Raw genomic sequence first — 56792 nt, 5'->3', positions numbered from 1 at the left:
GGCTCGGCGTCCCGCTGTGGGGCGGCGAGAGCACGGCGCCGCAGGACATCAGCTGGCCGCAGCCCTTCCCCTACACGACCGACCTCGACAAGGCGCGCTCGCTGCTGGCCGAGACCGACTATGCCAAGGGTTTCGACGTTCCCCTGTCCTTCAGCCTCGACTTCGCCGACTGGGGCGAGCCGGCGGCGGCGCTGATCCAGGATTCGCTGCGCCAGATCGGCATCAACGTGACGCTGGAGAAGATTCCCGGGGCGAACTGGCGCACCATCGCGCTGGTCGAGAAGCGCCTGCCGCTCTTGCTCGAGAATTTCGGCGGCTGGCTCGATACCCCGGATTACTACTTCTACTTCTCCTATCTGAAGGGCAACCTCTTCAACGCCTCGAACTACGACAATCCGGAAATGCAGAAGCTCGTCGACGCGACGCTGCCGATGCCCGTCGACGCGCCGGACTATGCGCCGAACGTCAGGCGGATGATCGAGATCGCCATCGACGATCTGCCGCGCATCCCGCTGTGGCAGCCGACCCTGAACTCGGCGATGGCCGAAAATCTCGACGGCTACGAGTTCTGGTTCCACCGCCAGATCGACGCCCGGCCGCTGAAGTTCGAGGCCTGAGACGCCAGAGGGCGGGGGGGGGGGGGGGGGGCGGGCCCGGCCCCCCCCCCCCCCCCGCCCATCCAGCCTCGCCAGAAAACCGATCGGACACGACAGATGGGTCGCCTATCCCTCGCCGCGGGACGCATCGCGCTCTCCTTGCCGACGATCTTCGGCGTGATCGTCATCAGCTTCCTGTTGACGCGGGCGCTGCCCGGCGATCCCGCCGCCTATTTCGCCGGGCCGACGGCGACGCCGGAATCCATCTCCGAGATCCGCCGTTCGCTCGGTCTCGACCGGTCGCTGCCCGTGCAGTTCGTCGGCTATCTGCAGGATCTCGCCGCGGGCGATCTCGGCCGGTCGATCTCGACCGGGCAGAGCGTCCTGTCGGATCTCCTGACACGCCTGCCGGCCTCGCTCGAACTGACCTTTCTGGCGCTGTTCATGTCCCTCGTCGTCGCCATTCCCGCGGGCATCCTCGCGGCGACCCGCCCCGACGGGATCATCGATCAGGCGACGCGGTTCCTGGTGACGGCCGGCGTCAGCCTGCCGACCTTCTTCACCGGCCTGCTCCTTTTGTTCATCTTCTACTTCAAGCTCGGCTGGGCGCCCTCGCCGCTCGGTCGCCTCGACATCCTGTACCTTCCGCCGCCCGCCGTGACAGGCTTCTACCTCGTCGATTCCCTGATTGCCGGCGACATCGAGACGTTCCGCGCATCGCTGGCGCAGCTGCTCCTGCCGTCGATCACGCTGGCGCTCTTCACCATGGCGCCGATCGCCCGGATGACCCGCGCCTCGATGATCGCCGCGCTCGGCAGCGAATACATCCGCACCGCCCGCGCCGCCGGCCTGTCGCGCCGCACGGTGCTGTTCGTCTACGCGCTGCGCAATGCGCTCCTGCCGGTGGTGACGACCCTCGGCATGGTGTTCTCCTTCGCCCTCGGCGCCAACGTCCTGGTCGAGAAGGTCTTTGCCTGGCCAGGCATCGGCTCCTATGCCGTCGATGCGCTGATCTCCTCCGACTATGCCGCCGTCCAGGGCTTCGTCCTGACGATGGCGCTGCTGTTCGTGACGCTGAATCTCGTGATCGACATCCTCTACACCCTGCTCGATCCGCGGATCGCCCATGAGACCTGACCCGACGATGAGCAAGACCGTACCCAACGCGCTCCCCAGGTCGCCCGGCGGCCGGCTGAAGGGCGCGATCGGCGACCGCCTGCGCCTCGCCGCCTACATCGCCCGCGGCTCGACGACGACGATGCTGGCGATGGCGATGGCTGCCGTCTTCGTCCTCGCGGCGATCCTCGGGCCGGCAATTGTGCCTTACGATCCGCTGGCCTCCAATCCGCAGGCGGCGCTCCAGCCGCCCTCCTTCGACTTCTGGTTCGGCACCGACAATCTCGGCCGCGACGTCTTCTCCCGCGTCGTCGTCGCGACCCGGCTCGATCTCGGCATCGCCTTTGGCGCGGTCGCGCTCTCCTTCGTCGCCGGTTCGCTGATCGGCTCCCTGTCGGGCTATTTCGGCGGCTGGGTGGATGCGGTGTTCGGCCGCCTGATCGACGTGATCATGGCCTTTCCGCTGTTCGTGCTCGCGATGGGCATCGTCGCCGCCGCCGGCAACACGGTGGAAAACATCGTCTACGCCACGGCGATCATCAATCTGCCCTTCTACGCCCGGATCGTGCGCTCGGAGATCGCCGTGCGACGCGAATCCGGTTTCGTCCAGGCTGCCCGCCTGTCCGGCAACGGCGACCTGCGCATCATGGCGGTGCACCTCTTTCCGAACGTGCTGCCGCCCCTGATGGTGCAGATCTCGCTCAATCTCGGCTGGGCGATGCTGAACGCCGCGGGCCTGTCCTTCATCGGTCTCGGCGTGCGCCCGCCGACCCCCGAATGGGGGATCATGGTCGCGGAGGGCTCGAACTTCATCATCTCCGGCGAGTGGTGGCTGGCGCTGTTTCCCGGCGCGACGCTGATGCTCGCCGTCTTCACCTTCAACCTTCTCGGCGACGGCCTGCGCGATCTCGTCGATCCGCGCCAGCGAACGTGAGGCGGCAACGATGAACGACATTCCGCTGCTCCAGATCGACGATCTCGCCGTGACCTTCGAGACCCGTGGCGGCACGGTGGAGGCGGTGCGCGACGTCTCCTTCAGGCTGCAGAAGGGCGAGGCGCTCGGCATCGTCGGCGAATCCGGTTCGGGAAAGTCGGTGACCTCCTACGCCGCGATGAAGATCCTCGACCGCAACGGCACGGTGGCGAGCGGCAGCATCACCTTCGGCGGCATGGATCTCGGGACGGCGAGCGAAGCCGCGATGTCGGACCTGCGCGGCCGCGAAATGTCGATGATCTTCCAGGACCCGCGCTCGGCCCTCAATCCGATCCGCACCGTCGGCCGGCAAATCGAGGACGTGCTGTTGCGCCATTCCCAGGCGACGCGGCACGACGTCCGCGCCAAGGCGGTCGAGATGCTGCGCAAGGTGCGGATCGCCCGGCCGGAGGAGCGCTATCACGCCTATCCGTTCGAACTGTCCGGCGGCATGTGCCAGCGCGTCGTCATCGCCATCGCGCTCGCCTGCGATCCGCAGCTCCTCATCGCCGACGAGCCGACCACCGGGCTCGACGTGACGACCCAGAAGGCGGTGATGGACCTCGCAGACGAGCTGCGCCGGCAATCGAACCTCTCGATGTTGCTGATCACCCACGACCTCGGGCTGGCGGCGACCTATTGCGACCGGATCGTCGTCATGGAGAAGGGCCGGATCGTCGAGACGGCGCCCGCCCGCAGCCTGTTCGACGACCCGCAGCACCCCTATACCCGGCGCCTGATCGCCGCCATGCCCCGACGGACCGCCGGCCTGCGGGACCTGCTTCCCACCGGCGACGCCGAGCGCGGCACGGCGCCGGCCGCGTGGCCGGCGACCGCCGCCAGGCCGCTCCTCGAAATCTCCGGCCTCACCAAGACTTTCGCGAAGAAGCGCGGCCTGCCGGGCCGGCTCCTCGGCAAGGCCGAACCGCCGGCGCCGGCCGTCGACGACATATCCTTCACCCTCGATCGCGGCGAGAGCCTCGGACTCGTCGGCGAATCCGGCTGCGGAAAGTCGACGACCTCGTCGATGATCATGCGGCTTCTCGATCCCACCGCGGGCGAGATCGTCTTCGACGGCGAGCGCATCGACCAGATCCCCCGCGCGAGCTTTGCGAGGTCGCCGCTGAGGGCCCGCATGCAGATGGTCTTCCAGGACCACACTGCGAGCCTCAACCCGCGCTTCACCGCGCGCCGGTCCATCGCCGATCCGATCCTCAGGCTCGGGCGCCGCGGCGACGGACGCTCGGTCGACGACCGGGTGGCCGAGCTCGCCGACAGGGTCTCGCTGCCGCAAGCCCTGCTCGATCGCTTTCCGCACCAGCTCTCCGGCGGCCAGAAGGCGCGCGTCGGCATCGCCCGGGCGATCGCCCTGTCGCCGGACCTCCTGATCCTCGACGAGCCGACGGCGGCGCTCGACGTCTCGGTGCAGGCCGTCGTCCTCAACCTCCTCGCCGATCTGCGGGCCGAAATGGGGCTGAGCTATCTGTTCATCAGCCATGATCTCGAAGTCGTTCGCCTGCTCTGCGACCGGGTGATCGTCATGCGCGGCGGCGTCATCGTCGAAGAGGGAGCGACGACGGAGGTCCTGACCGACCCGAAGGACGCCTATACGCGCGAGCTGATCGACGCCATCCCCACGATCGAGCCGCGGGATCCCCGCCCCGGTGCGGCGCCCGCAGCCGCCGCGGCGGCCCTTGCGGCCCGATGAGCGGGAACACGCCTTCGCCGGCATCTTCCGTCGCGCCATCCGAGGTCTGGCAGACGCTGCATCCGCCCGGCAGCTTCGCCGATCCTCATCGCAGCGATCATCGCGAGACGTTTCCCGCCAGCCTTCCCGACGGCCGCCAGATCGTCCTGCCGATCCGTCCGCTACCCGACGAGGCGGGCTTCGCCGTCGCCTCGCTGATCGTCAATCAGGCGAGCTTCGCCGTCGAGGACGCGCTGATGGACGCGATGGCCGCGATCGTTGCGCGGGCCGGCGCCGAGATCGTCGTCGCCGTCCCGACGCTCGGCCTGACGCTGGCGAACGGCGTCGCCCGCCGGCTCGGCCATCCGCGAATGGTGGCGCTCGGGACCACCCGCAAGTTCTGGTACGACGACGCCCTCAGCGAGCCCTCCTCCTCGATCAGCAGCCGCAAAACGCCGAAGACGCTGTTCGTCGATCCGCGCCTCGTGCCGCTTCTGATCGGGCGCCGCGTCGCGGTGGTGGACGACGTCGTCTCGACCGGCTCCTCGCTCGTCGCCGTGCTCAGGCTGCTCGGAAAGCTCGGGGTCGAACCGGTGGTCGTCGCCGCCGCCATGCTGCAGACCGATCGCTGGCGCGTCGCGGTGGCGACGGCGCTGCCGGGCTTCACCGGCAAGATCGCGGGCGTCTTCGCGACGCCCCTGCTCAGGCGCACGGAAAACGGATGCTGGCGGCCGGTCGCATCGGTCGGGGACGACGGGCCGCCGACGATCGCGCCCGCCCGGTGACCGACGCCACGGCGACGCGGCGGCGCCGCAGTAGCCGTGGTCACCGCCGCGTCCGGGCGTTCCTGCGGTCAACCGTTCGGGCGACTTTCCTCGCGTCCGGCCGACGCGGGGCCTGCCCCGCCGAAACGGCGCATCGCGTCCTCTCCGTCCATCGGTTCTCCATCGGACGGGCCGTCATGGGCCGCCACCAGCTTCTGCATCAGAGCGATCAACTGCGCCTGCTCCGCCGGGTCGAGCCGCTCCACCGTCGCCTGGTGGGCCCTGCGAACCGCCGCCTCCATCGCCACCAGCAGCGCGTGCCCCGCCGGCGTCAGCCGGCAGGTCTGGGCGCGGCGGTCGCGCGTGCCGACCTGGCGCCGGACGAGATCGCGCCCTTCCAGCCGCTTCAAGGCGCCGGTCGTCGTCGTGCGGTCGAGCGCGACGGCGCGGGCAAGGCTCGTCTGGTCCGCCTCGCCGGTCTCTCCCAGGGTCGACAGAAGGCTGTATTGCACCGGCGTCACGGCGAACTCGGCGCACAGCGTGCTGAACAGGCTGACATGGATCTGATAGAGGCGCCGCGCCAGAAAGCCCGGCCGCTCGTCCAGCGGCCAATGCGTCAGTCCGCCCTGCGGCACCCCGGGATCTGCCATCTCGTCCTTCCTCTCGGGCCGCGCATGGGGCGACCGGTCGCTTGCACTGGAATGCGAAGTATGCTTCGCTTTTCCCATCACGTCCACATCGCCACGCCGCCGCGAAGGAAAACGCCATGGAAGTCAGCGGATACGATCTCGTTCTCAAGGGCGGGCGGGTGATCTGCCCGGCCTCGGGGATCGACGGCATCAACGACGTCGCCGTCAAGGACGGGCGAATCGCCGCCATCGCGCCGACCATCCTGCCGGCCAGCGCCAGGGAGGTCGTCGACGTCTCCGGCAAGCTGGTGCTGCCGGGGATGATCGACACGCACGGCCACGTCTACCAGTATGTCACCGGCCGTTTCGGACTGCCGGCGGACATGGTCGGCGTCCATTCCGGCGTCACCACCGTCGTCGATCAGGGCGGCCCGTCCTGCATGACGCTTCCCGGCTTTCGCAAATTCATCGCCGAGCCGGCGAAGACCCGCGTCATGGCGTTTCTCTCGGCCTATCTCGTCGGCGGCCTCGAGGGGCATTTCTATCCCAATCTCTACAGCCCGGACGGGGTCGACGTCGAAGCGACCGTCCGCTCGGCGCGGGCCAACAAGGACATCGTGCGCGGCATCAAGGGCCATGCCGAGATCGGCGGCTTCGCCCGCTGGGGCATCAAGGTGATGGAACTGGCGGCCGAGATCAGCCGGCGCTCGGACCTGCCGCTCTACGTCCATTTCGGCCAGCTCTGGGGCCTTCCCGAAAGCGGCGCCAACGGCGAGGACGCCGACACGATCATGGAGCGGGTGATCCCGCTTCTGCGCCCCGGCGACGTTCTGGCGCATCCGTTCACGCGCCATCCCGGCGGCTTCATCAACGAACAGGGCGAGGTGCATCACATCATCCAGACCGCCATGGATGCCGGTCTGAAGGTCGATGTCGGCCATGGCAGCCACTTCTCCTACCGGGTGGCCAAGGCGGCGCTCCCGGCGGGCGTGATCCCCTATACGCTGGGCGCCGACATGCACGGCTACAACACCGAGATCCCCGAGGTGCCGGCCCCCGCGGGAACGCCCGAGGAGCATCACGACGACGAGAACCATCCCTTCAAGGGCCAGGCGCGCTTCAGCCTCACCCAGGCGATGAGTTCGATGATGACCCTCGGCCTGTCGCTGGAGGAGGTCGTCCCCATGGTGACCAGCCATCCGGCCGAGATGCTGGGCATGAGCGAGGAGATCGGCAGCCTCGCCGTCGGACGCGTCGCCGACGTGTCGGTGCTTCACGACGATCGCGGCCGCTTCCTCCTGCGCGACAACGAGGACATGCGCATCATCGCCGAGCGTCTCCTGCGCCCCGCATTCTGCCTCAGGGCCGGCGAGCGTTTCGATGCCGACGCGCCGATCCTGCCGGTGGCGGTCGCGGCATGAGCGGGACCGAGCCGGCGCCCGCCCCCCAGGACGTCTGGGCAAAACTTTCCCAGGCCGAGCGGGACGCCGCCTACGACAACAACGCGGCGGTGAAGAACAGCGCCGATCTGGTGGCGGCGCGCGATCGCGCCTCCACCAAGCTGCGCGGGACCTATCCGGCCAAGCTCGATCTCTCCTATGGCGGCAAGGAGCGCATGCTCTTCGACCTCTACCCCGCCGCCGATCCGAACGCCCCCTGCCTGGTCTTCATCCATGGCGGCTACTGGCAGAAGAACTCGCGCGAGGTCTTCGCCGCCTATGCCGAGGGGCCGCTCGAGGCCGGCTGGTCGGTGGCGATGCCGAGCCACACCCTCGCCCCCCACGCCAGCCTGACGGACATCGTCGCGGAGATCGGCGACGCCCTCGACTGGATCGCCCGGGAAGGCCGCATGCACGGCATCGGCGGGCCGATCGTGCTGGCGGGCTGGTCGGCGGGCGCCCAGCTGACCGCGATGCTGCTCGGCCATTCCTCGGTCGTGGCGGGACTGGCGGTTTCCGGCGTCTACGAACTCGGCCCGATCCGGGACACCTATCTGAACGAGGCGCTGAAGCTCACCGATCGGGAAATCGAGACGCTCTCGCCGCTGCGCCTGCCGGTGACCCGGAAGCCGCTCGCCGTCGCCTACGGCTCCCGCGAGGTTCCGGCCCTCGTCCACGATGCGATGCGCCTGCACGCCAAGCGCGCCGCGGCGGGCGCTCCGGGGCCGCTGATCGCCATCGAGGGCGCCGACCATTTCACCATCCTCGACGAATTGCGGTCGCCCTCCGGCCGTCTCGTCGCGGCGGCGACGGAACTCTTGCCCGAAGGACGGCGCCCGCAGGGCCGGGCCTGACGGCAGCGCCTCAAGGGGCCGGCCGGGCCGAGGGAATCGCGATGAAGACGACGCCGCCGCGAACCTCGAGAGGATAGGTTTTCGGCGGGGCGAAGGACCAACCGGCCGCGACCGCCCCGCTCGACAGGTCGAAGGAGGCCTGATGACGCGGGCAATGCAACCGGCCGGCCGCGCACCATCCCTCCGACAGATCCGCTCCTTCATGCGGGCAGGCCCGCTGAAACGCATAGAACCGCGCGCCGTCCCGCACCACGACGACGACGTGGCCGGCGACGGCAGCGGGGCGCAGCGCGCCGTCTGCCAGCTCCGATGCCGGAAACAACGGATGCCAGCGCGGCGCCTCGCCCGGGCGCCCCTCCTCGCCGGTCAGTCCCATCGAAATTCCTTGGCCGGCCGCGCCGTCCGCGAGCCCCGATCGCGGAGCCTGTCGCGGCCATGCGATCGGATGCGTCCGGCGACGCGGCGCGACGTCATCAGAAGACCCCGACGCCGCGACGCTCGACGTCGCACGCGCTCGGCGGGGCGTGATCGAAGTAGTCCCGAACCCAGAGCCTGGGCTGCCGTCGCGGCCATCGCCTCGACATTGGCGCGATCGACGATGTGGATCGTGAACACCTCGGTCATGGGGATATTCTGGGTCGTGTCCTCATGGCTGCGGTCCGGCCGGTTCCCGACCCCGATCGCGACAGTCGTAGGGTCTGCGGAGAGGCAGTTGAAGAAGGAATAGGGGGCGGCGTTCACCACCCCGTCGGGCGAAATCGTCGTCACCCAGGCGATCGGCTCGATAGTGCAGATGTGGATCGGATACGATCTTGCCTCCCGAATTAATACGATCCGTCCTCCAGCGCACGCGACTTTTCGATCGTCGAGGGACGCGTCGCCTGTTTCGCGGCCGAAGGAGCCGACCTGCCGCGACGGACGTCCCCCGATCACCGCCGGCGGTCCAGCTCCGCCGTCCGTGGTGGGGCGCCGGCCGGCGATGGGCACGGGGCGAAGCCAGGGCAGCCGGGATGGCCTCGCCGCTTGCAGGCAAGGGCGGGGCTTTCGTCAGAAGACCTTGCCGCGCGCGGTCACCGGCCAGAGGGTCTCGACCGTTTCGCCGCGCAGCGCGACGAACCAGTCGTGGAGATTGCAGGTCGGGTCGCAATGGCCGGGCACGAGCCTGATCCGCTCGTCGATCGCGACGTCCCCACCGTCGATCGCGAGGACGCCGTGCTCGTCGGAAGCGCCGTCGTATCGCACTCCTTCCCTGCCGAACACCCGCGGCAGGCCGCTGTCGACGGCAAGGGCCTTCAGGCCCGCGTCGCAGACGGCGCGATCGGGCCTTGGACGGCTCATGACGGAGGTCAGGACGAAGAGGGCATTCTCGAAGCCGCCCACCCGCCCGCCGTCTTCGGCGCGGATCCGCTCGTAGTCGGCATCCATGAAGACGTAGGAGCCGCATTGCAGTTCGTTGTAGACGCCCGAACGCGCCTCGAAGGGAAAGCTCCCCGTGCCGGCGCCGCCGACGATGTCGCAGGCGAGGCCGGCGTCCCAAAGGAGCGAAACCGTCCGGGCCGTGACGTCGGCGGCCGCCGCGATGGTGGCGGCCCGTTCGGCGGGATCGGCGATGTGCTGGGCGGGACCGTGATAAGCCTGCAGACCGGCGAAACGCAGCCCCTCCGCCGCCGCGATCGCCTGCGCGAGGCCCACGGCGGGTGCGCCGGGACGGATGCCGCAGCGGCCGGCACCGCAGTCGATCTCGACCAGAGCCTCGACGGTGACGCCGTGGCGTCGCGCCGCCCGTGACAGCGGCCCGACATTCTCCGGATCGTCGACGCAGACGACGATCCGGGCCCGCTCGGCGAGCCGGGCCAAGCGGTCGAGCTTGACCGGATCGCGCACCTCGTTGGTGACCAGGATGTCGCCGATGCCGGCGCGCACCATGGCTTCGGCTTCCGAAACCTTCTGACAGCAGATCCCGCAGGCCCCGCCCCGACCGATCTGCAGCGCGGCAATGTCGGCCGACTTGTGGCTCTTGGCATGCGCCCGCAGGCGCATTCCCGCCGCCGCGGCATGGGTGCGCATCCGGTCGAGATTGCGTTCGAGGGCATCGAGGTCGACGACCAGGGCCGGCGTCTGCACGTCGCTGAGGGCCATGCCGGGCAGGGCCGGCACGTCGTAGCCGATTTCGAACGCCGACCAATCACGCATTTTGCCATTTTCCCTTTGCCGTGACATATGCTTCCTCCAATCGGATCATCACGCCACGATAATTCATAAAGCTTCATAACAAATGGGTTTCAGTCATTTGTCGAGACCGGGCGAGAGTTTTTCGGCGGCCGAACTGACGCCGAGCGCCAAGGCGGTTTTTCGCAGCCTCGTGGCGAGCGGCCCGGCAACCCGGCCGCAGATCGGCGAGCAACTGGCGCTGTCGCGGCCGACCATGTCGGCCTCGATCGGCGAACTGGAGCGGCTCGGCTATGTCGAAAAGGTCGGCGAATCGCAAGGCAGCCTCGGGCGCAAGGCGGCACTCTACCGCGTCGGCGCCGGTGCCGGCCGCGTGATGGCGATCGACGCCGGCTCGACCCATGTGCGGCTTCGGGTGGCGACGCTCGACCACCGCCTGCTGCACAGCCGCACCTACCGCCTGCCGGCCAGCCATCGGCTGATGAACGAGGAAATCAGCCGCGCCGTGGCCGAAGAGTTCGCGGCAGCCGCCGGCGAGGCGGAGACGGGCTGGGGGCCTTTGCGGGCCGTCGGCATCGCCCTGCCGTCGCGGGTGGTCGCCGACGGCGCCGAGCGGGCCGCCACCCGCCAGGACGAACTCTTCACCCACTTCGCGCCGCCAGCCGGCCCCGAACTCGTTTTGGAAAACAACGTCAACTGCGCTGCCGTCGCCGAGAGAGTCTACGGAGTCGCCAAGGGGCGGGACGACTTCGCCTATATCCAGATCGGCCTGAAGCTCGGCATGGGCCTGATGCTCTCCGGCCGGCTGATCCGCGGCCGCAACGGCGCGGCCGGCGAGATCGGCCACCTCGCCTACCCCTTTGCGCCCGGCCACACGCCCGTCGCCGGCGAGGCCGAGACCTATCTCGGCACGGAAATGCTGATGCGTCGCGTCCGCCAGGCGTGGCCCGAAAAGGCGGGGCCGCCCCCCGAAGACGCCGGCGCGCTTTTCCATCGCGCCGAAAACGGCGACGCTCCCGCCCGCGAGCACGTCGAGCGGCATGCCGCCGACATCGGGGCGCTGGTCGCGAGCTGCGTCGCCATCGTCGACCCCGGCCTCGTCGTCCTCGGCGGCGGGGTGGGAACCAGCCCGCTGATCCTTCCCGTCGTGCGGACGGTCGCAAACGCCCTCAGCTATCCGGTCGACGTCGAGACGAGTTCGCTCGGCCCCGACGCGACCGTGCTCGGCATCGAGAAGCTGGCCGTCGACCGCGCGCTCGACGTCGTGCTGGTGCAGACCTCGCCCTGACGAGAGGCGGCCCCACGGCCTCGCCGAACGGCCATGGGGCGTGAGCGCCACGGTCCTGCGCCGTCCCTCTTTTCCCTGCACCCGTTCGCCGTTCCGGCCGATCGGAGACATCGCTGAGACTGCCGCCGCGCGGCGCCTGAAGACTTGAAAACGGGCACGGCGCATTTTTCAGCTTGCGCGTCGTATTTTGTTTGTTAACATGCCTAACATAAGTCGCGCCCGGTCGAGCGGCTGAGAGTTTGATGCCCGTCGAGCAAATGGAGAGCCTCATGCGCAGTTCCGCCGTTGTGAAGTCAGCATCCGTCCTTTTGGCCATCGCGGCCAGCCCCGCCTTCGCCGACGAGCCGGTGACGCTCGAATACTGGGTCTATTCCGACTTCGCCCAGGGCGATGCGCTGGCGCTGCAGCAGACCTTCATTTCCGAGTTCAAGGAAAAGCACCCGAACGTCACCATCAACATCTCCGGGCGGGGCGACGACGACCTGACGGCCGGCCAGATCGCCGGCGCGGCGAGCGGCACCCTGCCCGACGTCTTCATGAACGGCCTGTCGGTTGGCGCACAGCTCGTCGAGGTCGGGGCGCTCTCCAATCTCTACCCGCTGTGGATGGAGATGCCCCAGTCCTACCGCGACCAGTTCGACGAGGACGCGCTGAAGAGCTGCATGCCGAAGCCGGAGGAACTCTACTGCCTGCCCTATACCGGCTTCGGCGAGATCATGTTCCGCAACCTGACCGTCCTGAAGGAAGCCGGCATCGACACCGCGAAGCCGCCCAAGGACTGGAACGAGTGGTACGCGCAGATGCAGGCCGTGCACGAGGCCGGCAAATACGCCGTTCCCGACCAGACCCAGGTCTTCAACTCGGTCGCCAGCACCTATGCGATCGTCGGCGGCATCGACGGCTGGGGCATCGATTTCGACGCGATGAAGACCAAGATCGATCCGGCGACCTATCAGAAGGTCCTGCAGCTCTTCGTCGACATGGCGCCGCTCAACAGCGGCACCAGCCGCAACGACCAGTCGACCAAGGACCTCTTCATCACCAACCAGCTGGCGTTCCACGTCGTCGGTCCGTGGGTCAATCCGACTTACGAGCAGGCGGCGAAGGAGTCCGGCCTGAAATACGACTTCGTACTGGTGCCAGGGATGAAGGAAGACCAGCACGGCGGCATCAAGAGCTACGAGATCGTCGGCGTGGCGCCGGGCGAGCACCAGAAGATCGCCTTCGAGTTCGCCGCCTACATCACCGAGAAGAACCAGATGGCCCGCTGGGCGAAGCTGCTGTCGCGCTACAACGCCAATGCCGAAGCCATGGCGGAGCCGGACGTCGCCGAACTGCCGCTGATCGAGAAGTCGGTTCAGGCGGTGAAATATGCCGTCGACGTCATGCCTCCCTATTTCGCCGGCGCCTATCCGAACTGCTACCGCTCGATCGTCACCGACAATGCCGCGATGGTCGCCGACGGCGATGCCACCCCTGAAGAGGGAGCGCAGGAACTGGTCGAGGAACTCAACGACTGCCTGGCGAACTGAGCGAAGAAAGCGCGTCCGGCCCTGCCGCCGGACGCCTGCCCGGAAAGCGTGCCATGAACTCCAGACATCTGCCGCACTACCTGATGGTTCTGCCCTTCGTGGCGCTGTTCGCGGCCTTCTTCCTCTATCCGATCGTCAGCGGCTTCTACTACAGCTTCCACGACTGGAACGCCGTGACCGAGCCGCACTTCGTCGGGCTCGCGAATTACGAGCGGATCGTCGGTTCGCGGGATTTCTCCCGCGCCATGTGGAACCTCGTCACCTACGTCGTCATCACCGTACCGCTCGGGATCGCGGTGGCCTTCGGCCTGGCGCTTCTCGTCGACAGCTTCAGCGGCTTCTGGTCGAACCTCTTCCGCAGCGTCTTCTTCCTGCCCGTCGTCCTTCCCGCCTTTCTCGCGGCGACGATCTGGCGGTGGATGTATGCGCCGAACTTCGGCCTGGTGAACATGGTGCTGGGCTGGTTCGGCTATCCGTCGGTCAACTTCCTCAACGACACCGACACGATGCTCTACTCGCTGATCGCGGTCGACATCTGGGTGTCGGCCGGCTTCAACATGGTCATCCTGCTCGCCGGCCTGAAGAACATTCCCGTCGACCTCTACGAGGCGGCGCGTCTCGACGGCGCGAGCCGGCTGCAGCAGGTGCGCCACGTGACCATCCCGATGCTGGCGCCGGTCCTCTTCTTCGTGATGACCTACGGCCTGATCTCGGCCCTCCAGGTCTTCGACGTCCCCTGGCTCCTCACCGGTTCGTCCTTCACCAACTACGGCGGCCGGCAGAACGCGCTGCTGTTTCCGGTGATGGACATGATGGGGCGCGCCTTCGGGTCGGTCCGCTTCGGCCAGGCCTCTGCCTACGGCTTCATTCTCACCGCGCTGATCATCGTCGTCACGGCCGGGATGTTCGGCCTCAGAGCCATGAGGAGAAAGGCATGACGATCGCGCTCGAAGCGACCGAGAGCCGCCGCAGGCGCTGGCCCACGATCACGGCCTGGGACCTGTGCCGCTGGGCCCTGGCGATCTCGGTGACGATCGTCGTGGTCTTCCCGATCTGGTGGATGATCAACGTCGTCTTCACCGAGCCCGGCACGCCCGTCTCGATCAATCCGCGGCTCTATCCGACCTCGTTTGCGGCCGGCTGGGACAAGGTCGCGATGATCCTGCGGGAGACCGGCTATCTCCACGCCTACTACATGTCGATGGCCTATGCGCTCCTGACCATCGCCGGCGTGCTCCTTCTCGGCTCGATGGCGGCCTTCGAATTCGCGCTGTTCGAGTTTCCCGGCAAGCGTCCGCTCTTCGGCCTGATCATGCTGTCCCTGATGGTGCCGACCGCCGTCACCATCATTCCGACCTATCTCCTCACCGCCGATCTCGGCTGGATCAACACGATGCAGGGCCTCGTCGCGCCCGGCCTCGCCTCGGCCTTCGGCCTGTTCCTCCTGGTCGAGTTCATGAAGGGCCTGCCGAAGGAGATGATCGAGGCGGCGCGGCTCGACGGGGCGCGGCATTTTCAGATCTACTGGCACGTCGTCCTTCCGCTGACGCGCAACGCCATGGTGACGCTGGCGATCCTCACCTTCATGAAGACCTGGGGCAATTTCATCTGGCCGCTCATCGTTCTGTCGAACGCCGAGAAATACACGGTCAGCCAGGTCGTCGGGCTCTTCAACGCGCCTTTCTCCCACCAGACGGTGGACGTGGTGATGACCGCCAATCTCCTCGCGGCCATCCCGCCGCTCCTCTTCTTCCTCATATTCCAGCGCAAGATCGTCGAGGGCATCGCGATGTCCGGATCGAAAGGCTGAGGCTTCACCGAGGCACAGATGGCACAACTCGATATCACAGGCGTCGCCAAGACGTTCGGCGCCGTCGACGTCCTGCGCGACATCAATCTCAACATCCGGTCGGGCGAGTTCGTCGTCTTCGTCGGCCCGTCCGGTTGCGGCAAGTCGACCCTGCTGCGCATCATCTCCGGTCTCGAAGAGGTCACCGCCGGCGAGCTTCGCCTCGACGGCGAGCGTCTCAACGACGTCGATCCGGCCCGCCGGGGCACGGCGATGGTGTTCCAGTCCTACGCCCTCTATCCGCACATGACGGCCGCCGAGAACATGGGCTTCAGCCTGAAGATGGCCGGCGCCAGGAAGTCGGAAATCCGCGAGAAGGTGGGCAAGGCCGCGGCGATCCTGCAGCTCGAACGGCACATGGACCGGCGACCGGGCCAGCTCTCCGGCGGCCAGAAGCAGCGCGTCGCCATCGGCCGGGCGATCGTGCGGGAGCCGAAGGTCTTCCTCTTCGACGAACCCCTGTCGAACCTCGACGCCGAGCTCAGGGTGCAGATGCGGGCCGAGCTGATCGATCTGCATCGCCGGCTGAAGACGACGATGATCTACGTCACCCACGATCAGGTCGAGGCGATGACGCTCGCCGACCGGATGGTCGTTCTCAATGGCGGCGTCATCCAGCAGTGCGGACGCCCGCTCGATCTCTACGACGATCCCGACAACCGCTTCGTCGCCGGCTTCATCGGCTCGCCGAAGATGAACTTCCTGTCGGCGACGGTGAGAGAGGTGCGCCCCGACGCGATCGTCCTCGACGACATCGGCGGTTCCTCGGCCTCCCTCGTCGTGCCGTTTCGCGGCTTCGACCCGTCCGGGCGGACCGTCGAGATCGGGATAAGGCCCGAACACGTGCGGCTCGCCCCTTCGAACGAACGGCTCGACGGCGACGTCGAGGTCGAGGTGACGCTGGTCGAAGAGCTCGGCGACGTGACTTACGTCCATGCGTCGATGCCCACGGGCGAGCGGGTCATCGCGCGCAGCGACGATGCCCGCCATCGCGCCGAGACGCCGAGCCGGATCCGGCTCGATCCGTCGCGCTTCCTTCTGTTCGATGCCGCCGGCCGGCGCATCCGTCAGTCCGGTGCCGCATGACCGTCGGAAAGGGCGACGAAGCCTCAGGCCCGATGGCGGTGGTCGGAATCGACATCGGCGGGACGAAGACGCATCTGCGGCTGCTTGGACCGGACCTTGCGAGGGACGAGATCGTCCCCACCGCCCGCTGGCGGTCGCGCGAATGGCACGCGGATGCCACCGCACTGCTCCGGCTGGTCCGCGAGCTTTGCGAAGGCACTCCCATCACGGCCATGGCCGTCGGCGCGCATGGCTGCGACGACGCGGCGGAATGCGAAGCCTTCGAGGCGGCCTTCGCCCCCATCAGCCCGTTTCCCGTCCGCGTCGTCAACGACGCCGAGCTGATGCCGGCGGCCCTCGGCCATCCGGGCGAGATCGGCCTCGTCGCCGGGACGGGATCGATCGCGGTCTGCCGCACGCCGTCCGGCGAGATGCTGGTCGCCGGCGGATGGGGCTGGATCATCGGCGACGAGGGCAGCGCCGCCAGCCTCGTCCGCGAGGCGGCGAAGGCGGTGGCACGCCATCTCGACGAAGGCGGCGCGCGGGACGAGCCGCTGGCGGCGGCGCTTTTCGAAGCCCTCGACATCCCCTCGCCGGCGCGGATCGGCAGCCGCCTCGGCCAGATCGGCGGGGCGGCCGTCGCCGGATCCTTCGCGCCCGTGGTCTTTGCCGCCGAAGCGGCGGGATCGGAACTCGCCGCGCGGGTGATCCGCGAAGGTGGAGGTTCGCTCGCCGAACTCGTCGCCCGGCTCGATCGCCGCGGCGCCGGTGCTTCGAGGGTCGTTGCCGGCGGCAGCGTGATCTCCTCGCAGCCGAGCCTCTGGCGTGCCTTCCGCGACGGCCTCGAGCAGAGCTGCGAGGGCCGGATCGAGCCACTTCTCTTCACCGGCGCGCCCGTCGAAGGCGCCTGCCGCCTCGCCGAGCACCTCGCCCGCAGCGAACCGGACGCGCTCTTCGTGCGACCCCGCACAGCCAACATGACAGCAAAGGCATCTTCATGAGCTATCGATCGACAGTCGCCCGGCAGACGCAATCGCTTGCCGACAGCCTCGCGGCGGCGCGAAGCGAACTCGCAGGCATGGACCTGTCCGGCTTCGGCAAAGGGCTGACGGCCGTGACCGGCATCGGTGCGAGCTTCGCCGCCGCGGTGATCGTGGCGAGCGAGATGCAGCGGCGGGGCAAGCGTGCCGTGCCGATCCGCGCGGTCGACATGGCCGAAGGCCGCGATCTCGCCGATTCGATCATCGCCCTGTCGCATCGCGGCCGCAGCGTCGAAACGGTCGACGCCCTGCGCAAGCTGCCGAACGCCGAGAGCCTGGCGATCACCAACAGTGCCGAAAGCCCGCTGGCCGAAGCCGCCGACCATCACGTGACGCAGGCGAACGGCGCCGACGCGACGCCGTCGAGCACCGGCTACACCGCGACGCTTCTCGTCGCCGGCCTCGTCCTCGACGCGATCACCGGCGCGCGCGGCGCCGACTGGGACTCGCTCCCCGAACAGGCCACGGCGATCTTCGAGACGGCGAATGCCAAGATGGACCGGCTCGGCCGCCTCTTCGCCAATCGTCGCGCCATCGACTGCGTCGGCGCGGGCGCGGCGCTCGGGACGGCGGACGAAGCCTCGCTGCTCATCCGCGAGGCCTCGCGCATCCCGGCCGCCGCCTACGACACCCGCCATTATCTGCACGGCCCGATGGAATCGATGGACGAGACGACCGGCGTCGTGATCTTCGGCAACGGCCGGGAACTGGAACTTGCCCGCCAACTCGACGAGATCGGCTGCCCGGCGCTGCTGATCACCGGCGAGACCGGAATTGCCGACGGCAAGACCCTGACGGTGATCGACGTGCCGAAATCGCAGGATCGTGTGCTGCAGGCGATCTACGACATCTTCGCGCCGCAGCTTCTCGCCGCCACCCTCTCCGATGCCGCCGGACTGACCGACACCAAGTTCCGCTACAAGCAGAGCGACACGAAGATCCTCGATCCCGCGGACTGATCCGCCAGAACCCGGAAGACGCCGACCGGACTCCAGTTCCGACACGCGAACCGATCCCTGCCAATCGACCCTGGCATCGTCCTCAAAAAGCGAGAGCCGGTCGGGCGTTTTCCATCGGACGGCCGGGGTAGCCCCACCGTCGACGAGCGGACATGAGGGCTGCGAACGGCAACCGACGGTCGATCTGCCGAATGGCGGCAAAGATGCAGCGTGCAGGCAATGGCCTCGGCATCATGCCGAAGAGGCTTCGAAACAGCGAAAAGGCCGGTGCAAGGACCGGCCTTTTTCATTTGTCCGCTTTCGGCGGGCGACTTTCCCTCCCGGCCACGTTTGGCGTCCATCGCCGGTTTGGCGCGGCCCGCCGCCCGTCGACGGACGTTATTCGAAGAGGCTGAAGATCGAACCGCCTCCGGCGCCGCCGACACGCTTGCCGTTCCGGTCGTAGCCTTCGCGGCGATGCTGCTCCTGGGCGTAGGCTTCCGCGGTGATCGGCTGGCCGGTGCGGTAGGAGAAGGTCGTCGAGGTGGCGAACTCGCTCGGGGCCATGCGGGCGGCAATTTCCTGCGCCTGGGCTTCGTCCGACTGATATTTCGCCGCGACGACCTGCGGCACCGCCACTTCGGGGCACGGACCCGCCGGCGACAGACCGGCAACCGTCTGGGCCGTCTGGTCGAAGATGTACTGACGCTCGCAGACGCCGACATTCGGCGGCAGATGCGTCGTCTCGAAATAATCCGAGCCCTTCTTCAGCATCTGCCAAAAGCCGTAGTGCTCGGAATTCTTGTGCCGCGCCATGTTCTTCGGCGTCATCCGGAAGGGATAGGCCTGGATCTGGAAGGCGCGCTGGCCGCCGTCGAAGGAATAGCGGGCGAGGGTGTAGATCTCCTGCACCTGCTCGTCGTCCATCGCATAGCAGCCCGACGAGTTGCAGGAGCCGTGGATCATCAGATGGGTGCCGGTCCGGCCGTTGGCCCGGTCATAGGCGTTGGGGTAGCCCATGTTGATGGCGAGGTGGTAGTTCGACTTCGGATTGAGCTGCGCCGGCGTCACCGTGTAGAAGCCCTCGGGTGCCTGGCGGTCGCCCTCCCTCTGCTTCGGCCCGAGCTTTCCGGACCAGGCGCAGATCTCGTAGGTCTTGAGCAGCGCGTAAGTGCCGTCGGTCTTCTGCTTCCAGACCTCCAGGTCCGACTCCTCCTTGAAGAGGCGGACGAGGATCGGCGAGTTGACCCCCATGTTGTTGGCCTGGATGGCCCGCGCCAGATCCGGCGGCAACGGCGCCTTTTCCGGCGCCAGATCCTCGTAATTGCAGGCGGAAACGGCCATCAGCGCGGCCATGGCCGCGGCCGTCAGGATACGTCGGACGAACATCCCCTCAAGTCCCCAATCGCCTGCGGCGAGCGCGTCATCGCCCACCGCCCCTCTCGAACGACCGCCGCGATCGACGGCCCCTCATCACGCCCTGGACACCCCTCGAAGAGCCCATCGCGACGCATGGTTGGCGGCAGTCTTTCACGATTGTCTTAAGCGGACGTAAACCGTGCCATCCCGACGCCGGGGCGCGACCCCTTTTTCGCACCCCATCGCTGCAGTCTGACCTGCGACGATGGCGACATTCTGGCAAATGACGATAGGGAATGGAAGTTGCGCCCTGTGGCCGGGCTGCAACTGTCGTCAGAGATTGCGACCGATGGCCAGGAACTTTTCCCGCCGCTGGCGCTTCAACTCCTCCCCCGAGAGGGGAGCGAGCGCGCCGAACGCCCGGCGAATCTGCTCTGCGGCGGCATCGACCGCCGTTTCCGGAGCCCGGTGGGCGCCGCCGAGCGGCTCCTCGACGATGGCGTCGATGATGCCGAATCCCATGAGATCCTGCGCCGTCATCTTCATCGCCTGGGCGACGTCGCGCGCCCGCGCCGCGTCCCGGTAGAGAATCGACGCGCCCGCCTCGGGCGCGATGACGTTGTAGATTGCGTGTTCCATCATCAGGACGCGGTTGGCCGCGGCGATCGCCATCGCCCCGCCCGAGCCGCCCTCGCCGATGACCAGCGAGACCAGCGGCACCTTCAGATTGAGGCAGGCCTCGATGGACCTTGCGATCGCCTCGGCCTGGCCACGCTCCTCGGCGCCGATGCCGGGATAGGCGCCGGCGGTGTCGACCAGCGTCAGGACGGGAATGCCGAAACGCTCGGCGAGATCCATGATCCGCACCGCCTTGCGGTAGCCCTCCGGCCGCGCCATGCCGAAATTGTGCTTCAGCCGCGTCTGCGTATCGGCGCCCTTTTCCTGGCCGATCACCGCGACCGAGGCGCCGTCGAAGCGGCCGAAGCCGGCGATGACCGCGTAGTCCTCGGCGTAGTAGCGGTCACCGGCGAGCGGCACGAAGTCGGTGATCAGCCGGCCGATGTAGTCGACGCAATGCGGCCGGTCCGGATGGCGGGCGACCTGGGTCTTCTGCCAGGGCGTGAGCTTCTTGTAGAGGTCCTCGAGCGCCTCTTTCGACCGCTTTTCCAGCCGGTCGATCTCGTCGGTCACCTTGACCGCGTCCTCGCCCGTCTCGATCTTCCTCAGCTCGATGATCTGGCCTTCCAGATCGGCGACCGGTTTTTCGAAATCCAGATAGTTGTGCATGCATCCTGCGGCTGCGGCCGTCCTGAGCGGATAAGCAAAAGAGCGCCGGGCGGCTGGGCGACCGCGGGGCGGCTGCGGCGATTCCGGCGCGTCGCCCCGCCTGCGGCGGGGAATTCATCGCGGCGGAAACTGGCGACGGGGCGCTGGAATGTCAAGGAAGCGCGTTTCGACGCTCCGTCGCCGAAGCCGACCCGGTAGCGTTTCCGCATTGTCGACCTGTACGCCGACGGCATCAATCCCGGCTCGCCGGTGACAACGGGTGATGATCGGTGACGAGCCGAATCAGCCGTTCTTCCAGGATGTGGGTGTAGATCTGCGTCGTCGAGATGTCGCTGTGGCCGAGAAGTTCCTGCACGGCGCGCAGGTCCGCCCCGTGCTTCAGGAGATGGCTGGCGAAGGCGTGGCGCAGGACGTGCGGCGAGATCTTCGCGGCGGGAATGCCGGCGCGGGCGGCGAGCGACTTCAGGTCGCGGGCGAAGGCCTGGCGGGTGAGATGGCCGGTCTCGGAGGCGGCGGGAAACAGAAAGCGCTCGTCGCCCTCCGGCTTTCGCCCCGGCGCCCTCGCCACCTCGACGTAACGGCGCATGGCGTCACCCGCAGCCTCGCCGATCGGCACCATGCGCTCCTTGCCGCCCTTGCCCCTGACGACGATCGCCTGACCCGTCGCCCGCAGCACCGCGCGCGGCAGGGCGACGAGTTCCGAGACGCGCAGCCCCGTCGCATAGAGAAGCTCGACCAGGGCACAGAGCCGCGCCGCCCGCAGCCTCGCCGATGGCGACAATGCCGGATTGCCGGCCTCTGCCGCGGCAAGATCGAGGAGCCGGTCGACCTCATCCTCGCCCATCACCTTGGGCAGCGGCCGCTTCTTCTTCGCCCCCGCGATCGGTCCCATCGGGTCGTCGGCCCGGTGCCCTTCGACATAGAGAAACCGGTAGAACTGGCGCAGTGCCGAAAGCCGGCGGGCCCGGCTCGAGTCGGCGAGGCCCTCGGCGGCGAGCGCCGCGACGTAGCCGCGGACGGCCTGCGTATCGGCGCTCTTCAGCGACAGGCCGCGGCCGGAAAAATGGCCGGCCGCATCCTCGAGGTCTCGCCGGTAGGCGTCGAGCGTGTTCTGCGCCGCGCCGCGCTCGACGGCCATCATCTCCAGAAAGGCTTCGGCTTCGAAGCCGGCGCCGCGCGCCGCCGCCGGAGCCGTCACGGCCGCAGCTCCGAGAGGCCGTCGGTCGCCGCCGGTTCGGCTTCCTCGCCCACCTCCGGCAGCGTCACGGGGACCGTCACCTCCGTCCGCGTCGGTTCGACGAAGTAGACGAGAGCGGCCATGATGCCGTAGATGGTGCCGCAAACGAGGGCAAGGATCGTCAAGAGGCGTACGAGTGTCGGCATCGGCGTCTGGCGAACTCAATTTCGAGCCACGGCTCGCGTCCCTGTGACCCGCTTCTAGTGGGAATATGGCGAGACGCAAGACGATAAGGGTGCCGACGCCCGATGCGGACGTCCCCGGCGTCGTCCGCGGAACGATATGCGCCGAGCGGAGGGACGGTCGAGCCGATGGATGGCGAGAGTGTTGAGGACAGGGGATCGACGATCCGGGAACGGCTCGGCGGACGGCCGATTGTCCTCGTCGGGCTGATGGGGGCCGGCAAGACCACGGTCGGACGCCGCGTCGCATCGCTGCTGTCGCTGCCCTTCGTCGACAGCGATGCCGAGATCGAGGCGGTCTCGACGATGACCGTTCCCGAGTTGTTCGAAGCCTACGGCGAACCGGAGTTCCGGGCGCTGGAGGCGCGGGTCATCGCCCGGCTGGTGCAGGATGGGCGGCGGGTGATCGCCACCGGCGGCGGCGCCTATATGAATGGCGAGACGCGGGCGCTTCTCGGCGACAAGGCGGTGACCGTCTGGCTGAAGGCCGATCTCGACACGCTGATGGAGCGGGTCGCCCGTCGGGCGGACCGGCCGCTCCTGAAGGCGTCGAACCCGCGAAAGGTGATGCAGGAACTCATGGACATGCGTTATCCCGTCTATGCCGGAGCCGATCTCACGGTGATGTCGCGGCCGGTCAAACGGGAGGTGATCGCAGACGAACTCGTCGCGGCACTCGGCAACCATTTGCATGGAGGGACGAGCCGTTGACCCCCTCCGGCGAAGCGCCCCTCGCCCCGCCCCGTTCGGTCCCCCATGCGCCGGCCCGCGTCGCCGACATGCGCCGTGTCGAGGTTTCGCTCGGCAGCCGCTCCTACGACATCGTCATCGGCGAAGGGCTGATCGACCGGGCCGGCGCGGAGATCGCCGCCGTCCTGCCCGGCATCCGCGCCGTCGTCCTCACCGACGAGACCGTGGCGAGGCTCCATCTGACGCGGCTCGAGATCGCCCTCCAAAGTGCCGGCATCGGATCGACGAGCGTGACGCTGCCGGCCGGCGAGACCACCAAGTCCTTCGCCCAGCTCGAACGGGCGGTGGACGCGATTCTCGAAGCGCGGCTGGAGCGTGGCGACGCCGTCATCGCACTCGGCGGCGGCGTCATCGGCGATCTCGCCGGCTTTGCCAGCGCGATCGTCAAGCGCGGTACCAATTTCGTCCAGATTCCGACGACGCTGCTCGCCCAGGTGGACTCCTCCGTCGGCGGCAAGACCGGGATCAACACCCCCCGCGGCAAGAACCTCGTCGGCGCCTTCCACCAGCCGTCTCTGGTCCTGTCCGACATCGCCCTCCTCGACACGCTCAGCCCGCGCGAATTCGCCGCGGGCTATGCCGAGGTGGTCAAATACGGGCTGATCGACCGGCCGGACTTCTTCGACTTTCTCGAACGACGGCGGGAGGCCATCTTCGCCGGCGGGCCCGAGCGTGCCGAAGCGATCGCGATCTCCTGCCAGGCGAAGGCCGCGGTGGTCGCCGCCGACGAGGCGGAACACGGCGACAGGGCGCTGCTCAATCTCGGCCATACCTTCGGCCATGCGCTGGAGCGCGCAGTGGGCTACGATCCCGCCCGCCTCGTCCACGGCGAAGGCGTTGCGATCGGCATGGCGCTGGCGCACCGCTTTTCGGTGAGGATGGGCCTTGCGACGGGGCAAGACGCCGGCCGCGTCGCGGCGCATCTCCAGGCTGCGGGGCTGCCGACCGAAATCGCGGCGATTCCCGGCCCGGCTCTCGACCGGCCGACCCTGATGGAAGCGATCGCCCAGGACAAGAAGGTCTCGCGCGGTCGCCTCACCTTCATCCTCACCCATGGCATCGGCCGGGCCTTCGTCGCCAGGGACGTCGACCGTGCCGATGTCGAGCGGTTCCTCGACGAAGAGCTCGCCAAATGACCACAGCGCTCTGGGTCTATCTCGGCATCGTCATCTGCCTCATCTGCGTCTCGGCCTTCTTCTCGGGGTCGGAAACGGCACTGACCGCGGTTTCCCGCGCCCGGATGATGAGCCACGAGAAGAACGGCGACGTGCGGGCGGGGATCGTCCAGCGGCTGATCGAGAAGAAGGACCGGCTGATCGGCGCGCTCCTGATCGGCAACAATCTCGTCAACATCCTCGCCTCTTCGCTCGCCACCAGTGCCTTTCTCGGCCTGTTCGGCGAAACGGGTGTCGTCTACGCGACGATCGCGATGACCATCATCGTCGTCATCTTCGCCGAGGTGCTGCCGAAGTCCGCCGCAATCGCACGACCGGACGGTTTCGCGCTCCACGTCGCGCGGCCGGTCGCCTTCGTGGTGGCCGCCTTCGGACCCGTGACGGCGACGGTCAACTTCGTCGTCCGCCGCATTCTCTCCCTGTTCGGAGTGGGGCTCGAATCGGGGGCCTCGCTGCTCACGGCCCACGAGGAACTGCGCGGCGCCGTCGAGGTGCTGCATCGCGAGGGCTCGCTGGTCAATGCCGACCGCAACCGGCTCGGCGGCCTTCTCGACCTGCACGAACTCGAAGTTTCCGACGTCATGGTCCACCGCACCTCGATGCGGCAGATCAACGCCGAGGATGCGCCGGCGGACATCGTCCGGCAGGTGCTCGAAAGCCCCTACACCCGCATGCCGGTCTGGCGCGGCCATTTCGACAACATCATCGGCGTCATCCACGCCAAGGACGTGTTGCGGGCTCTGCACGAGGTCGACAACGACCCGGCGAAGATCAACGTCCAGAAGATCTGCACCAGGCCGTGGTTCGTGCCGGAGACGACCACCCTGCAGGACCAGCTCAACGCCTTCCTGCGCCGGAAGGCGCATTTCGCCATCGTCGTCGACGAATATGGCGAGGTCGAAGGGATGATCACCCTCGAGGATATCCTCGAGGAGATCGTCGGCAACATCGCAGACGAGCACGACGTCGACATGCAGGGCGTCAAGCTGGAGGCCGACGGCTCGGTGGTGGTCGACGGCCAGGTGCCGATCCGCGACCTCAACCGGGCGCTCGACTGGAACCTGCCGGACGAGGAGGCGGTGACCATCGCCGGCCTCGTCATCCACGAGACCCAGACGATCCCCGAGGAACGCCAGGCTTTCACCTTCTTCAACAAGCGCTTCACCGTCCTGAAGCGCGAGAAGAACCGTATCTCGAAGCTCCGGATCCGTCCGGCGACGGTTCTCGTTCCGCCGAAGAAGTCGGCCTTCCACGCCGGCGGGCTCGCGGAGCCGGTCGCCGACGTGCAGGAGACCGATCCCGAGGTGCTCGACGCGGCAATGGAGGAGATGGAGGAGGTCGAGGCAGCGGCGCCGCCGTCACGGGGCGAGCGCGACGGCTGGCACGACGATGGTGTGAACGACGAAGGCTGGCTCGACGCCGAGGGCGGCGATACCGAACGCAATCGTCCGCCCACCTGGCCCCATCGCCCCGAAGACGACGAGCCGAGGTTCGACGGCGACGACAAGCACGGCGGCGGTCGGAACGGCGACGACGAGTTGCGGTAGAGCGTCCTTCCCTCTTCCCTCGGCCTTGCTTCCCCCTTGCTTCGGCCGCCGAAACGGTTACGTAACCGAAAAGCTCACACGGGGTGCCAAGCAGGCTGAGAGGCGAGAAGCCAACCCGTCGAACCTGATCCGGATCATGCCGGCGGAGGGATTGCGGGCGCCAGGCGGTGGCTTTCCGACACGCGGCGCAAGCCTTTCCCTTCCGGCAAGAGGAAAGCGCCGAAAATGCCCCAGCTTCTCAGACCCTTCCTCCGGTTTTCGCCCCTCATCGCGACCGCGCTCGCCGCCGTCGCGGCCCTGACCGGCGGGGCCGCCGCCCAGGCCGGCGACCGGCCGACGCTGACGGTCTACACCTATGACAGCTTCTCGGCCGAGTGGGGCCCGGGGCCGAAGCTGAAGCAGGCCTTCGAGGCGAACTGCGATTGCACCCTCGATTTCGTCGGCCTCGAGGACGGCGTCGCCATCCTCAACCGGCTGAAGCTGGAAGGCCCCTCGACCAAGGCCGACGTCGCCCTCGGTCTCACCTCCGACCTCATCCCCGAGGCCAAGGCCACCGGCATGTTCACGGACAGTCGGGTCGACCTATCGGAACTCGAGGTCCCGACCGGCTTTTCCGACCCGGTCTTCGTGCCCTACGACTATTCCTATCTCGCCTTCGTCTACGATTCCGAAAGCGTCGAGAACCCGCCGAAGAGCCTCGCCGATCTCGTCTCGGGCGATCCCGACCAGAAGATCGCCATCGAGGATCCGCGCACCTCGACGCCGGGCCTCGGTTTCCTGTTGTGGATGAAGGCGGTCTACGGCGACGAGGCGGCGGCCAGGTGGGAAGAGCTTCGCCCGCGCATCCTCACCGTCACCCCCGGCTGGAGCGAGGCCTATGGCCTGTTCACCAAGGGCGAGGTGCCGATCGTCCTGTCCTACACCACCTCGCCGGCCTATCACGCCATCGAGGAGGGGACGGATCGCTACAAGGCGGCCGGCTTTGCGGAAGGCCAGTACCTGCAGATCGAGGTCGCCGGCGTCCTGAAGGAAACGCCGCACGCCGAACTCGCCCGGACGTTCCTGTCGTTCCTCGTCGGCAAGGAAGCCCAGGCGATCCTGCCGACCACCAACTGGACGCTGCCGGTTCGCGACGACATCGATCTGCCGGAAGCGTTTTCGGACCTCGTGAGCGTCGACAGGCCGCTGCTGATCGATCCGGAGACGGTGGCGAAGAACCGCAGGGCCTGGACCGACGAGTGGCTGCAAGCGGTCGGAGCGCGATGATTTCTGTCGCGCGCGTGGTCGGAGCGATGCCTGTGCCGGTGCTGCTGGGCGCCCCCCTCTGCCTGCCGGCATCTCCCCCACCAGGGGGGAGATCAGGCAACGTCGGGCGCAGCTCCAACCCGTCAACGGTTGCGGCGGCAGAAACGCTGCCGAGGAGACGCGGCCGCTGCCGTTTCGATCTCCCCCCTTGTGGGGGAGATGCCGGCAGGCAGAGGGGGGTATGCCGTAGAGAGCCAACCTGCCCTACGAACCACCACCACCCATGAACACCCGCACCGACCGCCGCATCCGCATCGGCGCCGGGATCACCGCCGCACTCCTCGCCCTCGGCTTTCTGCTCGGCGGCATCCTCGTTCTCGTCGTCGCCACCGACAAGGCGCCGGACGTCGTGGCGCTTCTCGGCGATCCTTACGTCCGGTCGATCCTCGGTTTCACCCTCACGCAGGCCGGGCTTTCCACCCTCTTCTCGGTCATCCTGGCGATCCCCCTCGCCCTCGCCCTCCATCGGGCTCGCTTTCCGGGCAAGCGGCCGATCCTTCGGCTGTTCCTTCTGCCACAGGCGCTGCCGGTGCTCGTCGGAGCGCTGGCGGTCATCACCGTCTGGGGCCGCAACGGCGTCGTTTCGGAGGGGCTTGCCGCGATCGGCCTGCCGCGGCTCGACGTCTACGGCCTTTCCGGAATCCTCGTCGCCCACGTCTTCTTCAACATGCCGCTCGCGGCGAGGCTGTTCGTCGCCGCGCTCGACCGGGTCCCGGCGGAAGGCTGGAAGCTCGCCGGCCAGCTCGCCCTGCCGCCTTTCACGGTCTTTCGCACCGTCGAATGGCCGGCGCTGCGCGGCGCCCTTCCCGGCGCTGCGGCGCTGATCTTCATGCTCTGCGTGACGAGCTTCACCATCGTCCTCGTGCTCGGCGGCGGGCCGGCGGCGACGACCCTCGAAGTCGCCGTCTATCAGGCCCTGCGCTACGATTTCGATCCCGGCCGGGCGATCGGCCTGTCGATCGTCCAGATCGTCCTGACGGCCCTCGTCCTCGTCGCGACGCTGCTCCTCGGGCGCGATCCGGCCGGCGGCTTCGGCGCCGGCGGCAAGGCCCGACGGTTCGATGCTCCGAATCGCCTGAGAGACGCTGGCGACGGCCTCGTCGTGATACTCGGCACGCTCTTCGTCGTCAGCCCCTTCGCCGCGATCCTCGTCTCCGGCCTTGCCGCCGATCTTTGGCGCCTCGTCTCGGAAGCGGCCGTCCAGGAGGCGGCGGCGACGAGCCTTCTCGTCGCCGCCGCGGCCGCCTCGCTCTCGCTCCTCGTCTCCACCCTCGTCCTGATGGCGATCGAGGCGCTGCGCTTCGGCCCGCGGCCCGGGAACGCGCGCGACGGCGTCCGGATCGGCCTCGAAACCGCGACGAGCCTCGTCCTCGTCGTGTCGCCGGTGATCGTCGGCGCCGGCTGGTTCCTGGCGCTGCGCCAGGTGACGGAGGTCCTTGCCGCTGCGCCCTACGTCGTCGTCGCGACCAATGCCGTGATGGCGATGCCCTTCATCGTGCGGATCGTCGGACCGGCGCTCAGGCAGGCCAACGGCGAGACCGGCAAGCTCGCCGAAGGCCTCGGACTCACCGGGGCGGCCCGCTTCGCCTTCGTCGACTGGCCGGCGATGCGCCGGCCGCTGGCCCTCGCCTTCGCCTTTTCCCTGGCGCTCTCTTTCGGCGATCTCGGCGCCATCGCCCTGTTCGGATCGAGCGATTTCGTCACCCTGCCCTATCTGCTCCTCCAGCGCATGGGGAGCTACCGCACCGCCGACGCGGCGGGTCTCGCGCTGATCCTCGGCCTCGTCACGGTGATGCTGATGGGGCTGGTCGAGCGTGGTTTCGCCGGAAAAGAGGAGCCGGACCTTTGACGGCGGAAAGAGACGTGAGGAGCCCGTCCGATCGAGGCGACGTCGCCAGCGACGCACGGGCCGCGCTTCGCCTCGACGACGTCCGCTTCGCCCATGGCGGAGCGGCGTTCCGCTTCGACCTGACGGTTCGCTCCGGCGAGTGGCTGGCGCTGATCGGGCCGAGCGGGGCGGGCAAGTCGACGCTGCTCGACCTTGCCGCCGGCTTCCTGACGCCGAGCGCCGGGCAGATCCTGATGGCCGGCGCGAACGTCACCCGGCTCGCCCCGGCCGAACGCCCGCTTTCCATGCTGTTCCAGGAAAACAACCTGTTTCCCCAACTCGACGCCTTCCGCAACGTCGCGCTCGGCATCGCGCCGCGTCTCCGGGTCTCGAAGGACGAGCGGCGACAGATCGAGGCGGCCCTCTCGGCGGTCGGCCTCGAAGGCTACGGCCGGCGGCGGCCCGCCGAAATGTCCGGCGGCGAGCGCCAGCGGGTGGCGCTCGCGCGGGCCTTCCTGCGCAGGCGCCCGCTGATCCTTCTCGACGAGCCCTTCGCCGCACTCGGACCGGCCCTGAGGCGCGACATGCTGGGGCTTCTCGACGCGCTTCGGCGGCGCGATGGAGCGCCGCCCGCAGCAATCGTCATGGTGACCCATCATCCGGAGGACGCCGCCTCCCATGCCGATCGCGTCGCCTACCTCCAGGCCGGCGAGATCGCCGCGATCGGCCCGGCGGCGGCTATGCTCTCCGGAAGGACCGATCCGCGCGTTTCGGATTATCTCGGGCTTCGAAGCCGAAAGGCCTGACGCATTTCCGGCGGAATTCCTACATAAGTCATAAGGAGGGGGATCGGGGGATTCCTTTCCGTGAATTGATCGGCAATGTTGCCTTTCCACGCTTTCGGGCAGGCGGCCGATTCGATTAATTGCGATCTTCGAGGCGGCGGAAGCAGAATCGCGGTCGGGATGGACGAGGCGTCATTCGCGTCAATGACAGCACCATGGCATGAACTGAAGATCGGGCCGAGAATGCGGGCGCTCCTGAGCGCTGCCGCCATCGGTGCGCTCGCCATCGCCGCAGGCTGCACGACCATCGAGGCGGGCCTCGACGGTCTCGCCGCGACGCCGGGTTCCGACAGCCTGCAGGCGGGCTACACCTCGACCCGGCAGCCGATCACCTTCGAAACCGCGCAGCAGGGCGATCCCCAGTCGGTCATCGGCCGCAGCCAGCATCCGAAGATCCTCGCCGCCTATGGCGGCGCCTACTCCGATCCCAAGCTCGAGCAGGCGCTCGCCGGCATCGTCGGCAAGCTGGCGGCGGCGAGCGACGATCCCAGCCGGGCCTATCGGATCACCATCCTCAATTCGCCCAACATCAACGCCTTCGCGCTGCCCGGCGGCTACGTCTACATCACCCGCGGCCTCCTGGCGCTCGCCAACGATTCCTCCGAGGTCGCGGCGGTGATCGGCCACGAGATGGGCCACATCACGGCCAATCACGGCATCCAGCGCCAGCAGCGCGAACAGGCGGCGGAACTCGCCAGCCGCGTCGTCTCCGAGGTTTTGGAAAACGAATCGGCCGGGCAGATCGCGCTCGCCAAGGGCAAGCTCTCGCTCGCCCAGTTCTCCCGCCAACAGGAACTTCAGGCCGACGACCTCGGCATCCGCCACGTCGCCCGCGCCGGCTACGATCCCTTCGCGGCGGCGCGCTTCCTGAGGGCGATGGACGCCTACGCCAACATGCGCAACGCCTTCCAGGCGAAGGACCCGAATCTGGACTTCCTGGCCTCCCATCCCTCGGCACCCCAGCGCATCCAGCTGGCCGAGAGGCTGGCCGGCGAGGTCAACCCGGCGGCCAACGCCGCCAAGCGGGATCGCGACCGCTATCTCGACGGCGTCGACGGCATGCTGTTCGGCGACTCGGCGGCGGAAGGCTACGTTCGCGAGCGCACCTTCCTGCATCCCGGCCTCGGCATCAGCTTCACCGTGCCGAAGGGCTTCGTCCTCGACAACACCGCCGAGGCGGTGATGGCGACCGGCCCGGACGACACGGCGATCCGCTTCGACGGCGTGGCGCTGCCGCCCAATCGCAGTCTCGTCGACTACGTCAATTCCGGCTGGATCGGCGGACTGGAACCCGGCAGCGTGCGCCAGCGCCGGATCCACGGGCTCGAAGCGGTCTCGGCCAAGGCGCGCGGCGGCGAATACGATTTCGACGTCACGGTGGTGCGCCTCGGCGGGCAGGTCTACCGCTTCCTCACGGCGGTGCCTTCCAAGGCGAACGTCAATGCCGAGACGATCGCGGTCGAGACGGCCGATTCGTTCCACCAGCTGACGCCGCAGGAGCAGGCGGCGCTCAAGCCCCTGCGCATCCGCGTCGTCACCGCCAAGTCGGGCGATACGGCCGAGACGCTGTCGAACCGGATGGTCGGCGTCGACGGCCGGGAGCGGCTTTTCCGGCTGCTCAACGAGCTCGGACCGGACGATGCGGTGAAAAGCGACCAGCGATACAAGATCGTCGCGGAATAGATCGGGCGGCCGTGCGGCTTTTCGCACGGCCGCCCGATCTCATGCGGAGCGGCTTTCTGAACGCGTCCTGCGATCACGCCTGGTCCGGATCGGGCACTGATCCCCGTGGAGGGGGCGAGCCGACAGTGATCGAACGCCCTGCACCACTCACGGCGATCTTGAGCTTGGAGCGCAGGAGCACGATCAGGAGTTCCTCGTCGCCCAGCGGCTCGAGGCGTCCACGCCCTTCCCACTCCATCGCGACCTCGAGCAGGCACATGTCGAGAAGCCGCGACGCGAACCGCAGATCCGCCTTTTCCGCCAGTTCCTTGCAATGGGCGATCTCGTGTATGAGGTTTGCCATCTGTAGGTCCAGGTCCCCCCTTGCCGCTAGAGCCATGGACTGCGTCCGGATCGATCGAGGACACCGGGATAGTTCCATTGCCCCTCGGGACGGATGAGCTTGTAGGGGCCGTCGTCGATCGAGATCGCGTCGTCCGACGGCTCGACGTCGTCGACCATCTCCACGAAGGTGTGGCCCGAAAAGCCGAAGGGCGCGCCGTTGTGTTTCAGCTTGAAACCGAAGCGCTGCCAGAATGGCAGATAGTCCTCCCGCGCGTGGCCGTAGATCTTGCGGAACCCCTTGTCGCGGCAGAGGTCGACGCTCGCCCGCACCAGTTCGAAGGCGATGGTCGAGCGGCGGAACTCCTTGCGGACGGCAAGCCGCTCCATCTTGGCGAAGTCGCCGAAGAAGCGGATGCGCATGCAGCCGGCCGGCTCGCCCTTCACCGAATAGAGCAGATGGGTCGCCGCGAAGTCGTTGCCGTCGAATTCCTCGTCGTAGGGACAGGATTGCTCGCCGATATAGACGGCGCTCCGCACCGCGGCGACACGGAACAGCTCGTCGATGCCGTGGACCACGGTGATGCCCGTGCCGGGGGTCGAATCGACCGTCTGGTCGTAGCGCCGGCGCGGGAAGAGCCGGGAATTAGGTGCGCGGTGCTTGATGAAGAGGTTGGGCTTGAATGTTCCGCGCCATTCGAGCCCTTCGTCGAAGCCGAGCCGCAGCATCGCCCGGCGCCCGCGCTCGGTGGTGACGTTGGCGATCATGTCGGCGCTGGCATAGCGGGGCGAAGAGAAGTGATCGACGACGAGCGGTATGGCGTTCGCCAGGATCCCCGGCGTATAGGAGGCCCAACTATAGACGGCCGCCGGCGTCTCCGACTGCCGGACGAGATAGCGATCGTCCGGATCGGCGAGATCCATTCGGTCGTTCAAGAGCGCTTCGTACCCTTCCTCGTTGAGAAGCAGGACGGTGACGAAGCCTTCAGGCCGCGCAGCGCCGCGCCGCGCCACGAGCCAGATCGTGTCGGGATTGGTCTTCGTCAGCCGCTCGATCGTCGCGGCTTTGGCCAAAGGCCCCATGGCCCTTTCGGCCTTCGGAAGGAGAGATTCGATCGCTTCGGCGGTGACCGTGTTTCGTACTTCGATCAGACGGGCGGCGCGTGCAGCGCCAGTCTCTGCCTGATTTCCCATTTTCTTCCCCATGAAATAGCTTGCCGTGGGGTCAATCTACGCGACATCCTCGCGCCTAGGTTTTACCGAATTGAAAGGGGGGCGTTCCGCTGATGGAACACTCGTGGCGCGGGGTCGACTGGGATACCGTCCGCATCTTCATCATGGTCGATCGCCAGCGCAGCTTTCGCGGCGCCGCCGAGGAGCTCGGCGTCGGCGTGAACACGGTGCGCAACGCCGTCAGCCGGCTCGAAGACCAGCTCGGATACAAGCTGTTCTACCGCGAGGTCGGCGGCGTGACGCTGACGCCCGAGGGTCGACGGGTCATCACCTCGGCCCGGGAGGTCGAGCAGTCGATGTCCGACATGTGGCGGGTGGCGCAGACATCGGCCTCGACCCGCGGCGGGCCGGTCTACCTCGCCATCACCGAGGGCCTCGGCAGTTTCTGGCTGACCCCGCGCCTCGCCGAATTCATGGAGACGGAGGAAGGGCGCGACATCCAGATCAACCTGCAATGTGCCATGCGCTCGGTCGACGTCTTGCGGCTCGAGGCCGACGTCTCGATCCAGCTGACCGAACCCACCGCCCCCGAACTGGTCAAGCGGCGGCTCGGCCGCCTCCACACGATGCCGTTTGCCAGCCGCTCCTATCTCGAACGCTACGGAACGCCCCGCAACATCGCCGATCTCGCGCGCCATCGCGTCGTCGTGCAGCAGACCGAACAGCTTCAGCACATCGACTTCGCGGCGATCTTCGGCATCGATCTCGGCGAGCGGATCGTCAAGCTCAACACCAATTTCGCCAGCGCCCACTATTGGGCGATCGCCAAGGGCGCGGGGATCGGGCTGTTGCCGAACTATGCCATCGCCATCGGCGCCGACGTCGTGCCGGTGGATATCAATCTGGTCTTCTCGCTGGACATCTGGATGGCGTTGCATCCCGAGGTGAGAAACACCGTTCGCCACCGGGCCTTCATCGATTGGCTGGTCGACTCCTTCTCCGAACGGCAGTTCCCCTGGTTCGGCGAGGCATTCATGCGGCCCGAGGAAATTGCCGAGCGGTTTTCGCAGAAAGATCTCGCGACGTATTTTCAAGGGCTCACACCGCACTACGTTAGCCCAACCGAAATATGATATATGGATCGCAGTGGAGTTGGGGCGCGGATCGTGTCCTGGAGCGGGACCCCAGGCCGGATCGCGAATCGTGAAAACCTCACCTCACCAGCTTTTCGACGAGCGTCCGGTCAATTTCGAACTCGGTTGGCCGGCCCGCCCACACGGCGCCGGAATCCGCCACCAAGACTTCACCGCTGGAGTCGGTTTTGATTGGGAGTGCTTCGAGCGTGAATGACCCCGTTGATGCCCATGTCGGAGCACGGCTGCGTCACGCGAGGCTCACGGCCCAGCTGAGCCAGGAGGAACTGGCGCTTGCACTCGGCGTCAGTGCCGAGCGGGTCCATCAATATGAATGCGGCGCCGAGCGGGTCGGTGCGGGGCGCCTCTACCTCGCCTGCAGGCGCCTCAACGTTTCTCCGACGTATTTTTTCGAGGGCTACGAGGGCCCGGCCGCCGGCTCGGCTGCCGGTGAAGATCCTTCCCACGAGGGCGACACCCCCGCGCCGGAGACGGAGGAGCGCGCCAGCCGGCTCGCCGTGGACCGGCTGATCGATCAGATCATGCAGCGGATCAGGAGCGAGCGTTCCGGAACCTGACCTCGGCTCGCTCCGCCGTGCGGACGCCGCCTCACAGATCCTCCGTATGCCTGTGCGCCATCGGGGCTCTACGGGAGCACGCGGGAAGATGCGGCGGGAAGCCGTATTCGGCGCCGAGTTGCGGCGCCTTCACCTTGCGACCGAGCGATCGCCGCCAGGCGGAACCACCATATGAAAACGGGAAAGCATGGCGCTTCCCCGTTCCGTCCTCACGGCATCGCTTCGACCCGCGTCAGCTCACGTAAGCCGCGCGGTCGCCGTTGGTCTCGAGCAGCGCGGTCCGCAGCTTTTCGAGCGCCCGGGTCTCGATCTGACGGACGCGCTCCTTGGAGATGCCGAGCTTCGTGCCGAGCGCCTCCAGCGTCGCGCCGTCGTCCTGAAGCCGGCGCTCCCGGATGATCTTCAACTCGCGCTCGGACAGGACGTTGAGCGCGCTGTTCAGCCAGGTCACCCGGCGCTCGTCATCGATCGAGGTCGAGACCATTTCGTCGGGCAGCGGCGCGTCGGAAACGAGAAAGTCCTGCCGATCCGCCGAACCGGACTCGTCCTCGATCAAGGGCGCATTGAGCGAGGAGTCGGGGCCCGAGAGCCGCGAATCCATCAACGCCACGTCGCCCTCCGAAACCTTCAGGGCGGTGGCGATCTCACGATACATCGCCGTGCCGGAGAGGCTCTCCGAGCCTTGGCTGAGCCGGGCTCGCAGGCGCCGGAGATTGAAGAAGAGAGCCTTCTGGGCCGACGACGTGCCGCCGCGGACGATCGACCAGTTGCGCAGGATGTAGTCCTGGATGGAGGCGCGGATCCACCAGGTGGCGTAGGTCGAAAAGCGCACCTCGCGCTCCGGCTCGAAACGGGCCGCAGCTTCGAGGAGACCGACGTGCCCCTCCTGGATCAGATCGCTCATCGCCAGACCGAAATGCCGGAACTTCGATGCCATGGAGATGACCAGACGCATGTGCGCGGAGGTGATCTTGTGGAGGGCCTCCTGATCGCCCTGCTCCTTCCAGCGGACGGCCAGATCGTATTCCTCCTCCCGCTGGAGGTAGGGCGCGGCCATGGCGGCGCGGATCATGGTGCGGCGAGCGGACTGTGACTTCATGGGACCCTCCGGTCGGTCAGACGGCTTTTGATAGCTCTGGCGTGTGGGGGACACACGCTCCGGGTCCTGAGGAAATGCGCGAACGTTCCAAACGTTCCCAAAACGGCAAACTTTTTGGCGCGAAATAGAAAGAGAGAGGAAAAAGACAAGCGTTTCATGGCGGTAACGCTTTCTTCTGATTTTGTAACACCACTGGCCGACAAAAAAAAGGACCGGCCGCCCTTTCCAGGACGGCCGGTCCGATTTTTCGCACTTTCCGATCGCGTGTCCCGCGGAGGAAAGAGACGGCGGCAGTCGGCCGCCAGGACCGGCTCAGGCCGCTTCTTCCTGCTCCTCGGTCGCGTCGTCCGCGTCGGCCTCGCCTTCGCCCTCGGCTTCGGCGGCGCCCTTCGGCCCGCGCTTCGGCCCCTTGTTGAGGTTGAGTTCGATCAGCTGCACCGCCTCGGTCTCGGAAACCTCGTTGACGGCTGCGAGCTCGCGCGCCATGCGGCCGAGGGCCGCCTCGTAGAGCTGGCGCTCGGAATAGGACTGCTCGGGCTGGCTCTCGGCGCGGTAGAGATCGCGCACGACCTCGGCGATCTGGATGAGATCGCCCGAATTGATCTTGGCGTCGTATTCCTGCGCCCGTCGGCTCCACATCGTCTTCTTCACGCGCGCCCGGCCCTGGACCACCTTCAGCGCGCGCTCGACGAAATCGGTTTCCGACAGCTTGCGCATGCCGACGGATTTGGCCTTGGCAACCGGCACCTTGAGCCGCATCTTGTCCTTCTCGAAGTCGATGACGAACAGCTCGAGCGTCATGCCCGCGACCACCTGTTCCTCGATCGCGACGATCTGACCGACACCGTGCGCAGGGTAGACGATGCTCTCACCGGTCTTGAAACCCTGGCTTGCCGTTGCCTTCTTCTGACTGCTCATACGCTTTTTCTAACTCCCTATTGTGCCGGGCCGAAACAGCCGCTAGACACGGGCGGCAGCTTGAGAGCCACCGGTTGGCGACGATCCCTCCGGAAGGATCGACAGATCGCAGCCGCGCCAGGCAGAATGTCGCCGACCGAGGCGCGAGCCACATGTTCGACACCGGTTCTTCGGCAGAACCGTCGACTTGGCCGCGCTGGGGGAAACATCCTTTCGGAAAACCATCTCGTCCCGAACCTCGGGACTGGATGCTCAAGTGCCTTTGCACCCGACTGTGTATGGCAGCTTACAATATCCTGCCGGAAAATTCAAGGAATTCGGGGGGATGCCGCGATTGTGCAACGCAGCGGCGGAATCCGCCACGTCGCCGGACGAATCGCGAGGCCGACGCGCCCGCGCGCCGACCACCGGCATGCGGAACGCAATCGCTCATTGCCTTGAAATGACGGCTTGCGGGCCCGAGCCGAAGCGCTTCGCGCGCTGCCCGAAGGACGTCGGCGCCCTCGATGCGCGACTGCCTCAGTCGCCCTGGCCGGACTCGGCCGAGAAGTATTTCTCGAACTTGCCGTCCTCGCCGTCGTATTTCTCGGCATCCGCCGGCGCTTCACGCTTGATCGTGATGTTCGGCCATTTCTCGGCATATTCGGCGTTGACCGTCAGCCACTTGTCGAGGTCGGGCTCGGTGTCGGGCTTGATCGCCTCGGCCGGACATTCGGGTTCGCAGACGCCGCAGTCGATGCATTCGTCGGGATGGATGACGAGCATGTTCTCGCCTTCGTAGAAACAGTCGACCGGACACACTTCGACGCAGTCCATGTATTTGCAGCGAATGCAATTGTCGGTCACGACATAAGTCATCTGTCATCCTCTCGGGCGGCCTGAGACCGCCGTCTCGCCCGGGCCGCGTGGCGGCACACGGGGCCTATCCTTCGTCACAGGACCTAGCCACTCGCAAATTGCCTTGCAAGCGCAAAGCTTGTCGTCCCGGCGGCCGAATCCGCAAAGATATTTCCCGGCCGGACGATCGCCTTCGCACCGATCGTCCGAAGGCAGGGTGCGTTACGGATCGCCGCCCTTCAGACGGGCGAGCGCCCGCCGATCCTTCTTGGAAGGCCGCGGTGCATCCGCTTCCGGCGCCCTCGCCGCGGCAGCAGGCGTAGATCTCGGCGCCTCGTCACCATCTTCGCCGGACGCCGCCCGGATCGGCGCCGGCGACAGGTCCTCGTAGAGTCCGGCCGCCTCGCTCGCCGGGCCGCGCCTTGCGCCCGGCTGGCGGATTTTCAGCACGCGGACCGCGCGGGCATAGGAGATCGTCAGCGTATCGCCGACCCGCACCTGCCTCGCCGGATTGGTGATCTTGTCGCGATTGAGTCGCACGCCGCCGGAAAGGACGAGCTTCTGGGCGAGAGTGCGGGACTTCACGACGCGGGCGAAGAACAGCCACTTGTCGAGACGCTGGGCGCCCTTGCCCGCCGGGCCGTTCTCGTCCTCGTCAGCGTCCAAGCTTTTCCTTCAGGGCTGCCAGCTTGGCGAAGGGCGAATCCGGATCGATGCGCTGCGGCGCCTTGTCCCGTCGGCCGCCGCCGTCGTTCTTGTCGCGATGCGGGCCACGGTTGGAGCGATCCCCGAAATCCTGGCCCTTCTGGTCCGTGCCCTTACCGCCGCCCTTGCCGAAGCGCTGCGGCCGGCCTTCGCCGTCCTGGTTCTCGTGGCGACGGGCGAAACGCTGCCGCCCCTGGGAGGGGCCGGCCTCCGTCGCCGCCTCGCCCGGCTGACCCTGCCCCTGGCGTCCCTGTCCTGCGGCGCGTCCCCGGCGACCCTGGCGGTTCTGGCCGGGATTGCGGTCGCCGCGATGCGGCCGCCAGACCTGCACGATGCGCGGCTCTGCGGGCTCCTCGGGCTGGGCCGGCGCCTCTCCGCCCGCGGCCTGTTCCGGCGCAGCAGCCGGATCGGCAGCCGACGTCCCTTCCGGGGCGGGCCCGCTCGATGCCTCGGCGGCGACGTCGCCGCCTGCTGCCTCCGTCTCGTCGCCGGCCGAGACGGCATCCGTGGCGACCGGCGCCACGGCAGCCTCGACGACGGCTTCACCGGCGGCGCCGGCTCCATACTCGGCGGGGGTCGCGGCCGGCGTTTCGCTGGCCGGCTCCGGCTCTGACGCAGGCAGTTGCGCCGCATCCCCGGAAGTTGCCGGGGCTTCGCCATCCGTCGGATCGGCGCGGTCCGCAGCGGGGGCAGCCTCGTCATCATGCGCAGCGACGACGTCCGGCTGGCCCGCTTCGGGAGCTTCTGCGGCGACGGCTTCGCCCGCCTCACCCGCCGGCGCTTCCTCGCCAGACGCCTCGGGCGGCTGCGGCGCTGCGGCGCTGGCGGCGGCTTCGGCAGCCTTGCGCGCGGCCTCGGCCTTGTCGGCCGCGTCCTTGGCGGCGGCTTCCTCGTCGAGACGCGACAGCTCCGCCTCGACGGCGTCAGCCTGCATCGGCTGCGGCCGATAGCCGAGACCCTTGAGGATCTCGTCCATGTCGTCGGCGGTCGCGCCGAGGATCGACATCATCGCCGGAGTCACCAGGAACTGGGCGCCGTTGTAGCCGCCGTCCGGGCGCTTGCCGGTGCCGGGCTTCCAGCCGAGCGCCGGCCGGATGAGATCGGCGAGACGCTCCAGAATGTCGACGCGCACCGCCCTGCGGCCGAGCAGCCTGTAGCCGGCGAGCTTGTAGAAGATCGGATCGTAGGCCGTATCGGCGACGGCCGAGGTCCGTCCGGTCGAAAGCAGATGCGTCACGTCGCTGAAGCCCGGCCGGTCGCGGCCGTCGTTCTGGATCGCCCAGAGCAGCGTCAGGAGGCTGGCCGGGGCCGGCTTGATCAGCGTCGGCACGAAGATGTGGTAGGCGCCGAACCGGACGCCGCAGCGCCGCAGGGCGGCTCTCGCCGCCTGATCGAGCCCGCGCACTTCCTCCGAGACGTCGCGGCGCTGCAGGATGCCGTATTCCTCGACGAGGCGATAGGCGAGCCCGCGGGCGACGCCCTCGAGGCCCTCGCCCTGCTTCAGATCGGCGAGCGGCTTCAGGATGGTGGAGACCTGATAGGTGACGAATCGCTCGAGCCGGGCCGAGACCATGTCCCGCGCCGGGCCGGTCAGCTGCTCGTCGGCCAGCACGACGATTCGCGGCTTGAGCGGATCCTCGCCCCCCGTCAGCGTCGCGACCGGCGCACCGAGCCAGCGGATCAGCCCGTCGGAGCCGAGCGCCAGATCGCCGTTCGGAGCATTGGCGAAGCGCTCCGCCCGCTTTTCGAACTCGCCGGCCAGCGCCTTTTGCGCAGCCGTGCGGACGGCCCGCCCGTCCGCGCCCTCGGCTTTCGTGTCGGGCGAGAAACGGAAACCCTGCAGTTCGCCCACGGCGTGGCCCTCGACCGACACCGTACCGTCGCTGGCGATTTCTGCTTCCATGAACGCGTTCTCTCTCAGCCGCTTCATCAAGACGCTTGTCCTGCGGTCTACGAACCGTTTCGTCAACCTGTCGTGCAGGGCGTCGGACAGCCGGTCCTCGATGTCGCGAGTCTTTTCCTGCCAGTGTGTCGGATCGGCAAGCCAGTCCGGGCGGTGCGAAATATAAGTCCAGGTGCGGATTTCGGCGATGCGCTGGGACAGGGTGTCGAGATCGCCTTCGGTGCGGTCGGCCCGCCGCACCTGTGCGGCCATGTAGTCTTCGGACACATGGCCGTTGTCGGCGACGTCGGCGAAGATCGAGGCGATGATTTCGGCATGCTGGGCCGGCGCGATGCGCCGATAATCGGGAAGCTTGCAGGCCTCCCACAAGAGTTCGACGCGTTTTGCGCCCCGCGCCCGCCGGGTGATCTCCGGCAGGCGGGCGAGGAATTCCAGCGCCCGCTGGTCGACGGCCGGCAAAGCCTTCGCCAGGGCCTCGTTCGGCGGCGGGCGCTCCAGACTGTCCTTCAGCGCGTCGATGGACGCGAAATCGAGATCGCCGCTTCGCCACTGGACGACCTTCACCGGCGCGAAGCTGTGGGCTTCCAACGCCTCGACGAGTTCGTCCGGCAGCGGATTGACCTGGCCGGTCACGCCGAAGGTGCCGTCGCGCACGTGGCGGCCGGCCCGGCCGGCGATCTGACCGTATTCGGCCGCGGTCAGCTGGCGGTACTGGAAGCCGTCATATTTCCAGTCCTGGGCGAAGGCGACGTGATCGACGTCGAGATTGAGGCCCATGCCGATGGCGTCGGTGGCGACGAGATAGTCGACCTCGCCGGCCTGGTAGAGCTCGACCTGGGCGTTGCGGGTGCGGGGCGAGAGCGCCCCGAGGACGACCGCCGCGCCGCCGCGCTGGCGGCGGATCAGCTCGGCGATCGCATAGACCTCCTCCGCCGAGAAGGCGACGATGGCCGAGCGCCGCGGCAGCCGGGTGATCTTCTTCGAGCCGGCGTAGACGAGGTTCGACATGCGCGGCCGGGTCTGGGTGGACAGGCCGGGGATCAGCCGGGAGAGGACGCCCTGCATGGTGCCGGCGCCGAGCAGCAGCGTTTCCTGAAAGCCCCTGGCGGTGAGGATCCGGTCGGTGAAGGTATGGCCGCGTTCGAGATCACCGGCGAGTTGCACCTCGTCGACGGCGACGAAGGCGGTGCCGGGATTGCGCGGCATCGCTTCGACGGTGCAGACGAAATAGCGGGCGTTCGGCGGCCGGATCTTCTCCTCGCCGGTGATCAGCGCCACATGGCCGGCGCCGACCCGGTCGCAGACCTTCTGATAGACTTCCCGCGCCAAGAGCCTGAGCGGCAGGCCGATGGTGCCGGAGCCATGGGCGATCATCCGCTCGATGGCGAGATGGGTCTTGCCGGTGTTCGTCGGCCCGAGGACGGCCGTGACGTTGGCGTCGGCGGGGCGCGCCGTGGCTGAGGGCTGGGGAATTGTCAGTCGGTTCATGAGCCCGTCGATTGCGGAGCGCGTCGGCTGGCGAGAACACGGCTCTCGCTTGTGTGTCACCAACCTAGTGCGTTGGAAGCCAATGCAAAAGCCTCGACCGCGAAGCGAACCGAGAAGACGGCTTTCCGCGATCGCGGTTTAGACGCGTCAACGCTCCGTCAGGGCTTGCGCGTCACTTCGGTCGCGCGTCCCGCTTTCTCCGACGTTTTCCAAACCCCTTCTGAACCGCAATCGACAGCCACCTTCTACGCCTTCCATCCGGGCTCGGACGGGGCGACTTCCGCGGCTGGTTCGCTAGAGCGAGATAAAATGAGCTTCGCTCATCGTCCCGCTCCATCTTTCTGTTTGCGCATGATCTTTTCCGAAAACCGGTTCCCACTTTTCGGGATCATGCTCTATTGCGATCGAGACGTCCTACGATCTGAGCATCGAGAGCCTTTCCGCCGACGTTCCCCGGAAGGGCCCGTGCGCTACGGCCCATGGTACCCTTTCCCGACATCGCGAGCTCGGACGAAGATCAGCGGGACTTGCCCGTAACGCTGCCGGGCTCCAAGCTCCGGTGGCGCCACCGCGTGGGTCTGAGCTTCTTGACCAGCTCAATGTAGTAACCTATTTTTTCGTTACTACAAGGAGGCGGTCATGACCACGATCTCGTCGCGCGAACTCAATCAGGACATCGGAGCAGCAAAGCGCGCCGCCGCCGTGTCGCCGGTCGTCATCACAGATCGGGGCAAGCCCGCCTTCGTCTTGATGACCCACGAGGAATTTCGGCGGATGAGTGGCGAGAAGGCCGGCCCCACCATGCTCGATCTCCTCGCCAGCGAGGACGCCTCCGGCATCGACATCGACTTCGAGCGCCCTGCCCCGGCTGGCCGGCAGGTCACGTTTTGACGACATACCTCGTCGACACGAACGTCCTTTCGGAAGCGCGCAAGGGGCGTCGGGCCGCTCCGCTGGTGCAGCGGTGGTTCGTGGAGGTGCCACAGCGTGCCTTCTTCCTGTCGGCGTTCACCATCATGGAAATCCGGAGGGGCATCCTTCGGCTCAAGCGCCGCGCGCCCGACGAGGCGGCAGTCCTCGACCGCTGGCTCGCCGGCAACGTCCTGCCTGCCTATGACGGCCGAATACTGCCGTTCGGCGCGACGGAGGCGCTGCTCTGCGGCGCGATGCAGGCCGAGGCAGCCACCGAGAGCTATGACAGCCTGATTGCCGCGACGGCCGCAGTCCACGGCCTCGTGGTACTCACCAGGAACACGCGGGATTTCCGCTTTCCCGAGATCACGGTCATCGATCCGTTCGTGCAGGGTCCGGGCTAGGCGTCAGGCAGCACCCGGGCCAGGGCCTCAAGCCATTCCCGCGCTGGGCGGCAGGCGGCAAAATCCCGCGCGACGATCGTCGCAATGGACGATCAGCCCTTCCAGTTCGCCCCACCGGCATCCGTCAGCAAAAACGCCTCGCCGCAGGCCTTGGCGAGGTTCCGGACGCGCAGGATGTAGCTCTGGCGCTCGGTCACCGAGATGACGCCGCGGGCGTCGAGCAGGTTGAAGACGTGGGACGCCTTGATGCACTGGTCGTAGGCCGGCAGGACGCATTTGTGCAGGCCGCCGGCTTCCGCCGGGGCGCCGAAGGCCAGCACTGCCTTGCACTCGTTTTCCGCATCGATGAAGTGCTGATGCAGGATCTTCGTATCGGCGATCTCGAAGTTGAAGCGGGAATATTCCTGCTCGGCCTGCAGGAAGACGTCGCCATAGAAGACTTTCTCGGCCCCCTCGCGGCCGTTGAAATTGAGGTCGTAGACGTTGTCGACGTTCTGGACGTACATCGCCAGACGCTCAAGCCCGTAGGTCAGCTCGCCGGCGACGGGCGCGCATTCGATGCCGCAGACCTGCTGGAAGTAGGTGAACTGCGAGACCTCCATGCCGTCGCACCAGCACTCCCAGCCGAGGCCCCAGGCGCCGAGCGTCGGGCTCTCCCAGTCGTCCTCGACGAAACGGATGTCGTGCAGGCCGGTGTCGATGCCGATCGCCTTTAAAGAGCCGAGATAGAGCTCCTGCAGGTTCGCCGGGTTCGGCTTCAGGATCACCTGATACTGATAGTAGTGCTGCAGCCGGTTGGGGTTCTCGCCGTAGCGCCCGTCCTTCGGCCGCCGCGACGGCTGGACGTATGCGGCATTCCACGGCCGCGGACCCAAGGCCCGCAGCGTCGTCGCCGGATGGAAGGTGCCGGCGCCGACCTCCATGTCGTAGGGCTGGAGCACGACGCAGCCATAGTCGGCCCAGTAGCGATGCAGCGTCAGGATCAGCGCCTGAAACGAGCGGCGCGGGTCCATGTGGGGGGCGATGTCTGACATGATGGGGCGGTCCGGCATGAGCCCGCGCGGCTGGACGCGACGGGCGAAAAGGGGTCGGACGCGAGTTGCCACGGGGGCGGGAGGCCGGTCAAGGCTGAGGCGACGGCGGGCGGCCGCGGGGGTTCGATCGTTGCCGAGGAATCGTCCGGGCCGGAAGCATGATCAGGCTTTTGCCAGCCGTTGGTCCGGCAGTCCCCTGCCCTGCACCAGAACGACGAGCTCGTCGATCGGCAGTGGCTTGGCGAGCAGATAACCCTGAAAGAAGTCGCAGTCGATCGACTGCAGGAAGCGAAGCTGCGAGGCGTCTTCCACGCCTTCCGCGATGCATTGCATGCGCATCGACTTGCAGAAGGCGACGACGGCGGAGAGTAGCTCGCGCCCTTCGACATCGTCGGCGCCGGCGACGAAGCTTCTGTCGATCTTGACCTTGTCGATCGGCAGCCTGCGCAGATAGCTGAGGCTCGACTGCCCGGTGCCGAAATCGTCGAGAGCGATCTTGATCCCGAGCGAGCGAAGCAGCCGCATCGACGCCTCGGCGGCCTCGAAATCTCTGACGACAGCGGTTTCCGTCAGCTCCATGACGAGCCGGGACGGGTGAACGCCCGAGCGCCGCACGAGCGACATGATGGCGACCACCGTCTCGTGACAGGTGATGTCGTGCGCCGACAGATTGAAGGAGAGCATCACCTCCGCCGGAAGCCGTTCGAGGTGGGCAAGCGCCTTGCCGAGAAGCGTCAGGGTCAGGCGGTGCATGATGCCCGCCCGCTCGGCGAGCAGGATGAAGACGTCGGGCGCGACCGGGCCGAGTTCCGGGCTCGTCCAGCGCGCGAGCGCCTCTACGAACGCGACGGTCCCTCCGTCGATGCTGGCGATCGGCTGGAGATGGACCTCCATCTCTTCGTCGAGGTCGGCCACCTGAAGGGCCGCTTCCACGGCTCGTTCGGAGCGGATGCGCTGTTCGTGCTCGGGCGAGTAGAGTGTCGCAAAGCCGCGGCGCTCGCTCTTGGTCTTGTAAAGGGCGTAGTCGGCACAATCGTAGAGTTCGCGCGAGGTCCCCAAGACATCGTGCGTCGTCGCGATGCCGCAGGAGGCGCCGATCGAGACGGTGATGTCCTCCAGATGGAACGGTGCCGCGAGAGCCTGACAAACGTGTCCCGCGAGCGCCAGCGCCTTCGCATCGTCACCCTCGACCACGAAGGCGAACTCGTCACCGCCCAGACGCGCCACGAGCCCGTCGTGGTTTACGAAAATGTCCCGCAAGCGCTCTCCGACCGCACCGAGAATCTCGTCCCCGACCACGTGACCGAACGTGTCGTTCGCGGCCTTGAAGCGATCGAGATCGATGACGCCCAGGGCAAGCTCGCGTCCCGCCGTGCGACAGTGTCCAATTCTGCGGTCGGCTTCGGTGAAGAAGAGGCGCCGGTTCGGGAGCCCGGTCAGCATGTCGGTATGGGCGAGCTTGGTGATCTCCCGGTTCAATTTCTCGGTATGCACCTGGGTTCGGATCAACATCGCGAAGCCGTCGAAACTGTTGAGCAGGACGCGGATCATCACCAGCGTGACGAGGAGGATGTTGAAGCCGACGGCGGTATAGATCGCGTCGTCGGGCGAGACGTAGTAGGCAAGATAGGGGAGAGTGACGATGGCCGTGACCGACAAAGCGGCCTGGGGCAGATGCATCAGACAGAAGATGCAACCGATGACCGTGATCGCGATGAAGATCGCGACGTGACTTTGCTGATGCTCGTTCCCGTACCGGCTGAGCTGCAGCGACCACGAGATGTAGGCGACCGCGATCACGGATCCCAGGATCGTGGTGCGCTTCAAAGCCCGGATCGCCTCCTCTTCGCTGACCCTTGCCACAGGGGAAATCAGCCATTTCACCAGGCGAACGACGCTGACCGTCAGAAGCAAGGCCGGAACCCAGACCGTCATCCACTCGGGCGCGGTGCCGTGATGAGTATAGGCGACCGCCAAGGCATTCACGCTGAGCAAAGCGTAGAGGAGCGGAATCTGCCGCTGCAGCTCGCGGAACTGTGCCACGGCGAGCCCGGGCTGTACGGACCGAAAAGTGAGCCAGTCGACGGACTTCTTGAGAACGAGCACGTTTGCCTCCGCAACGAATATATCATTACGCAAGCAGCATTAAGCCGAAGTTAGCTCGGCGGATTTCGCGTGATTCTGGGTTCCCGGCGCGAAAACGCTCGTCCAATGCGAATGTCATTCCGTCGAGGCACAAAAAGCCGGGCGGCCCGAAAGGCCCGCCCGGCTTCGTCTCCAGATCATCCCATGCGTGGTCGTCGCCGCCTCGGTTACGGCCGCAGCACCACCTTGGTGCAACCGTCCTTCTTGTCACGGAAGGTCTTGTAGAGTTCCGGCCCGTCTTCCAGCGTGCCTCGGTGCGAGATGAAGGAGGTCGTGTCGAACTGGCCCTCCTGGATACGCACCAGAAGGTCGTCGGCCCATTTGTTCACATGGGTCTGGCCCATCTTGAAGCTCAGGGATTTGTTCATCGCCGCGCCGAAGGGGATCTTGTCGACGAGGCCGCCATAGACGCCCGGCACGGAGATCGTGCCGCCCGGCCTGCAGACATAGATCATCTCGCGCAAAACGTGCGGCCGGTCGGTCTCGGCCATCACCGTCTGCTTGGCGCGATCGTAGAGATGCTCGATCCCGTAGCCGGAATGGGCCTCCATGCCGACGCAGTCGATGCAGCATTCCGGCCCCTTGCCCTGGGTGAGGTCGTTCAGGCGCTCGACCGTGCTCTCTTCCTGAAAATTGATGGTGATCGCGCCCATCCGCTCGGCGATGGCCAGGCGCTCCGGCACCTCGTCGATGACGACGACCTGCTTGGCGCCCTGGATGATCGCGCTCTGCAGGGCGAAGAGGCCGACCGGACCGGCGCCCCAGATCGCCACCGTGTCCGTCGGCTGGATGTCGCAGTTCTTGGCGCCCTGCCAACCCGTCGGCAGGATGTCGCCGAGAAACAGCACCTCCTCGTCGGTCATGCCGTCGGGGACCTTCACGGGGCCGACGTCGGCGTAGGGAACACGCACATATTCCGCCTGCCCGCCGGAATAGCCCCCGGTCAGATGCGAATAGCCATAAAGGCCCGCCGTCGTGTGGCCGAACATCTTGGCGGCGGTGTCGGCATTGCGGTTGGAGCGCTCGCAGACGGAGAAGTTCCCGCGCCGGCACTGATCGCATTCGCCGCAGACGATGGTGAACGGCACGACGATGCGGTCGCCGACCTTCAGCTTCTTCGTGTCGCGGCCGACCTCCATCACCTCGCCCATGAATTCGTGGCCGACGATGTCGCCCGATTCCATGCCGGGCATGAAACCGTCGTAGAAATGGAGATCCGACCCGCAGATCGCGCAGGCCGTGGTCTTGATGATGACGTCGCGGCCGTCCTCGATCTCGGGATCGGGGACGCTTTCGCAGCGCATGTCGTGCTTGCCGTGCCAGGTGATGGCTTTCATCGCGGATACTCCGTGAGATTCGAGCGTGTGCCTCGCCAATCTCGCGGAGAGCGGTCTGTTCCAAGCTGTTAGCCGCCTGCTTGCGCAGGCAGCTAAGGGTTGCGCCCCTGTGGGCGGCCTGGTGCCCGTCGCATTCGCGGGACGTCAGTCCTTGCGGACGCGGTATACGCCGTCCGGCCCGCGCACGAGCGTGCCCTGGGCGCCGTTGCGCACCTCCGCCTCGGCCTGACGATTGCGCTCGGACACCTTCTCGGCATCCTTCGCCATCTGCTTGTAGCCGAGCCAGGCAGCGGCTCCGACGAGGCCCAGGAGTATGAGCTGGGGCATCGCTTCGATCATCTCCAAAACACACCTTCCGGCAGCATTATGCGCCTTCGCCGCCATGCCGGCAATTCACCATCTGCGGCATCTTCGCCTAACTGCCGCGGAGCCTCCGCGAGCGGAGGCAACGCTCCTCAGAGCCCGAATCGCGCCCAGATCGCCCGTTCCTCGAGTTGGGCGAAGATCCGGTCGGCCACGCCCTCGCCGATCGCGGCGAGGGCGCCATCGGTCCCGGCGCTGATACCCTTCGGCTTGCGGCCGAACAGCGATCGCCCTTGGCTGATCAGGTCCAGTTTCACGGTCTCGCCATAGCGCAGCCGCAGGGTCTCGCGGATGTCGCCGAGAGCGTCGACGAGGCCGAGGTCCAGCCCGCGCTTGCCGGACCAGAAGAGACCGGAGAACATCTGGTCGTCCTCGACGAGCTTTGCCCCGCGTCGCGACTTGACGAGATCGATGAAGGTGTCGTGCACCTCGAGCTGCAAGGCTTTCAGATGCGCCACGTCCTCGGGCTTTTCCGGCTGGAACGGGTCGAGCGTCGCCTTGTTCTGCCCGGCGGTGTGGACGCGCCGCTCGATGCCGAGCTTGGCGATCGCCTCGACGAAGCCGAAGGACCCGGAGACGACGCCGATCGAGCCGACGATCGAGGACGGGTCGGCGATGATCTCGTCGCCGGCGCAGGCGATCATGTAGCCACCAGAGGCCGCGACGTCCTCGACGAAGACGAGCACGGTCTTCTGCTTTTCTTCGGCCAGATCGCGGATCCGCTTGAAGATCAGCCGCGACTGCACCGGCGAACCGCCGGGCGAATTGACGACGATGGCGACGGCCGGGGCGGCCTTGTCGCCGAACGCCTTTTCGAGCAGCGGGGCGGCCGTCGCGATCGACAGACCCTGACGGAAGGGCGAACTGGAGGCCGCGATCATGCCCGAGAGCTTGACCACCGGAATGGTGACGCCCTCCCGGCGAAAGCGCTTCGGGAGGAGTTTCTTGAGCGGGTTGGCCAAGGGATGCCTTCGGGTGCGGTTCGTTTTCAGGTCCCGGTGCATTTAAGCACTCCCCGCCGCTTCGCAATCGCGCGCCTTCCCGACGCCCGCCGGCGCCGCGTCAGGGCGGCTTCACATCTCGGCGAGGGGCAGCGTCGCAATGCCGCGGGCGATCTTTCCGGACAGAGCCGTCGGCCCGCCGGCGCCGTCGTCGAGCGCGATCCCTTCGAGCAGCCGCAGCGGCGCGCGCGTTCCCTTCCTCGCGGCGACGACGACGCGCTCGGCCGGCGCACCGGCCCGGCCGTGGACCGGCAGGACGGTCGCCTCGCCGAAGCGGGGTTCGATCGCTTGCAGGACCTCGCCGAGGCGGTCGGTCCTCAACACGGCCACCAGCCGACCTTTCGGCGCCAACAGCGCGGCGGCGACGGCGAACCAGCGGCCGAGCGACATGCCGTCCGCGGGAAACAGCGCCCGCTCTCTCACCGGATCCGGCGGCCGGCGGTGGTTCGCCGGGTGAAAAGGCGGGTTGGTCAGAACGAGATCGAAGGCCGAATCGCCGAGGCCCGCCGCTTCGCGCGACGGGCGGCCGCTTCCGATGTCGATTTCGGCGACGGCGATCCGTCTCGCCAGATGCGCGTTTTGCGGCAGGGCGAGCGACTGTCGGCAGAGCGACGCCATGATCGGCTGGGCCTCGACGAGCGCCACCGAAGCCTCCGGTGCCCGAAGCGCCGCGCCGAAGCCGACGACGCCCGAGCCGGCGCCGAGATCGGCGATCCGGCCGGCGAAACCGGGGGCGACGCAGGCGCAGAGCAGCATCGCGTCGAGGCCGGAGCGATAACCCCAGCCCTTCGGCTGGAACACGGCGAAGCCGCCGTCATGAAAGGCGTCGAGGCGCACGGGACGCCCGTCGATCGTCGAATCGCCAGTGGGATCGGCCGCCATCACATGCAGGTTCTCCGTCGGGCCCGTATCAGTCGGCCACGGAAATCTCGTGGCCGAGATCGGCATCGCGCAGGAGCCGGCGCGCCTGTTCGAGGCGCTCGGGATCGACGAGGACGCGCCGTGGCAGGACGCCGATCGAGCCGTCTAGAATGCTCATGTGGGCGTCGGCGACGAAATGCAGGATCTCGGCATCGTTGAGCAGGGCGTCGACGAACGAGATCAGCACCGCGTCGTTCGATCGCATGAGTTCCTTCATGAAGCATCCTTTCGCCGGCGGCGTTCAGCCGCCCTGTGGATCGGCCGTCATCTTTTCGCTCACACAACGTGTTGTCGAGGCGAAAGTGCCGCAGCGCCGACCGCTCGGCCGGTGAGCGTCGCGAGAAGGCGGCGGCATGGCCGACCGGTGCGGCAATTTCGGTCCCGGGCCGCGCTTCGAATGGACGCGCGGCGCGAAGATGCCATCTTGGCGAACAGGGACGCCACGCGCCGCACGCCTGCGGTGGGCTTGGACGAAGCCGCCGGAACCGCCCTTGCGGGGCGCCGCGCCCTCGGCCTATTGCAGCGCAGAATTTGCTCTGCGGAGAGCTCGAACAACGGAGAAGCATGGTGAGCCTGGCCATCCGCGCCGCACAGCGGCAGACCCGCGGGTCGATCGATCCGATCCTGGCGCTGACCAAGGCCGACATGGCCCGGGTCAACGATCTCATCCTCGCCATGGCCGGCTCGAACGTGACGCTGATCCCCGAGATCGCCGAACATCTGATCTCCTCCGGCGGCAAGCGGCTGCGGCCGATGCTGACCATCGCCTCGGCGCTGGCGCACGGCTATGACGGCGCCGATCACGTCAAGCTCGCCGCCAGCGTCGAGTTCATGCACACGGCGACGCTGCTCCATGACGACGTCGTCGACGAGAGCGACATGCGACGCGGCAAGAGCACGGCGCGGACCATCTGGGGCAACCAGGCGAGCGTCCTCGTCGGCGACTTCCTGCTCGGCCAGGCCTTCAAGACGATGGTCGAGGTGGGCTCGCTGGATGCCCTGGCGATCCTGTCCGCGGCGTCTGCCGTGATCGCCGAGGGAGAGGTCTGGCAGCTCGCCGCGGCCAAACAGATGACCACCAGCGAGGCGGACTACCTCGCCGTGATCGACGCCAAGACCGCAGCCCTCTTCTCCGCGGCCACCGAGGTCGGGCCGGTGCTCGCCGACAAGGGAGAGGAGGAGCGCGCGGCGATGCGCGACTACGGCCGCTCGCTCGGGCTGGCGTTCCAGCTCGTCGACGACGTCCTCGACTATCGCGGCTCGCTCGCCGATCTCGGCAAGAACACCGGCGACGACTTCCGCGAAGGCAAGATCACCCTGCCCGTCATTCTCGCCTACGCCAAGGGCGACGTGGCGGAAAAGGCGTTCTGGCAGAGCGCGATGGAGAGCGGCGAGAACGACGACGCAGCGCTCGCCCGGGCCAAGGATCTCTTGCAGCGCCACGGCGCGCTCGAGGCGACGATCGAGCGGGCGCGAGGCTTCGGCGAGGAGGCCTTCCGCGCCGCCTCGACGCTGCCGCCTTCGCCGGCCCGCGAGGCGATGCTGGGCGTCGTCGACTTCTGCGTCGATCGGCTGAACTGAGGGGTTCGCAGACCGCGCGGGCTCGAAGGACAAGGGCCCGCGGCCACGTCGCCGTGATCGCCGGCCCTTGTCGCGGGGCCCGTCGCATTGCGGTCAAGGTCTTTGTGCAACACGCCGAAGAGACTTGCAAATTGCTGCGAGTTCGCGTCACTTCGCGAGCCATCCGGGCTGCCCCGACCGCGGCATCTTGCAAGGAAACCGCACCGGCTCTGCCGGAGGAAAGGATCCATCGTGACGCTTTCGCGCCTCTTCACCACCTTGATGGCGTCGGCCGTGATCGTTCTCGCAGGGAGCGGGGCGGGCCGTGCGGCCGGCCAGGACGGGATGCCGGACCTTCCGAAGGCGCCGGTCGAGACCGCCGGCTCGCTGTCGGGCGCCTATCTCGCCGCCAAGACCGCCCAGGCTTCCGGCGATCTCGACGCCGCGACCGATTATTACACCCAGGCCCTGTCGATCGATCCGACCGCCGAAGCGCTGCAGCAGGACGCGATGTTCGCCTATCTGGCGGACGGACGGTTCAAGGACGGCGTCGACCTCGCGGCCAAGCTTCGCGACGATGCGAACGTCGCCAAGGTGGCGCGAATCACCCTCGGCGTCGATGCCCTGACCAAGGGCGACTTCGAGGCCGCCATCGCCGAGTTCGACGTCGTCAATCCGACCGATCTCGACGCGCTTCTCCTCGCCCATCTGATGGCCTGGGCGGAGGTCGGCGCCGGCCGGGTCGACGAGGCGCTGTCGCGGATCGACCAGAGCACCGGCGCGCCCTGGTATGCGATCTTCAACGCCTATCAAAAAGGCCTGATCGCCTCGCTTGCCGGCCGGCCGCAGGTGGCACGCAAGGTGTTGTCGGACGTGGTGGCGGATCAGACCCTCGCCCGTACCTCCCCCGACGCCTATCTCGGCGCCGCCGACGCGCTCGCCCGCCTCGAGACGCGCGAAGGCGACAAGCAGGCTGCGCTGAAGGCGGTCGATGCCGGGCTCGCCGTCGCGCCGAACTATACGCCGCTGACCTTCCTGCGCGATCGGATCGATCGCGGCGAAACGATCGAGCCCGCCGCGGCCTCCGTACAGGAGGGCGCGGCCGAGAGCCTCTACGTGCTCGGCCAGGCGATCAACCGCGGCGACGGACGCGACGTCGCCCTCCTCTATTTCCAGCTCGCCAGGGCGCTGTCGCCGCGCAGCCCGGCCCTCCTGACGGCGCTCGCGGGGATTGCCGAGCAGGCGAACCAGCTCGACCTCGCCATCTCCTACTACAAGGAGATCCCGGAGAACTCTGCCTTCCGCCGGACCGCCGACCTGCAGATCGGCCTCGATCTCTGGTATGCCGAAAAGAAGGACGAGGCGAAGCGCCATCTCGAACGGGCCGTCCGCGACTATCCCGACGACGTGCGCGCCCATACCGCGCTCGCCGACGTCCTGTCCGCCGACAAGCAATATGCCGAGGCCGCCGGCGCGCTCGACAAGGCGGTCGAACTCGCCAAGGCGGACGACGCTGAGAACTGGAACCTCTACTACCAGCGCGGAATCGCCTACGAGCGGCAGAAGATGTGGGACAAGGCCGAGCCGGACTTCAAGAAGGCGCTGGAGCTTTCGCCCGACCAGCCGCAGGTCCTGAACTATCTCGGCTATTCCTGGGTCGACATGAACCGGCATCTCGACGAGGGGCTCGGCATGATCAAGCGGGCCGTCGACCTTCGTCCCAACGACGGCTACATCATCGACAGCCTCGGCTGGGCCTATTACCGCCTCGGCCGCTACGACGACGCCGTCGAGCAGCTCGAGCGTGCCGTCCTGATCACGCCGATGGATCCGACGATCAACGACCATCTCGGCGACGCCTATTGGCAGGTCGGCCGCAAGCGCGAGGCGAAGTTCCAGTGGGAGCGCGCCCTCGTCGGCAAGCCCGAACCCGAGGCGGAGCAGCGCCGCGAGATCGAGGCGAAGCTGAAAGACGGCCTGACCGGTGCCGCATCCAGCGAAAAGGCCGACACCGGCACCGCCGAGACCCCGAAGCGGGCCGAGGCGGAAGCGACGTCCCCGACGACCGACCTTCCCGCAAAGCCAGCAAATCCCGCCGCCACACCGGCGAGCCCCACGCCGCCCGAAGCGGCGCCGGGCGCAGCTCCGACGACCACGAACTGACGGGGCTGCCGAACGAGGCCGGATGGTGGGCCGCATGGATGCCGTGACCGTTCCGGCCGAATGCCGGCCCGCACCCGCCAAGGTCAATCTCGCGCTGCATGTCGTCGGTCGCCGGGACGACGGCTATCATCTCCTGGAAAGCCTCGTCGTCTTCGATGCCGGCGCGTGCGACGAGATTGCCGTCCTCCCGCGCGCGAACGACGCCGTCGGGGACCGCGAGAGAGAAGCGGGAATCGATCGCCTCGACGTTTCCGGCCGCTTCGCCTCGGCCGTTCCGGCCGGCAACGGCAACATCCTCCTGAAGGCGGCCGCCCTTGCCCGCGCCGAGTTGGCGACGTTGGGGCTGAAGCTGCCACCCCTCGACATCGCTTTGTCGAAGCATCTTCCGGTCGCCGCCGGCATCGGCGGTGGCTCGGCCGATGCCGCGGCGCTCCTCGCTCTCGTCTCGGCCGACGTGCCCGATGAGGCGCGGGCGGCGCTCGCCGCCGCCGCAATCCGCCTCGGAGCCGACGTTCCGATGTGTCTTGCCGGTCGGGCCGCCTTCGTCTCCGGCATCGGCGAGGCGATCCGGCCGGTCGAGGCGATGCCTCAGCTTGCAATGCTGCTGGTCAATCCGGGCATCGCCGTCGAGACGGCCGCCGTCTTTCGGATGCTCGCCCGCCGCGACAATCCGCCGATGCCGGCCTTGCCGGTTCAAGGTTTCAGGGCCACTGGCGAACTCGTCGCCTATCTCGCCGAGACCCGCAACGATCTGGCGCTCGCCGCCGGTTCGCTGGCGCCCGAGATCGAGAATGCGCGTGCGCGCCTCCTGGCGGCCGGCGCCCTTTTCGCTCGCATGTCGGGATCCGGCGCGACCGTCTTCGGGCTTTTCGCGGACACCGCCGCCCGCGACGAAGCGGCGCAGAGGATCGCCGGAGAAGAGCCGGGCTGGTGGCTTTCCCGCGACCCTCGCAGCGCTGCGCCGGACAACGAAAGGAGTTCGCCATGAGCGATACCGAACGCGCCTTCGTTCCCCTGTCGATCGCCGTCCTCACCGTTTCCGACACCCGACGGCTCGCCGACGACCGCTCCGGCGACCTCCTCGTCGACCGCCTCACCGGCGCCGGTCACCGCCTCGCCTACCGCAAGATCGTGCCGGACGACGTAACGCATATCCGCGACAGCGTCCGGGCCTGGTGCGAAGATCCCGAGGTCGACGTCGTCATCACCACCGGCGGCACCGGCTTCACCGGCCGCGACGTGACGCCGGAAGCCCTCGAGCCCTTGTTCGAAAAGCGCATGGACGGCTTCTCGGCGATCTTTCATCGGATCTCCTACGAGAAGATCGGCGTCTCGACGATCCAGTCCCGCGCCACCGGCGGCGTTCTCTACGCGACCTTCGTCTTCGTGCTGCCCGGCTCGCCCGGCGCCTGTCGCGACGCCTGGGACCACATCCTGAAAGACCAGCTCGACTACCGGCACCGCCCCTGCAATTTCGTCGAGATCATGCCGCGGCTCGACGAGCATCTTCGCCGCGGCGGCCTCAGCGCCTGAGGCGCGCCATCCCTCCTCGTCACGATGCGATGCCGGCGTCGGCGAGAAGCGCGAGGATCGCCTTGCGATAGGCGGCGAAGGCCGGTTCCGGCCCGCTCGGGGCCGCTGGCGGCGGGACGGCGGCAGAAGATTCGGCCGCGGCCGCGGGTTGCCGCCGGGCGCCACCCCGCGCGGACCGCATCTTCCGCTCGGCCCATTCGACGACGTAGCGCACCTTCTGTCCTGCCAGGAACGGGTTCGCCTTGATTACGCCCGGCCCGACGACCGCGACGACCGCCGCCTCGGGATCGGCGGAGAGCACCTGGGCGGCCCCGTCCATGCCGAGGAAATGGGCAAGATAGAGCCGCCCGGCCGTGATCCGGTGGCCGCGCCTGACGAGATAGGCCTCGCCCTCGCGGGCGAGATTGCGGATCATCTCCCGCGACAGCGTCGGATCGAATCGAAGATCGAGAATTTCGCGCTGGGAGAGGCTGCCCGCGAGGTCGGGTCGATAGGTCCTGATCATCCGCAGCCAGGTCGACGAGATGAACTGGCCGAGCCCGGTCGCGCTCGACAGCGGGTTCTTGGCCCGGGCATTGCCGCCGCTCTCGACCCTGACGATCCACGCGACCAGTTGATCGACGGCGCCCGCCGAGGCTGCCGGCACATCGTCGCCGGCAGCAACCGCAACGCTTGCAGGGAGCGTCGGCCCGCCGACTCCCAGCGGGTCGACCGCCTGGCCGTCGGCATAGAGTTCGAAATGCAGATGCGGCCCGGTGGACAGGCCGGTGGTGCCGACATAGCCGATCAACTCCCCCGCCGCGAGGGTCCGGCCGATCGCGAGGCCCGGTGCGAAGCGGCTGAGATGGGCATAGCGGGTCTCGCGCCCGCCGCCGTGAGCGATCCGCACGAGATTGCCGTAGCCCTTGCCGTCGCCTGCGTAAACGAGGGTGCCGGCGAAGGCCGCATGGACGGCCGTCCCGCGCGGCGCCGCCCAGTCGACGCCCTTGTGGATGCGCACGGTCTTCAGGATCGGATGGCGGCGCGGACCGAAGGTCGAGGTCAGGACGCCCTTCACCGGCACGACCATGCCGTTTGCCGAGGCCGCCCCGGCCGGCGCGCCGCTCCGGCCGACCGACCCGTTGCCGTCGTGGCAGACCGGCGTTTCGGCGGAGGGCCGGAAGACGTAACAGGTCATCGGCCCCTCGCCGCGACGGACGGCGGCATAGCGCACGCGCGCCGTCCCGGGCGAGACGTCGCCGGCAGGCTCGGCATCGTAGAGAAGGTCGAAGCGGTCGTCCGGCGCCGCGATGGCGTCGAGGTCGTGATCCCGCGACAGGAGCATGATGGCCTCGCCGACCACCTCCATCGGGACGCCGTTGCGGATGCCGGTGGAATAGATCGCATCGAGCAGTCGGTACTGGCGCTTACCAGGCGGCTCTTCGCCGGCCTTCTGCACCAGATCGGCCGCGGCGAAGGGATCGGCGCCGAGGGAAAAGCCGCCGCCCGCTTCGCGCGCCAGGGTCCCGAAATAGGTCTGGCCGGCATAGAGCGACAGTTGCGCGACGACGAACTTCGCATCGCGGCTTCGCCGCAGTCCACGCAGGCCGATCACCGTGTTCGGCACGAGCTCCTCGACCTTTAGGAGGTCGCGGGCAGCCGCGCCGGCGCGCTCGGCATCCTCGGCTTCGAAACCGCGCTCGCTCAGGAACCGGCCGAGCGACAACGGCGCGAGGATGCGCTCGCCGAAGGTCTCGGTCGCGGTGAAACGCTCGCTTTCGGGGCGCAACCGGGCGATGCTCGTCGTGTCGGCGATCGCAGTCTTCTCGAAGCTCGGCAGCGGCGCGCTGCCCCGATCGACGGTCTCGCCCCAACCGGCAGCCTCCGCATCGGCGATGGCCGCCCCGCCGCCTCCTTCGCCGGGCGCAGCGATCGCCATCTCACCGACGCCTGCCGCCGCGATCGCCCGGGCCTCGAAGTCCTCCATCGCAGCGGGCGCGGCATCGCGCTGGGCCTGGAAGAAGGCGAAGTCGGCCTGGCTGGAGGGGATCTGGACCATCAGCCGCTCCCCGGCGCTGACCAGCCGGTCGGACAGGAGCATCAGTTTCGGCGCCGGAACCGCTTCCGACAGGCTCTCCGGCCGATCGA

General features: G+C 67.6%; 51 protein-coding genes, 1 pseudogene and 1 riboswitch (2 of these 53 running past the window's edge). Of the genes and pseudogenes, 29 read left to right on the top strand and 23 right to left on the bottom strand.

Translation table 11 applies throughout. The features are described from left to right. The 5 genes from LZD57_RS12230 to LZD57_RS12210 form a co-directional block, all read left to right on the top strand. On the top strand, positions 1-617 hold the end of the coding sequence (locus tag LZD57_RS12230; protein WP_233718808.1) for an ABC transporter substrate-binding protein. Its footprint begins 997 nt before the window's first position; the window shows 617 of its 1614 coding nt (coding positions 998-1614); its start codon lies off the left edge, out of view; it ends in the stop codon at positions 615-617. A 96-nt stretch (positions 618-713) separates the two neighbouring features. After that, positions 714-1733, top strand: coding sequence for an ABC transporter permease (locus LZD57_RS12225; RefSeq protein ID WP_233718793.1), 1020 nt, complete (start codon positions 714-716; stop codon positions 1731-1733). Positions 1734-1740: 7 nt separating this feature from the next. Next, positions 1741-2646: an ABC transporter permease gene (locus tag LZD57_RS12220; RefSeq protein ID WP_420844761.1), complete on the top strand. Its 906-nt coding sequence runs from the start codon at positions 1741-1743 to the stop codon at positions 2644-2646. Positions 2647-2656: 10 nt separating this feature from the next. Further along, on the top strand, positions 2657-4393 hold the full coding sequence (locus LZD57_RS12215) for a dipeptide ABC transporter ATP-binding protein (RefSeq protein WP_233718790.1): 1737 nt from the start codon (positions 2657-2659) through the stop codon (positions 4391-4393). Continuing rightward, positions 4390-5157: a phosphoribosyltransferase gene (locus tag LZD57_RS12210; RefSeq protein ID WP_233718789.1), complete on the top strand. Its 768-nt coding sequence runs from the start codon at positions 4390-4392 to the stop codon at positions 5155-5157. The genes LZD57_RS12215 and LZD57_RS12210 overlap by 4 nt, the downstream gene beginning before the upstream one ends. Before the next feature lie 68 nt (positions 5158-5225). Here the strand turns inward: LZD57_RS12210 and LZD57_RS12205 are convergent, their stop codons facing one another. Next, positions 5226-5786 (bottom strand): MarR family winged helix-turn-helix transcriptional regulator, encoded by a 561-nt coding sequence (locus tag LZD57_RS12205; RefSeq protein ID WP_233718787.1) that lies wholly within the window; start codon positions 5784-5786, stop codon positions 5226-5228. A 116-nt stretch (positions 5787-5902) separates the two neighbouring features. Here LZD57_RS12205 and LZD57_RS12200 point away from each other — a divergent pair, with 116 nt between their 5' ends. Both LZD57_RS12200 and LZD57_RS12195 read left to right on the top strand, forming a co-directional pair. Continuing rightward, positions 5903-7186, top strand: a complete 1284-nt coding sequence (locus tag LZD57_RS12200) for an amidohydrolase/deacetylase family metallohydrolase (protein ID WP_233718786.1) — start codon at positions 5903-5905, stop codon at positions 7184-7186. After that, the gene (locus LZD57_RS12195; RefSeq protein WP_233718784.1) at positions 7183-8058 is read left to right on the top strand and encodes an alpha/beta hydrolase; all 876 of its coding nucleotides are present in this window, start codon (positions 7183-7185) and stop codon (positions 8056-8058) included. The genes LZD57_RS12200 and LZD57_RS12195 overlap by 4 nt, the downstream gene beginning before the upstream one ends. Before the next feature lie 10 nt (positions 8059-8068). On the opposite strand, the gene LZD57_RS12190 is transcribed toward LZD57_RS12195, so the two are convergent. From LZD57_RS12190 to LZD57_RS12180, 3 genes are read right to left on the bottom strand one after another with little or no spacing between them, the layout of a single operon-like run. Beyond that, a complete protein-coding gene (locus LZD57_RS12190; protein ID WP_233718783.1) occupies positions 8069-8434 on the bottom strand; it encodes a Rieske (2Fe-2S) protein in 366 nt (121 codons plus the stop codon). Then, positions 8425-9045, bottom strand: a complete 621-nt coding sequence (locus tag LZD57_RS12185) for a flavin reductase family protein (RefSeq protein WP_420844759.1) — start codon at positions 9043-9045, stop codon at positions 8425-8427. Before LZD57_RS12185 ends, LZD57_RS12190 begins: the two co-directional genes overlap by 10 nt. A 60-nt stretch (positions 9046-9105) precedes the next feature. Next, the gene (locus LZD57_RS12180) at positions 9106-10251 is read right to left on the bottom strand and encodes a DSD1 family PLP-dependent enzyme (protein WP_233718781.1); all 1146 of its coding nucleotides are present in this window, start codon (positions 10249-10251) and stop codon (positions 9106-9108) included. Between the two features lie 82 nt (positions 10252-10333). Here LZD57_RS12180 and LZD57_RS12175 point away from each other — a divergent pair, with 82 nt between their 5' ends. The 7 genes from LZD57_RS12175 (at position 10334) to LZD57_RS12145 (ending at position 17960) form a co-directional block, all read left to right on the top strand. Continuing rightward, positions 10334-11515: an ROK family transcriptional regulator gene (locus tag LZD57_RS12175; protein ID WP_233718779.1), complete on the top strand. Its 1182-nt coding sequence runs from the start codon at positions 10334-10336 to the stop codon at positions 11513-11515. Between the two features lie 269 nt (positions 11516-11784). Then, positions 11785-13047, top strand: coding sequence for an ABC transporter substrate-binding protein (locus LZD57_RS12170; protein ID WP_233718778.1), 1263 nt, complete (start codon positions 11785-11787; stop codon positions 13045-13047). A 53-nt stretch (positions 13048-13100) separates the two neighbouring features. Beyond that, positions 13101-13985, top strand: a complete 885-nt coding sequence (locus LZD57_RS12165) for a carbohydrate ABC transporter permease (protein ID WP_233718776.1) — start codon at positions 13101-13103, stop codon at positions 13983-13985. Then, positions 13982-14857: a carbohydrate ABC transporter permease gene (locus LZD57_RS12160; RefSeq protein WP_233718775.1), complete on the top strand. Its 876-nt coding sequence runs from the start codon at positions 13982-13984 to the stop codon at positions 14855-14857. Before LZD57_RS12165 ends, LZD57_RS12160 begins: the two co-directional genes overlap by 4 nt. 18 nt (positions 14858-14875) lie before the next feature. Further along, entirely contained in the window at positions 14876-15982 is a 1107-nt protein-coding gene (locus LZD57_RS12155) for an ABC transporter ATP-binding protein (RefSeq protein ID WP_233718773.1), read from the top strand. Between the two features lie 32 nt (positions 15983-16014). Further along, the gene (locus LZD57_RS12150; RefSeq protein WP_233718772.1) at positions 16015-16962 is read left to right on the top strand and encodes an N-acetylglucosamine kinase; all 948 of its coding nucleotides are present in this window, start codon (positions 16015-16017) and stop codon (positions 16960-16962) included. Further along, positions 16959-17960 carry an SIS domain-containing protein gene (locus LZD57_RS12145; protein ID WP_233718770.1) on the top strand — a complete coding sequence of 334 codons (1002 nt, stop codon included), beginning with the start codon at positions 16959-16961 and terminating at the stop codon, positions 17958-17960. Before LZD57_RS12150 ends, LZD57_RS12145 begins: the two co-directional genes overlap by 4 nt. A 378-nt stretch (positions 17961-18338) precedes the next feature. On the opposite strand, the gene LZD57_RS12140 is transcribed toward LZD57_RS12145, so the two are convergent. The 4 genes from LZD57_RS12140 to LZD57_RS12125 all read right to left on the bottom strand — a co-directional run bounded on the left by LZD57_RS12140 (position 18339) and on the right by LZD57_RS12125 (position 21968). Then, a complete protein-coding gene (locus LZD57_RS12140; protein WP_233718769.1) occupies positions 18339-19328 on the bottom strand; it encodes a L,D-transpeptidase family protein in 990 nt (329 codons plus the stop codon). 303 nt (positions 19329-19631) lie between these two features. Then, positions 19632-20585 carry an acetyl-CoA carboxylase carboxyltransferase subunit alpha gene (locus LZD57_RS12135; RefSeq protein ID WP_233718767.1) on the bottom strand — a complete coding sequence of 318 codons (954 nt, stop codon included), beginning with the start codon at positions 20583-20585 and terminating at the stop codon, positions 19632-19634. Between the two features lie 232 nt (positions 20586-20817). Beyond that, a complete protein-coding gene (locus tag LZD57_RS12130) occupies positions 20818-21783 on the bottom strand; it encodes a site-specific tyrosine recombinase XerD (RefSeq protein ID WP_338034685.1) in 966 nt (321 codons plus the stop codon). Next, positions 21780-21968, bottom strand: a complete 189-nt coding sequence (locus LZD57_RS12125; RefSeq protein WP_233718766.1) for a hypothetical protein — start codon at positions 21966-21968, stop codon at positions 21780-21782. The genes LZD57_RS12130 and LZD57_RS12125 overlap by 4 nt, the downstream gene beginning before the upstream one ends. Positions 21969-22133: 165 nt before the next feature. On the opposite strand from LZD57_RS12125, the gene LZD57_RS12120 reads away from it, so the two are divergent. The 7 genes and pseudogenes from LZD57_RS12120 (at position 22134) to LZD57_RS12090 (ending at position 31137) form a co-directional block, all read left to right on the top strand. Beyond that, positions 22134-22715 (top strand): shikimate kinase, encoded by a 582-nt coding sequence (locus tag LZD57_RS12120; protein ID WP_233718764.1) that lies wholly within the window; start codon positions 22134-22136, stop codon positions 22713-22715. A gap of 68 nt (positions 22716-22783) precedes the next feature. Then, positions 22784-23890, top strand: coding sequence for a 3-dehydroquinate synthase (gene aroB, locus LZD57_RS12115; protein ID WP_233718802.1), 1107 nt, complete (start codon positions 22784-22786; stop codon positions 23888-23890). After that, positions 23887-25146, top strand: a pseudogene (locus LZD57_RS12110) (HlyC/CorC family transporter); the annotation flags it as partial. The gene aroB and the pseudogene LZD57_RS12110, both read left to right, overlap by 4 nt. A gap of 399 nt (positions 25147-25545) precedes the next feature. Beyond that, positions 25546-25645, top strand: a riboswitch (TPP riboswitch). Between the two features lie 56 nt (positions 25646-25701). Next, positions 25702-26742 carry a thiamine ABC transporter substrate binding subunit gene (thiB, locus tag LZD57_RS12105; RefSeq protein WP_233718761.1) on the top strand — a complete coding sequence of 347 codons (1041 nt, stop codon included), beginning with the start codon at positions 25702-25704 and terminating at the stop codon, positions 26740-26742. Between the two features lie 262 nt (positions 26743-27004). Next, positions 27005-28630 (top strand): thiamine/thiamine pyrophosphate ABC transporter permease ThiP, encoded by a 1626-nt coding sequence (locus LZD57_RS12100; protein ID WP_233718759.1) that lies wholly within the window; start codon positions 27005-27007, stop codon positions 28628-28630. Positions 28631-28644: 14 nt separating this feature from the next. After that, complete coding sequence (locus LZD57_RS12095) at positions 28645-29415, top strand: thiamine ABC transporter ATP-binding protein (protein WP_233718757.1); 771 nt, start codon at positions 28645-28647, stop codon at positions 29413-29415. 183 nt (positions 29416-29598) lie between these two features. Further along, positions 29599-31137, top strand: coding sequence for a M48 family metalloprotease (locus LZD57_RS12090; protein ID WP_233718755.1), 1539 nt, complete (start codon positions 29599-29601; stop codon positions 31135-31137). A 73-nt stretch (positions 31138-31210) separates the two neighbouring features. Here the strand turns inward: LZD57_RS12090 and LZD57_RS12085 are convergent, their stop codons facing one another. Continuing rightward, a complete protein-coding gene (locus LZD57_RS12085) occupies positions 31211-31480 on the bottom strand; it encodes a hypothetical protein (protein ID WP_233718754.1) in 270 nt (89 codons plus the stop codon). 26 nt (positions 31481-31506) lie between these two features. Then, positions 31507-32541, bottom strand: a complete 1035-nt coding sequence (locus LZD57_RS12080; protein ID WP_233718752.1) for a GNAT family N-acetyltransferase — start codon at positions 32539-32541, stop codon at positions 31507-31509. A 203-nt stretch (positions 32542-32744) separates the two neighbouring features. On the opposite strand from LZD57_RS12080, the gene LZD57_RS12075 reads away from it, so the two are divergent. Continuing rightward, entirely contained in the window at positions 32745-33764 is a 1020-nt protein-coding gene (locus tag LZD57_RS12075) for a LysR family transcriptional regulator (protein WP_233718750.1), read from the top strand. Positions 33765-33973: 209 nt separating this feature from the next. Beyond that, positions 33974-34342 carry a helix-turn-helix domain-containing protein gene (locus LZD57_RS12070; RefSeq protein ID WP_233718749.1) on the top strand — a complete coding sequence of 123 codons (369 nt, stop codon included), beginning with the start codon at positions 33974-33976 and terminating at the stop codon, positions 34340-34342. A gap of 232 nt (positions 34343-34574) precedes the next feature. Here the strand turns inward: LZD57_RS12070 and LZD57_RS12065 are convergent, their stop codons facing one another. From LZD57_RS12065 to LZD57_RS12045, 5 genes are all read right to left on the bottom strand, one after another. Continuing rightward, complete coding sequence (locus LZD57_RS12065; protein WP_233718748.1) at positions 34575-35441, bottom strand: RNA polymerase factor sigma-32; 867 nt, start codon at positions 35439-35441, stop codon at positions 34575-34577. 312 nt (positions 35442-35753) lie between these two features. Continuing rightward, the gene (locus LZD57_RS12060) at positions 35754-36359 is read right to left on the bottom strand and encodes a CarD family transcriptional regulator (RefSeq protein WP_233718746.1); all 606 of its coding nucleotides are present in this window, start codon (positions 36357-36359) and stop codon (positions 35754-35756) included. Between the two features lie 519 nt (positions 36360-36878). Then, complete coding sequence (fdxA, locus tag LZD57_RS12055) at positions 36879-37217, bottom strand: ferredoxin FdxA (protein ID WP_233718744.1); 339 nt, start codon at positions 37215-37217, stop codon at positions 36879-36881. A gap of 201 nt (positions 37218-37418) precedes the next feature. Then, positions 37419-37862 carry an RNA-binding S4 domain-containing protein gene (locus LZD57_RS12050; protein WP_233718742.1) on the bottom strand — a complete coding sequence of 148 codons (444 nt, stop codon included), beginning with the start codon at positions 37860-37862 and terminating at the stop codon, positions 37419-37421. Continuing rightward, on the bottom strand, positions 37852-41292 hold the full coding sequence (locus tag LZD57_RS12045) for a helicase-related protein (protein WP_233718741.1): 3441 nt from the start codon (positions 41290-41292) through the stop codon (positions 37852-37854). The genes LZD57_RS12050 and LZD57_RS12045 overlap by 11 nt, the downstream gene beginning before the upstream one ends. A gap of 639 nt (positions 41293-41931) precedes the next feature. Between LZD57_RS12045 and LZD57_RS12040 the strand changes: the two genes are divergently transcribed. Further along, positions 41932-42183 carry a type II toxin-antitoxin system Phd/YefM family antitoxin gene (locus LZD57_RS12040; protein WP_233718739.1) on the top strand — a complete coding sequence of 84 codons (252 nt, stop codon included), beginning with the start codon at positions 41932-41934 and terminating at the stop codon, positions 42181-42183. Further along, positions 42180-42608: a type II toxin-antitoxin system VapC family toxin gene (locus LZD57_RS12035; protein ID WP_233718738.1), complete on the top strand. Its 429-nt coding sequence runs from the start codon at positions 42180-42182 to the stop codon at positions 42606-42608. Before LZD57_RS12040 ends, LZD57_RS12035 begins: the two co-directional genes overlap by 4 nt. A 92-nt stretch (positions 42609-42700) precedes the next feature. Here the strand turns inward: LZD57_RS12035 and LZD57_RS12030 are convergent, their stop codons facing one another. From LZD57_RS12030 to LZD57_RS12000, 7 genes are all read right to left on the bottom strand, one after another. Further along, positions 42701-43642, bottom strand: a complete 942-nt coding sequence (locus LZD57_RS12030) for a glycine--tRNA ligase subunit alpha (protein ID WP_233718736.1) — start codon at positions 43640-43642, stop codon at positions 42701-42703. Positions 43643-43804: 162 nt separating this feature from the next. Further along, a complete protein-coding gene (locus LZD57_RS12025) occupies positions 43805-45748 on the bottom strand; it encodes a putative bifunctional diguanylate cyclase/phosphodiesterase (protein WP_233718734.1) in 1944 nt (647 codons plus the stop codon). 206 nt (positions 45749-45954) lie between these two features. Beyond that, complete coding sequence (locus tag LZD57_RS12020) at positions 45955-47124, bottom strand: zinc-dependent alcohol dehydrogenase (RefSeq protein ID WP_233718733.1); 1170 nt, start codon at positions 47122-47124, stop codon at positions 45955-45957. 144 nt (positions 47125-47268) lie between these two features. Next, positions 47269-47451 carry a hypothetical protein gene (locus LZD57_RS12015; protein ID WP_233718731.1) on the bottom strand — a complete coding sequence of 61 codons (183 nt, stop codon included), beginning with the start codon at positions 47449-47451 and terminating at the stop codon, positions 47269-47271. A 128-nt stretch (positions 47452-47579) separates the two neighbouring features. After that, complete coding sequence (locus LZD57_RS12010; RefSeq protein WP_233718730.1) at positions 47580-48449, bottom strand: S49 family peptidase; 870 nt, start codon at positions 48447-48449, stop codon at positions 47580-47582. A 111-nt stretch (positions 48450-48560) separates the two neighbouring features. Further along, positions 48561-49370: a tRNA1(Val) (adenine(37)-N6)-methyltransferase gene (locus tag LZD57_RS12005; RefSeq protein WP_233718729.1), complete on the bottom strand. Its 810-nt coding sequence runs from the start codon at positions 49368-49370 to the stop codon at positions 48561-48563. A gap of 28 nt (positions 49371-49398) precedes the next feature. Then, on the bottom strand, positions 49399-49626 hold the full coding sequence (locus LZD57_RS12000) for a putative signal transducing protein (RefSeq protein WP_233718727.1): 228 nt from the start codon (positions 49624-49626) through the stop codon (positions 49399-49401). A gap of 347 nt (positions 49627-49973) precedes the next feature. Between LZD57_RS12000 and LZD57_RS11995 the strand changes: the two genes are divergently transcribed. From LZD57_RS11995 to moaB, 4 genes are all read left to right on the top strand, one after another. Continuing rightward, a complete protein-coding gene (locus tag LZD57_RS11995; RefSeq protein WP_233718726.1) occupies positions 49974-50990 on the top strand; it encodes a polyprenyl synthetase family protein in 1017 nt (338 codons plus the stop codon). A 261-nt stretch (positions 50991-51251) separates the two neighbouring features. After that, a complete protein-coding gene (locus LZD57_RS11990; RefSeq protein WP_255699821.1) occupies positions 51252-53132 on the top strand; it encodes a tetratricopeptide repeat protein in 1881 nt (626 codons plus the stop codon). 22 nt (positions 53133-53154) lie between these two features. Next, entirely contained in the window at positions 53155-54120 is a 966-nt protein-coding gene (locus tag LZD57_RS11985; protein ID WP_233718723.1) for a 4-(cytidine 5'-diphospho)-2-C-methyl-D-erythritol kinase, read from the top strand. Then, entirely contained in the window at positions 54117-54665 is a 549-nt protein-coding gene (gene moaB / locus LZD57_RS11980; protein WP_233718721.1) for a molybdenum cofactor biosynthesis protein B, read from the top strand. Before LZD57_RS11985 ends, moaB begins: the two co-directional genes overlap by 4 nt. Before the next feature lie 19 nt (positions 54666-54684). Here moaB and LZD57_RS11975 read toward each other — a convergent pair whose 3' ends face one another. Continuing rightward, on the bottom strand, positions 54685-56792 hold the 3' portion of the coding sequence (locus tag LZD57_RS11975) for a peptidoglycan DD-metalloendopeptidase family protein (protein ID WP_233718719.1). The gene runs 358 nt beyond the window's last position; only the last 2108 of its 2466 coding nucleotides appear in the window; its start codon lies off the right edge, out of view; the stop codon is at positions 54685-54687.

This window comes from Jiella avicenniae, from assembly GCF_021390325.1.
GTDB classification, from domain to species: Bacteria; Pseudomonadota; Alphaproteobacteria; order Rhizobiales; family Rhizobiaceae; genus Jiella; species Jiella avicenniae.
The sequence above is the reverse complement of the archived record's forward strand: the minus strand, read 5'-3'. Positions and strand labels throughout refer to the sequence as shown.

Coding starts and splice junctions, on each gene's coding strand:
- LZD57_RS12210 (WP_233718789.1), top strand. CDS start 4,390: ATGAGCGGGAACACGCCTTCGCCGGCATCTTCCGTCGCGCCATCCGAG.
- thiB (WP_233718761.1), top strand. CDS start 25,702: ATGCCCCAGCTTCTCAGACCCTTCCTCCGGTTTTCGCCCCTCATCGCG.
- LZD57_RS12065 (WP_233718748.1), bottom strand. CDS start 35,441: ATGAAGTCACAGTCCGCTCGCCGCACCATGATCCGCGCCGCCATGGCC.
- LZD57_RS12175 (WP_233718779.1), top strand. CDS start 10,334: ATGGGTTTCAGTCATTTGTCGAGACCGGGCGAGAGTTTTTCGGCGGCC.
- LZD57_RS12195 (WP_233718784.1), top strand. CDS start 7,183: ATGAGCGGGACCGAGCCGGCGCCCGCCCCCCAGGACGTCTGGGCAAAA.
- LZD57_RS12005 (WP_233718729.1), bottom strand. CDS start 49,370: ATGGCGGCCGATCCCACTGGCGATTCGACGATCGACGGGCGTCCCGTG.
- LZD57_RS12170 (WP_233718778.1), top strand. CDS start 11,785: ATGCGCAGTTCCGCCGTTGTGAAGTCAGCATCCGTCCTTTTGGCCATC.
- LZD57_RS12120 (WP_233718764.1), top strand. CDS start 22,134: ATGGATGGCGAGAGTGTTGAGGACAGGGGATCGACGATCCGGGAACGG.
- LZD57_RS11985 (WP_233718723.1), top strand. CDS start 53,155: ATGGTGGGCCGCATGGATGCCGTGACCGTTCCGGCCGAATGCCGGCCC.
- LZD57_RS12135 (WP_233718767.1), bottom strand. CDS start 20,585: ATGCACAACTATCTGGATTTCGAAAAACCGGTCGCCGATCTGGAAGGC.
- LZD57_RS11990 (WP_255699821.1), top strand. CDS start 51,252: ATGGCGTCGGCCGTGATCGTTCTCGCAGGGAGCGGGGCGGGCCGTGCG.
- LZD57_RS12215 (WP_233718790.1), top strand. CDS start 2,657: ATGAACGACATTCCGCTGCTCCAGATCGACGATCTCGCCGTGACCTTC.
- LZD57_RS12080 (WP_233718752.1), bottom strand. CDS start 32,541: ATGGGGCCTTTGGCCAAAGCCGCGACGATCGAGCGGCTGACGAAGACC.
- LZD57_RS12040 (WP_233718739.1), top strand. CDS start 41,932: ATGACCACGATCTCGTCGCGCGAACTCAATCAGGACATCGGAGCAGCA.
- LZD57_RS12160 (WP_233718775.1), top strand. CDS start 13,982: ATGACGATCGCGCTCGAAGCGACCGAGAGCCGCCGCAGGCGCTGGCCC.
- LZD57_RS12205 (WP_233718787.1), bottom strand. CDS start 5,786: ATGGCAGATCCCGGGGTGCCGCAGGGCGGACTGACGCATTGGCCGCTG.
- LZD57_RS12125 (WP_233718766.1), bottom strand. CDS start 21,968: ATGCCGACACTCGTACGCCTCTTGACGATCCTTGCCCTCGTTTGCGGC.
- LZD57_RS12045 (WP_233718741.1), bottom strand. CDS start 41,292: ATGAACCGACTGACAATTCCCCAGCCCTCAGCCACGGCGCGCCCCGCC.
- LZD57_RS12075 (WP_233718750.1), top strand. CDS start 32,745: ATGGAACACTCGTGGCGCGGGGTCGACTGGGATACCGTCCGCATCTTC.
- LZD57_RS12020 (WP_233718733.1), bottom strand. CDS start 47,124: ATGAAAGCCATCACCTGGCACGGCAAGCACGACATGCGCTGCGAAAGC.
- LZD57_RS12190 (WP_233718783.1), bottom strand. CDS start 8,434: ATGGGACTGACCGGCGAGGAGGGGCGCCCGGGCGAGGCGCCGCGCTGG.
- aroB (WP_233718802.1), top strand. CDS start 22,784: ATGCGCCGTGTCGAGGTTTCGCTCGGCAGCCGCTCCTACGACATCGTC.
- LZD57_RS12140 (WP_233718769.1), bottom strand. CDS start 19,328: ATGTTCGTCCGACGTATCCTGACGGCCGCGGCCATGGCCGCGCTGATG.
- LZD57_RS11995 (WP_233718726.1), top strand. CDS start 49,974: ATGGTGAGCCTGGCCATCCGCGCCGCACAGCGGCAGACCCGCGGGTCG.
- LZD57_RS12030 (WP_233718736.1), bottom strand. CDS start 43,642: ATGTCAGACATCGCCCCCCACATGGACCCGCGCCGCTCGTTTCAGGCG.
- LZD57_RS12165 (WP_233718776.1), top strand. CDS start 13,101: ATGAACTCCAGACATCTGCCGCACTACCTGATGGTTCTGCCCTTCGTG.
- LZD57_RS12000 (WP_233718727.1), bottom strand. CDS start 49,626: ATGAAGGAACTCATGCGATCGAACGACGCGGTGCTGATCTCGTTCGTC.
- LZD57_RS12180 (WP_233718781.1), bottom strand. CDS start 10,251: ATGCGTGATTGGTCGGCGTTCGAAATCGGCTACGACGTGCCGGCCCTG.
- LZD57_RS12200 (WP_233718786.1), top strand. CDS start 5,903: ATGGAAGTCAGCGGATACGATCTCGTTCTCAAGGGCGGGCGGGTGATC.
- LZD57_RS12155 (WP_233718773.1), top strand. CDS start 14,876: ATGGCACAACTCGATATCACAGGCGTCGCCAAGACGTTCGGCGCCGTC.
- moaB (WP_233718721.1), top strand. CDS start 54,117: ATGAGCGATACCGAACGCGCCTTCGTTCCCCTGTCGATCGCCGTCCTC.
- fdxA (WP_233718744.1), bottom strand. CDS start 37,217: ATGACTTATGTCGTGACCGACAATTGCATTCGCTGCAAATACATGGAC.
- LZD57_RS12015 (WP_233718731.1), bottom strand. CDS start 47,451: ATGCCCCAGCTCATACTCCTGGGCCTCGTCGGAGCCGCTGCCTGGCTC.
- LZD57_RS12225 (WP_233718793.1), top strand. CDS start 714: ATGGGTCGCCTATCCCTCGCCGCGGGACGCATCGCGCTCTCCTTGCCG.
- LZD57_RS12090 (WP_233718755.1), top strand. CDS start 29,599: ATGACAGCACCATGGCATGAACTGAAGATCGGGCCGAGAATGCGGGCG.
- LZD57_RS12150 (WP_233718772.1), top strand. CDS start 16,015: ATGGCGGTGGTCGGAATCGACATCGGCGGGACGAAGACGCATCTGCGG.
- LZD57_RS12100 (WP_233718759.1), top strand. CDS start 27,005: ATGAACACCCGCACCGACCGCCGCATCCGCATCGGCGCCGGGATCACC.
- LZD57_RS12145 (WP_233718770.1), top strand. CDS start 16,959: ATGAGCTATCGATCGACAGTCGCCCGGCAGACGCAATCGCTTGCCGAC.
- LZD57_RS12085 (WP_233718754.1), bottom strand. CDS start 31,480: ATGGCAAACCTCATACACGAGATCGCCCATTGCAAGGAACTGGCGGAA.
- LZD57_RS12220 (WP_420844761.1), top strand. CDS start 1,741: ATGAGCAAGACCGTACCCAACGCGCTCCCCAGGTCGCCCGGCGGCCGG.
- LZD57_RS12060 (WP_233718746.1), bottom strand. CDS start 36,359: ATGAGCAGTCAGAAGAAGGCAACGGCAAGCCAGGGTTTCAAGACCGGT.